The 57,671-nt window shown below is 44.4% G+C and carries 44 protein-coding genes and 1 other RNA gene (2 of these 45 only partly in view); 28 read left to right on the top strand and 17 right to left on the bottom strand.

What is annotated here, in order from left to right; genetic code table 11:
* The 3 genes from ACXAFM_RS05555 to ACXAFM_RS05545 form a co-directional block, all read right to left on the bottom strand.
* On the bottom strand, positions 1-270 hold the 5' portion of the coding sequence (locus ACXAFM_RS05555) for a group I truncated hemoglobin (protein WP_474833794.1). It extends 165 nt beyond the left edge of the window; the window shows 270 of its 435 coding nt (coding positions 1-270); it begins with the start codon at positions 268-270; the stop codon falls past the left edge of the window.
* 16 nt (positions 271-286) lie between these two features.
* Positions 287-1,234 carry a DUF3034 family protein gene (locus ACXAFM_RS05550; RefSeq protein ID WP_474833792.1) on the bottom strand — a complete coding sequence of 316 codons (948 nt, stop codon included), beginning with the start codon at positions 1,232-1,234 and terminating at the stop codon, positions 287-289.
* Between the two features lie 148 nt (positions 1,235-1,382).
* A complete protein-coding gene (locus ACXAFM_RS05545) occupies positions 1,383-3,281 on the bottom strand; it encodes a putative bifunctional diguanylate cyclase/phosphodiesterase (RefSeq protein ID WP_474833790.1) in 1,899 nt (632 codons plus the stop codon).
* Positions 3,282-3,604: 323 nt separating this feature from the next.
* Here ACXAFM_RS05545 and ACXAFM_RS05540 point away from each other — a divergent pair, with 323 nt between their 5' ends.
* The 6 genes from ACXAFM_RS05540 to ACXAFM_RS05515 all read left to right on the top strand — a co-directional run bounded on the left by ACXAFM_RS05540 (position 3,605) and on the right by ACXAFM_RS05515 (position 10,773).
* Positions 3,605-4,261 (top strand): NAD(P)H-dependent oxidoreductase, encoded by a 657-nt coding sequence (locus ACXAFM_RS05540; protein ID WP_474833788.1) that lies wholly within the window; start codon positions 3,605-3,607, stop codon positions 4,259-4,261.
* Between the two features lie 172 nt (positions 4,262-4,433).
* A complete protein-coding gene (locus ACXAFM_RS05535) occupies positions 4,434-4,811 on the top strand; it encodes a hypothetical protein (protein ID WP_474833786.1) in 378 nt (125 codons plus the stop codon).
* 84 nt (positions 4,812-4,895) lie between these two features.
* Positions 4,896-7,451: a protein translocase subunit SecD gene (secD, locus tag ACXAFM_RS05530; RefSeq protein WP_474833784.1), complete on the top strand. Its 2,556-nt coding sequence runs from the start codon at positions 4,896-4,898 to the stop codon at positions 7,449-7,451.
* 160 nt (positions 7,452-7,611) lie between these two features.
* Positions 7,612-9,075, top strand: coding sequence for a potassium/proton antiporter (locus tag ACXAFM_RS05525; RefSeq protein WP_474833782.1), 1,464 nt, complete (start codon positions 7,612-7,614; stop codon positions 9,073-9,075).
* Positions 9,076-9,112: 37 nt separating this feature from the next.
* Positions 9,113-9,463, top strand: an RNA gene (gene rnpB / locus ACXAFM_RS05520) — RNase P RNA component class A.
* 371 nt (positions 9,464-9,834) lie between these two features.
* Positions 9,835-10,773 (top strand): DMT family transporter, encoded by a 939-nt coding sequence (locus ACXAFM_RS05515; RefSeq protein ID WP_474833781.1) that lies wholly within the window; start codon positions 9,835-9,837, stop codon positions 10,771-10,773.
* Positions 10,774-10,781: 8 nt separating this feature from the next.
* Here the strand turns inward: ACXAFM_RS05515 and ACXAFM_RS05510 are convergent, their stop codons facing one another.
* Both ACXAFM_RS05510 and ACXAFM_RS05505 read right to left on the bottom strand, forming a co-directional pair.
* Positions 10,782-13,652, bottom strand: coding sequence for a hybrid sensor histidine kinase/response regulator (locus ACXAFM_RS05510; protein WP_474833779.1), 2,871 nt, complete (start codon positions 13,650-13,652; stop codon positions 10,782-10,784).
* A complete protein-coding gene (locus tag ACXAFM_RS05505) occupies positions 13,652-14,830 on the bottom strand; it encodes an ABC transporter substrate-binding protein (protein WP_474833777.1) in 1,179 nt (392 codons plus the stop codon). Before ACXAFM_RS05505 ends, ACXAFM_RS05510 begins: the two co-directional genes overlap by 1 nt.
* A gap of 319 nt (positions 14,831-15,149) precedes the next feature.
* Here ACXAFM_RS05505 and ACXAFM_RS05500 point away from each other — a divergent pair, with 319 nt between their 5' ends.
* Complete coding sequence (locus tag ACXAFM_RS05500; protein ID WP_474808547.1) at positions 15,150-15,653, top strand: 3'-5' exonuclease; 504 nt, start codon at positions 15,150-15,152, stop codon at positions 15,651-15,653.
* A gap of 76 nt (positions 15,654-15,729) precedes the next feature.
* On the opposite strand, the gene ACXAFM_RS05495 is transcribed toward ACXAFM_RS05500, so the two are convergent.
* Both ACXAFM_RS05495 and metK read right to left on the bottom strand, forming a co-directional pair.
* Entirely contained in the window at positions 15,730-16,200 is a 471-nt protein-coding gene (locus ACXAFM_RS05495; RefSeq protein WP_474827646.1) for a hypothetical protein, read from the bottom strand.
* 243 nt (positions 16,201-16,443) lie between these two features.
* Complete coding sequence (gene metK / locus ACXAFM_RS05490) at positions 16,444-17,589, bottom strand: methionine adenosyltransferase (RefSeq protein WP_474833775.1); 1,146 nt, start codon at positions 17,587-17,589, stop codon at positions 16,444-16,446.
* A gap of 405 nt (positions 17,590-17,994) precedes the next feature.
* On the opposite strand from metK, the gene tkt reads away from it, so the two are divergent.
* The 4 genes from tkt to ACXAFM_RS05470 all read left to right on the top strand — a co-directional run bounded on the left by tkt (position 17,995) and on the right by ACXAFM_RS05470 (position 23,521).
* A complete protein-coding gene (gene tkt / locus ACXAFM_RS05485) occupies positions 17,995-19,986 on the top strand; it encodes a transketolase (protein WP_474833773.1) in 1,992 nt (663 codons plus the stop codon).
* Positions 19,987-20,004: 18 nt separating this feature from the next.
* Positions 20,005-21,015: an erythrose-4-phosphate dehydrogenase gene (epd, locus tag ACXAFM_RS05480; RefSeq protein ID WP_474833772.1), complete on the top strand. Its 1,011-nt coding sequence runs from the start codon at positions 20,005-20,007 to the stop codon at positions 21,013-21,015.
* 109 nt (positions 21,016-21,124) lie between these two features.
* A complete protein-coding gene (locus tag ACXAFM_RS05475) occupies positions 21,125-22,300 on the top strand; it encodes a phosphoglycerate kinase (protein ID WP_474833770.1) in 1,176 nt (391 codons plus the stop codon).
* A gap of 321 nt (positions 22,301-22,621) precedes the next feature.
* Positions 22,622-23,521 carry a fructose bisphosphate aldolase gene (locus tag ACXAFM_RS05470; RefSeq protein ID WP_474833768.1) on the top strand — a complete coding sequence of 300 codons (900 nt, stop codon included), beginning with the start codon at positions 22,622-22,624 and terminating at the stop codon, positions 23,519-23,521.
* Between the two features lie 85 nt (positions 23,522-23,606).
* Here the strand turns inward: ACXAFM_RS05470 and ACXAFM_RS05465 are convergent, their stop codons facing one another.
* On the bottom strand, positions 23,607-24,056 hold the full coding sequence (locus ACXAFM_RS05465; protein WP_474833766.1) for a hypothetical protein: 450 nt from the start codon (positions 24,054-24,056) through the stop codon (positions 23,607-23,609).
* Between the two features lie 427 nt (positions 24,057-24,483).
* Between ACXAFM_RS05465 and ACXAFM_RS05460 the strand changes: the two genes are divergently transcribed.
* Positions 24,484-26,622, top strand: coding sequence for a S9 family peptidase (locus ACXAFM_RS05460; RefSeq protein WP_474833765.1), 2,139 nt, complete (start codon positions 24,484-24,486; stop codon positions 26,620-26,622).
* Positions 26,623-26,652: 30 nt separating this feature from the next.
* On the opposite strand, the gene ACXAFM_RS05455 is transcribed toward ACXAFM_RS05460, so the two are convergent.
* The 4 genes from ACXAFM_RS05455 to ACXAFM_RS05440 form a co-directional block, all read right to left on the bottom strand.
* Positions 26,653-27,420 (bottom strand): substrate-binding periplasmic protein, encoded by a 768-nt coding sequence (locus ACXAFM_RS05455; RefSeq protein WP_474833763.1) that lies wholly within the window; start codon positions 27,418-27,420, stop codon positions 26,653-26,655.
* A 148-nt stretch (positions 27,421-27,568) separates the two neighbouring features.
* Entirely contained in the window at positions 27,569-29,131 is a 1,563-nt protein-coding gene (gene ppx, locus ACXAFM_RS05450; protein WP_474833761.1) for an exopolyphosphatase, read from the bottom strand.
* Positions 29,132-29,147: 16 nt separating this feature from the next.
* Positions 29,148-31,220 carry a polyphosphate kinase 1 gene (gene ppk1, locus ACXAFM_RS05445; RefSeq protein ID WP_474833759.1) on the bottom strand — a complete coding sequence of 691 codons (2,073 nt, stop codon included), beginning with the start codon at positions 31,218-31,220 and terminating at the stop codon, positions 29,148-29,150.
* A gap of 198 nt (positions 31,221-31,418) precedes the next feature.
* Complete coding sequence (locus ACXAFM_RS05440) at positions 31,419-31,925, bottom strand: glycine cleavage system transcriptional repressor (protein ID WP_474827624.1); 507 nt, start codon at positions 31,923-31,925, stop codon at positions 31,419-31,421.
* A gap of 209 nt (positions 31,926-32,134) precedes the next feature.
* Here ACXAFM_RS05440 and ACXAFM_RS05435 point away from each other — a divergent pair, with 209 nt between their 5' ends.
* From ACXAFM_RS05435 to ACXAFM_RS05415, 5 genes are all read left to right on the top strand, one after another.
* Entirely contained in the window at positions 32,135-34,312 is a 2,178-nt protein-coding gene (locus ACXAFM_RS05435) for an ABC transporter permease subunit (RefSeq protein ID WP_474833758.1), read from the top strand.
* Positions 34,305-35,864 carry a phosphate ABC transporter permease PstA gene (gene pstA, locus ACXAFM_RS05430; protein WP_474833756.1) on the top strand — a complete coding sequence of 520 codons (1,560 nt, stop codon included), beginning with the start codon at positions 34,305-34,307 and terminating at the stop codon, positions 35,862-35,864. The genes ACXAFM_RS05435 and pstA overlap by 8 nt, the downstream gene beginning before the upstream one ends.
* Before the next feature lie 15 nt (positions 35,865-35,879).
* Positions 35,880-36,686, top strand: coding sequence for a phosphate ABC transporter ATP-binding protein PstB (gene pstB, locus ACXAFM_RS05425; RefSeq protein ID WP_474833754.1), 807 nt, complete (start codon positions 35,880-35,882; stop codon positions 36,684-36,686).
* A gap of 150 nt (positions 36,687-36,836) precedes the next feature.
* Complete coding sequence (gene phoU / locus ACXAFM_RS05420; protein WP_014948403.1) at positions 36,837-37,553, top strand: phosphate signaling complex protein PhoU; 717 nt, start codon at positions 36,837-36,839, stop codon at positions 37,551-37,553.
* Between the two features lie 340 nt (positions 37,554-37,893).
* A complete protein-coding gene (locus ACXAFM_RS05415; RefSeq protein ID WP_474827616.1) occupies positions 37,894-39,165 on the top strand; it encodes an inorganic phosphate transporter in 1,272 nt (423 codons plus the stop codon).
* A 203-nt stretch (positions 39,166-39,368) separates the two neighbouring features.
* On the opposite strand, the gene ACXAFM_RS05410 is transcribed toward ACXAFM_RS05415, so the two are convergent.
* Positions 39,369-40,346, bottom strand: coding sequence for a universal stress protein (locus ACXAFM_RS05410; RefSeq protein ID WP_474827612.1), 978 nt, complete (start codon positions 40,344-40,346; stop codon positions 39,369-39,371).
* 334 nt (positions 40,347-40,680) lie between these two features.
* Here ACXAFM_RS05410 and ACXAFM_RS05405 point away from each other — a divergent pair, with 334 nt between their 5' ends.
* From ACXAFM_RS05405 to ACXAFM_RS05390, 4 genes are all read left to right on the top strand, one after another.
* The gene (locus ACXAFM_RS05405; protein WP_474833752.1) at positions 40,681-41,589 is read left to right on the top strand and encodes a LysR substrate-binding domain-containing protein; all 909 of its coding nucleotides are present in this window, start codon (positions 40,681-40,683) and stop codon (positions 41,587-41,589) included.
* A gap of 268 nt (positions 41,590-41,857) precedes the next feature.
* Positions 41,858-42,388 carry an RNA polymerase sigma factor gene (locus ACXAFM_RS05400; protein WP_474827608.1) on the top strand — a complete coding sequence of 177 codons (531 nt, stop codon included), beginning with the start codon at positions 41,858-41,860 and terminating at the stop codon, positions 42,386-42,388.
* On the top strand, positions 42,388-43,146 hold the full coding sequence (locus ACXAFM_RS05395) for a hypothetical protein (RefSeq protein WP_474827606.1): 759 nt from the start codon (positions 42,388-42,390) through the stop codon (positions 43,144-43,146). Before ACXAFM_RS05400 ends, ACXAFM_RS05395 begins: the two co-directional genes overlap by 1 nt.
* Positions 43,147-43,163: 17 nt before the next feature.
* A complete protein-coding gene (locus ACXAFM_RS05390) occupies positions 43,164-44,105 on the top strand; it encodes a hypothetical protein (protein WP_474833750.1) in 942 nt (313 codons plus the stop codon).
* A gap of 111 nt (positions 44,106-44,216) precedes the next feature.
* Here ACXAFM_RS05390 and ACXAFM_RS05385 read toward each other — a convergent pair whose 3' ends face one another.
* The 3 genes from ACXAFM_RS05385 to ACXAFM_RS05375 all read right to left on the bottom strand — a co-directional run bounded on the left by ACXAFM_RS05385 (position 44,217) and on the right by ACXAFM_RS05375 (position 46,007).
* Entirely contained in the window at positions 44,217-44,732 is a 516-nt protein-coding gene (locus ACXAFM_RS05385) for a protein-tyrosine phosphatase family protein (protein ID WP_474833748.1), read from the bottom strand.
* A 24-nt stretch (positions 44,733-44,756) separates the two neighbouring features.
* Positions 44,757-45,413, bottom strand: a complete 657-nt coding sequence (gene trhA / locus ACXAFM_RS05380; RefSeq protein ID WP_474833746.1) for a PAQR family membrane homeostasis protein TrhA — start codon at positions 45,411-45,413, stop codon at positions 44,757-44,759.
* A gap of 153 nt (positions 45,414-45,566) precedes the next feature.
* Entirely contained in the window at positions 45,567-46,007 is a 441-nt protein-coding gene (locus tag ACXAFM_RS05375) for a MarR family winged helix-turn-helix transcriptional regulator (protein ID WP_474833744.1), read from the bottom strand.
* A gap of 138 nt (positions 46,008-46,145) precedes the next feature.
* Here ACXAFM_RS05375 and ACXAFM_RS05370 point away from each other — a divergent pair, with 138 nt between their 5' ends.
* The 3 genes from ACXAFM_RS05370 (at position 46,146) to ACXAFM_RS05360 (ending at position 49,576) form a co-directional block, all read left to right on the top strand.
* Positions 46,146-46,574, top strand: a complete 429-nt coding sequence (locus tag ACXAFM_RS05370; protein WP_474833742.1) for an organic hydroperoxide resistance protein — start codon at positions 46,146-46,148, stop codon at positions 46,572-46,574.
* 272 nt (positions 46,575-46,846) lie between these two features.
* Positions 46,847-48,793, top strand: a complete 1,947-nt coding sequence (locus ACXAFM_RS05365) for a M1 family metallopeptidase (RefSeq protein WP_474833740.1) — start codon at positions 46,847-46,849, stop codon at positions 48,791-48,793.
* A 246-nt stretch (positions 48,794-49,039) separates the two neighbouring features.
* A complete protein-coding gene (locus tag ACXAFM_RS05360) occupies positions 49,040-49,576 on the top strand; it encodes a peroxiredoxin-like family protein (protein WP_474833738.1) in 537 nt (178 codons plus the stop codon).
* A 132-nt stretch (positions 49,577-49,708) separates the two neighbouring features.
* Here the strand turns inward: ACXAFM_RS05360 and ACXAFM_RS05355 are convergent, their stop codons facing one another.
* Entirely contained in the window at positions 49,709-50,311 is a 603-nt protein-coding gene (locus tag ACXAFM_RS05355) for a YigZ family protein (protein WP_474833736.1), read from the bottom strand.
* Positions 50,312-50,522: 211 nt separating this feature from the next.
* On the opposite strand from ACXAFM_RS05355, the gene ACXAFM_RS05350 reads away from it, so the two are divergent.
* The 4 genes from ACXAFM_RS05350 to sstT all read left to right on the top strand — a co-directional run.
* Entirely contained in the window at positions 50,523-51,815 is a 1,293-nt protein-coding gene (locus tag ACXAFM_RS05350) for a TMEM143 family protein (RefSeq protein ID WP_474833734.1), read from the top strand.
* A gap of 261 nt (positions 51,816-52,076) precedes the next feature.
* Entirely contained in the window at positions 52,077-53,528 is a 1,452-nt protein-coding gene (sbcD, locus tag ACXAFM_RS05345) for an exonuclease subunit SbcD (protein WP_474833732.1), read from the top strand.
* Between the two features lie 4 nt (positions 53,529-53,532).
* A complete protein-coding gene (locus tag ACXAFM_RS05340; protein ID WP_474833730.1) occupies positions 53,533-57,258 on the top strand; it encodes an AAA family ATPase in 3,726 nt (1,241 codons plus the stop codon).
* 127 nt (positions 57,259-57,385) lie between these two features.
* Positions 57,386-57,671 carry the start of a serine/threonine transporter SstT gene (gene sstT / locus ACXAFM_RS05335; RefSeq protein ID WP_474833728.1) on the top strand. It continues 935 nt past the right edge of the window, so 286 of the gene's 1,221 nt are visible here — the first part of the coding sequence; the start codon lies at positions 57,386-57,388; its stop codon lies beyond the right edge, outside the window.

The raw sequence follows: 57,671 nt of genomic DNA, 5'->3' as shown, positions 1-57,671 counted from the left end.
TTTACCATCGTACTCGCAAGGCCCGCCAATAAGCTCACAGGTTTGCAAAACGAGCTGATCCCGTAGATGCTTTTTTGGAACCCCTTTAAAGTAGTGACCAATGACAGGGTCAGTGTAAATACGAGTGATAGCCACACCATAGACAGTGTTCAGGGTTTTATGGCCACCAATTTCATCATACAGACTTTGCTTTTCAGTACTTGCACAACCAGAAAGCAAAATGTTTAGTAGCGCTAGTGCTGCAATAGGAATACATTTCAACAACTTCATAGGTGGTATCTCCCCATTAAAAATTGCCATTTACCGTTAGGTAGAAGCCGCTTGAGCTCTCTTGCAGCGGTAAATTACCTAAATCCACATAGGCAGCGGTAATTGAAATAGACTTATTTGGAAAGTAAGCAATAAAAGCATCAATAACCGTGTCCTCTTCGGCTAGCCCACCTAACCGATTCGTTTGCGTTCGAAACTCAGTGCCAATTGCCGTGGTGGGGCTGATTAATACTGCAACGGAGCCTTCCCACTCAACTTTTGCATTGTCGTTACCTTCAGTTCCGAAACCCAATAGACCAAACACATTTGCCTTGGTGTACCTAGCGGTTAAATTAGTGAGTAAATTATAGCCTGACGGTATGCCTAGCCATAATTTAGTCGCCGAGAGGTAGATGTCAGTACCGCTGTCGTCCTTCGCACCTAAAAGTAAAGGTACTCCTATTTCAGGAAGTGGAACGGTGCCATCTGGTAATGAAAGCGAACTATCAACATCTCTATTTTTCTTATACTGGGCGCCTAAAGCGATTTGCGGCGCCCATGATTTTTGGGTAAAAACACCATCACCGAACAATTTAACCTTTGCCCCCACAATATCTTGCTCGATAGTTGTACTGTTAGCATTGGTCACCGCACCTTCAGTTAGTAGCGCAAAAACATTGCTGGTTAACCCAGCTGAAATATTTAAACGCTGGCGCTGTATGCTAATTTCAACGCGGTCAAAAAGACTTATGCCTGCACCAGCAGTAGTGAGCGAGTAGTCGTTAAGGCTCAAGTATTGCACATTGGAAGAGTAGCTGACTTCTTCTTTACTCGTGTAGCCGCCAATAAATGCCCAAGGGGTTATGCCGCCCCCTGCGGTGCCTTCAAAGCCGGTAATTCCACCCGAGGCGATTAAGCGAGAGCCGCTGTCTGCTAACGCGAACGATGAAATAAAAAGTAGCGGTAGCAGCAAAAGCCTTTTCATAATAAAACCCTAATTTTCCTAGTAATTTTGTTAGAGAGTATAAGCATAGACGCTGAATTAGACATTAAGAAATTTTATGAAACGCCTAATAGGCGCAATCAGAGTGATAGAGCAATTCCGATTACTCGCGATAGATGCAAACGTTTACCTACACGCTCAACGTTTTTATCAAATCGTTCCAGTTAAGCGGTTTAGACAAGTAATAACCTTGTGCCCAATCACAGCCACTGTCTTTCAGATATTTGAGTTGTTCTTCAGTCTCAACGCCTTCTGCGATTACGCGTAGCCCATACAACTTGGCTAAATTCTGTATAACCATAACCATTTTTTGTCTGGCTTCTCGCTCAGAAAATAAATCATTCACAAATGAACGGTCTATTTTTAAGCAGTCTGCAGGGTAATTGATCAATTGGCTAAACGCAGTGTACCCGGTTCCAAAATCATCTAACGCTAGTGATACTCCCAGTGCTTCTAACGCTTCTAGCGTTGCTATACAAGCGGTATCTCCTGCAACAAAAGCGGTTTCTGTTACTTCAAGCTCAATGTATTCGGGTGATACATTGTAGGTTTCCAGTAAGGCTTTAACTTGGGAAGGGAATAGTTCGTTATGTAACTCTACGCCAGAAATATTTATGCAGATTTTACCGTTGAAGCCATGTTCCGACTGAAGATTAACGAGTGCTTCCAATGCATTTTTGATAACCCAAAGGTCGATATCTTTTATAAGACCAGTTGCTTCCGCGACAGGGATGAAGCGATCAGGGCCTATTCCTTTGAGGTCTGGCGTATGGCACCTAAGCAAGGCTTCAACAGCAACTATCGAGCTATTTCGGCAGTCGTATATTGGCATAAATACTAAAGAAAACTGTTCTTCACTTAACGCGAGCTTGAGGCCCTGTTCAATTTGTTGGCGATCTCGTAAGTTATCTGCAATATCTTGTGTAAAAAATTTGAAGCAATTCTTACCACTATGTTTTGCGTTATACATGGCAGCATCAGCGTGGTTAATCAGGTCTGAAGGTTCAGTAGCATCGTCTGGGTAGACAGCGATTCCTATGCTCGCATAAGTCATGTGCTTTATACCATCTACTTCAAAGCCCCCGTTAAACACCTCTAAAATACGTGAGGCGACGGTTGCCGCATCTATAGGTTCTTTGATGTTAGGCAATAATACAACAAACTCATCCCCAGCAAGCCTAGCAAGACTTTCTGAACTACTTTTGAATACTCGATCTGTAGGGCGAATCGCTTCCCAAAGACGTTCACTGAATTTGAGTAAAAGGCGATCCCCAGCGTCATGACCATATTGATCATTCACCTGCTTAAAATTATCGAGGTCTATGTATAACAACCCAATACGCTGTTTGTCTTTTTTAGCTCGGCTTAGCATTCGATTTAAATTTGTTTTAAAACTCCAGCGATTAGGTAGGCCTGTTAAGGTGTCGTAATAGGCCATCTGACGAATATCGTCATCATGAAGCTGCATGATGGTTTGGTACGATTGTTCTTCAGACTTCAACGCCGCGAGACATATTGTATTAAGAGCCAGTGTAGTAAGGATAAAACGAATAGATTCAACAAGTGTGTAACTAGTTACTAGCAACGCAGATAATGGTGTAAACAACAGTAAAGTGCTAGTCACAGTGAAGAGAGTAAATACAGCGACTGCAGGCCAAAAGCGGTTGATAAAAAGATTAATTGCAGCAATGGGGTAAACCCAGAGTAAACCCGTATTATCTTTACCCCCCGTAATCAGCAGGGTCATTGAAAGAGTAAATAAAATGCCGCTTAAAACAATAGCTGCGCGTTCAACATTATTGCTGCGCTTTAAAAGGTAAAGGTTAAATAACCCAATTGCCGCGTTGGCAAGGAGGATACTACCTAACAGTACAGACCCATCGTATAAACTGAATCCGCCTAAGGCACATAAAAAAATAACGCCAATGGTGGTCAGAACATAGCACAGTGTGTAACGCCTACTTTGGCGCACTGCCCTCATTTCTTGATGTCCCGCAGTGGTTTGTTGAGATGATGAAGTGGTTGTCAAGGTTACCTAGGATCCATGGTAAGAATATCGGCTTTTAGGCTTCTAAGAATCTAACTGGCGAAAAATTAAAATTATCAAAATAGTAGACCACAAAATTAAGCAATTCAAAGTGAAAAAAAAGTGTGCTACCTAATTGCGCTGGAATTACAACACCCACTTAGCTTAGCTGTATAAACCTTGAACGAATTTTTACAATGCCAGTTCAGTTTCAAAAATATTTTGAAACTGATTCATTTTTTATCGGGCTTATCATTGAAAAGCTGAATCTATACCATACACACAACTTTTGAGTTTTCCCCTTTTAATGTTCTGAGGAGTTAGTTGTGTCTCATCCAATTATTGAAGATTTAAACAAGCGTTATACGGTTAAGAAGTACGATGCAAACAAACGCATCTCAGCGGACGACCTTGCTACCATTCTTGAAGCTTTGCGTCTATCAGCGTCTTCTATCAACTCTCAGCCTTGGAAGTTTGTTGTAGTAGAAAGCGATGAAGCAAAGCAGCGTTTGCACGATAGCTTTGAAAATAAGCATCAGTTTAACCAACATCACGCTAAAGAAGCATCGCATACTATTTTGTTTGCCTACGACCCTAAATTCACCAAAGAAAAATTCGTTAAGCGTGTAGATGCGGAAGTCGCTTCTGGTCATTTACCTGAAGACATGCGTGAAAACTTTATGGGCGCTTATGCGTTTGCTGAAGCGAATACCGATGAAAATGGTAACAACGCCGCGTGGACTAAAGCCCAAGTTTATTTGGCATTGGGTAATGTATTACACACTTTGGCCCGTTTAGGGATAGCTTCCACACCTATGGAGGGTGTCGATCCTGACTTACTTGGCGAACTATTTAAAGAAGAATTAGACGGTCACATTTGTGAAGTGGCACTGGCTATGGGCTACGCAGATACAGAGCAAGATTGGAATCACGGCCTTCCAAAAGCGCGTTTACCAAAAGAAGACGTGATTGCAGTGGTTTAACCCTCATAGGACAGTCAGTTGTTTTAAGTAAGTGTAAAATGCAAAAGAGCGCTTTTAACGGCGCTCTTTTTATTTGTAATGCTCGTAACAGATAGCGTTGAAAATAATCTGTTTGCCCCCATCTCACTGGCTTGTCTGAAATTGTAATGTTAATTAAACCAGCCTAAATATCGTGCCCGCTTTTATAAAACGCTTTTACCCTTCTTCATTTACGCCATTTCTTGTTGCGTGGGTATTGTCGTATCTAATTGTTAGCACGGGTTTTCAGACACCTAATGTAGCGAGTAATGCTGAAGTTACATCGCAATCTCCGCTGGCTAAATTTGTACACAGTACACAAAGCTACTCTCTTAGGTTTAGCGCAACTAAGCTAACCGGTGATAAAGGCGAAAAGCCTACCGACGCAGAGCCGCAAGGTTTAATATCGGCATTGCTAAACTTTGCCTTTTACAAAGCGTCATCCAACAAGGTGCCATCAGCAGGCCCTTTCTATAATGATAAAACGTGGGTAAAAGCGAGCCCTCGAGGCCCACCTTCCATCCTGAGTTAACTCCTTTACACGCGCTAACGTGAAAGCAAAGCCTCTTTGTTTCTCGTTCAAGCGTTTTAAAACTTTATTATTCAGGATTCTAAAATGGCACGATTTTCATTTCGTGGCTTTATGTATGTGCTCATCGTTATGCTCGGTTTACTGAGCGCAGCGCCCAACATATTGCCACAATCAATTAAACAGCAGTTACCTACGTGGTATACCACTTCCACACTATCTTTAGGCTTAGATTTGCAAGGTGGTTCGCACCTGTTATTAGCCGCAGACACTAACGCCTTGTTCGAAAAACAGCTCAACAGCTTTTCGAGCGACTTGTTTAGCGAATTGCGCAGTCTAAACGTGCGCTATACAAAAACATCTCATTCACTCACTCATAAAGATAGTGATTCTGAAAGTGTTGTTTTTACTTTGCGCAATACAGATGATGCGAGAAAGGTAAAAGACGCCGCATACCAAATTTCTGCTCAACCAAATGGTTCAAGCGCACTTGATGTTACGATAAAGCAAAGCACCGTTACTCTTACGCTTAACGAGCTATACACCGAAAAACTAATTAAAGACACCTTAAGTCGAAGTGTTGAAGTAGTGCGAAAGCGTTTGAACGAAACAGGGCTTACTGAGCCTAGCGTTACGCTACAAGGTAAAGACGCCATTTTAGTTCAGATGCCGGGTATGTCTGACCCCACGCAAGTTAAAAAATTATTGGGCACTACCGCACAAATGACCTTTCATTGGGCTGCAAACAGTCGCTCAGAACAAGTAATGAGCAAACAAGATGCGGCGGGTAATTCCTATCGCTTAGAGCAAAAGGTGGCGCTAGAAGGTGAACATATCACTGACGCGGCCGGTGTTTTAAGTAGCGAAACCGGTCAGCCTGTAGTGACCTTTCGTTTAGACAGTGCCGGTGCAAAGCAGTTTGCCACTATGACCCGTGACAACATTGGCCGGGTGCTTGCTATTGTTCTTGACGATAAAGTGGTGACCGCCCCGGTTATTAACAGCGTGATCCCAGGCGGCCGAGGAGAAATTACCGGTAATTTTACGTTGCCCGAAGCAGGTAATACCGCATTAATGCTTCGCACTGGCGCGTTACCTGTGCCCCTTAATATTATAGAAGAACGTACGGTTGGGCCTGATTTAGGTAGCGACGCAATTCAAACCGGTGTAGAAAGCGGCATAGCAGGTGCGTTGTTAGTATTAGCATTTATGGTGGCGATTTACGGCAGATGGGGGGCTATTGCGAGCTTTGCTTTGTGTATCAACATGGCGTTGGTATTCGGCGCGTTAACCTTATTTGGCGCAACACTGACTCTACCGGGCATTGCAGGCTTGATTCTGACGATGGGCATGGCGGTAGATGCGAATATTTTGATCAATGAGCGTATTCGTGAGGAAAGTAAAAAAGGCCGCCCATCAGCCAGTGCAATAGAAGTAGGCTTTGAAAAAGCATTTGCAACAATAGTAGATTCAAACTTCACTACGCTTATAGCGGTAAGCTTGTTGTTTATGTTCGGTAGTGGGCCTATCAAAGGGTTTGCTATCACCATTGCCCTTGGTCTTGTATCTTCAGTATTTACTGCGGTTGCCTTAACTAAAATGTTGATGCTAAAAGCGGTTAATTTGAAAAAAAGAAACACGAGAGATCGCACGCCCATGCGCTTCTCGTCGCCGCTACTGCGGTTGAGTGATAAGCTAAGCGGTATTAATTTTCTGGCTAAACGTAAGATTGCATTAGCTATTTCGGTAGTGCTAACAGTGCTTTCAATTGGTTTATTTGCCAAACCGGGTCTACATTATGGTGTCGATTTTACTGGCGGCACTATGATTGAGTTGACCGCACCAAGCCTTTCTACCGATGAGCTGCGCAATGTCATTGAAAGTAATGGCTTTGATCAGATAGCAATTCAAGAATACGGCAGTGAGCATCACTATTTGTTGCGTGCTCCTGTTCTAGATAGCAGTGGCGAGCTTGAAAATAGTAATGCAAAGCAGACTGATGCCCTAAAACGTGCGATTTCACAGGCTGACGAGCAGGTAAGTTTTGATAAGATTGATATGGTTGGACCGAAAGTCAGCGGAGGCTTCGCAGAGCTATCAATTCTTGCGCTGCTTATCGCAGGTGGCGGCATGTTGGTGTACTTGTGGGCGCGTTTTGAAGCGCATTTCGCGACGGCAGCACTGCTTACCGTGTTACTGGATTTAACCAAAACCATAGGCTTTTTCGCGTTAACCGGTATCGAGTTTAACTTAACCGCAGTAGCAGCGTTATTAGCGCTTATTGGTTATTCAATAAACGATAAAGTGGTGGTACTTGATCGCATCCGTGAACTATTGCGTTTAGACCCAACCAAACCTTTAGCAAGTACTATCAATGAAGCTGTGAACAGCACATTAAGTCGAACGGTATTTACGTCCGTTACTACGCTGCTGGCCCTGTTGCCAATGGCTTTATTTGGTGGTGACGCAGTAGAAAGTTTTGCAGTGCCTATGGTTTTTGCTGTCGTGATTGGCACGTCTTCAACCTTGTTTATCACCTCTACATTATTGTATTTGTTGGGTAGTAGAAGAGAGAAACAGGGGAAAGCACAGTTAAAGCCTACTGCAGAAGAGATTAAGGCATCGTTGTCGCATATTCCCTAAGCGGCACAAATTCCTTAACCCGTATGCCTTGGCGCGTTTTTGTCTCTCAATACTTTGACACAAAAACGCGATAAGTTGACAGTATTAACAGGAACCCTTGATGCATTCACGCATACCCGAATAATTTGGTGTGAGCATCAAGGGCAATAAGGAGCGTATAATGTTTGCAGTTGATCACATTATTTTACTCAGTGCAGTGCTTGCTATTTTGGGCGTGCTGGCCAGTAAATTATCTCCACGCTTTGGCGTACCTGTTTTAGTTTTGTTCCTTGGTGTAGGTATGCTGGCTGGTGAAGATGGGATTGGCCGAATTTTCTTTGATAATGCCGATGCCGCCCATGCTATAGGTACATTCGCGCTTATCCTTATTTTATTTGATGGCGGTCTTCAAACATCTAAAAAGTCTATAATTCAGGCGTGGAAGCCAGCGGCTTTGCTCGCCACCTTTGGCGTAGTGGGAACAGCAGTGCTTACCGGCGTGGCGGCAATGATTATCCTCGATTTACCGCTTTATAAGGGCTTATTGCTTGGTGCTATTGTAGGGTCGACAGACGCCGCTGCAGTGTTTTCTGTTCTGCGCAATGCTGGTATACGCATTCCCGCTAAAATAAAGTCCACACTGGAGCTGGAAAGTGCGTCGAACGATCCTATGGCCATATTCCTGACCATTGGCCTAATAACCCTTATTCAAGACAGCTCTACCAAGCCCGTAGACTTGCTCTCACTCTTTGCCAGCCAAATGGGAGTGGGCGCGATAGTGGGCCTTGCCATTGGCGGTATTGCAGTATGGCTTTTCAGACGTGTTACCTTAATGGCCATTGGCTTGTACCCCGTATTCGTGATGTTGTTTGGCGTATTGTCTTTTGGCCTTGCTGCGAATCTAAATGGCAGTGGTTTCCTCGCTACTTTCATAACGGGCGTAATAGTGGGTAATAGCCGCTTTGCCTATCAACGCAACACCTTTGTATTTCTCGACGGTTTGGCGTGGCTTGGGCAAATTGCCATGTTCGTTATCCTCGGCTTGCTCGTTACACCCACTGAGCTTTTCGTAAACTGGAAGGAAGGCTTACTCATTGCGTTTGTGCTTATTTTTATTGCCCGTCCGCTGGTGGTTATGCCTATTTTGTTGCTTTCGAAGTTCTCATTTAAAGCGTCGTTGCTTATCTCGTGGGTGGGGTTGCGTGGTTCGGTGCCAATTATTTTAGCTATTTTCCCGCTGATATTTGGTATGCCCTACGCTGAGCTAATTTTCAATGTGGTGTTCTTCATTGTGCTTATTTCAGCCCTGTTACAGGGTTCAACCTTGCCCTACGCGGCGCGCAAGTTAGGCTTAGTATTAGACGATGAGGTAAAGGAATCAAGCACGCTAGAAATTGTCAAAGTTGCCAAGAGCAAGCGCGAGCTTATAGAAATAGAGGTTTCGAAGTTATCGCCCGCACTACATAAAACCATTAGCGAATTAGCTCTTCCCGATAATACGGTAGTGGCGATGATTGCTCGTGGTGAAGAAACCCTTATACCCAAAGGAAGTACCAAAATAGAAATGGGAGATCAAATTTTCATTATCACCAAACTGCTCGATAAAAGCGCCGTTGAGCATTGCTTTTACAGCGAGCAGGAATAGGGTGCTATTGTAGGGGACTTCATGTAGAATGCGCCTCGGAGTTGGCCAGGCAATCGCCGCTTTCGTAAGAAAGGGGAGGAAAGTCCGGGCTCCAAAGGGCAGGGTGCCAGATAACGTCTGGGCGGCGTGAGCCGACGACAAGTGCAGCAGAGAGAAGACCGCCTAAGCATGTTTACATGCCGGTAAGGCTGAAAGGGTGCGGTAAGAGCGCACCGCACCTCTGGTAACAGAGTGTGGCAAGGTAAACTCCACCCGGAGCAAGACCAAATAGGATCCCTTAACGTGTGGCCCGCATGGGGATCGGGTAGGTTGCTTGAATCAGTGAGCGATTGCTGATCTAGAGGAATGGTTGCCCACGACAGAACCCGGCTTACGGCCAACTCCACTCTTTTCTTTGATAGCTTCTCAAAGCATGTTTATTGTGCCGCTTTTAGACGATACTTTTCCTAAAGTAAGCGAGGGCTATTTCTATATCTAGCGAGACAAATATTTCTACTTTAGTTGTTATTTGTAGTGTGCGTTCCCCGTGTTGCTTTTTTGTTAACTGTTTTCGCGGTCTGAAAGTGCGTCTAAAAGGTCAAAACAAGTGTCTATCAGGCTAATTACATCAGTAATAATTTAGGTATGATTTGTTTTAGGTAAGGTACATGTTTTGCTTTAGAAATTACGCAGTTGTCACAAGTGTTGGTGAAAAATGCTCAAAGTGTAAATCCTATCCAAGCCTAAGACCCAAAACCAAACTTATACAAGAGAACTGTAATGGAAAAATCAGTGAGCACAAATGAACCACTAAAAGGTATTCTAGCAATCGTTATAGCGAGCTCTCTGTGGGGGACAACAGGCACTGCCGCTCAGTTCGCCCCAGAAATCAGTCCGTTAGCAATCGGTGCCTTTGCAATGGGGATAGGCGGTGTACTGCTTTGTGTTAGTGCCCGAAAATCACTGGTAAAGGATGTACCTATTCTTTTTTCTACACCACTGACCTTTCTGTTTGGCAGTGCATGTGTTGCAATTTATCCGCTGGCCTTTTACAGCTCAATGCGTTTGTCAGGCGTTGCCATAGGCACCGTAGTTTCTATCGCCAGTGCGCCATTATTCGCTGCGCTTTTAGAGTATTTTTTGAGTAAAAAGCCCGTGTCTCTAAAATGGTTTATTAGTTTTGTGTTTGGTGCGTTTGGGATTGGTATGTTAGCCATGGGCAAAGAGCTGGATACATTTTCAGCATCTAAAGATGATCAGGTGTTCGGCGTTATCTTGGGTTTAATTGCAGGTTTAACTTATGCGGGATATTCCTGGGCGGCAAAGCAACACATTGACGCTGGCACAAACTCAAAGTCTGCTATGGCCGGGCTGTTCGGCTGTGCTGCGATTGTCTTACTGCCCTCACTTTGGTTTACCGGTCAGAACCTATTTGCTAACGCTATTCACACTAGTGTTTCACTTTATATGGCCATAGTGCCGATGTTTTTTGGATACTTGCTTTTTGGTTATGGTCTTCGTACTACTGAAGCCAGTAAAGCCACGCTTATCACGCTAATAGAACCACTGGTAGCCACCTTATTCGCTATCTTCCTAATTGGTGAAGTATTCAAACCGGTGGGGTGGGTTGGCATGACGCTGGTAAGTCTCTGTCTTTTTATCCAATCGGTAAGGTTTCCTCTAGCTTTAAAGCGCTTTGGCCGAAAAGCGACGGCATAGCTTTGTCTTTATACCAATTCACTATTCCTCTCGACACTGGCCCAGTGATCTACCTTGTCGATGAGGTCTTCAGCATCGAAGGGCTTACTTAAATAATCGTCCATTCCCGCTTCAACACAGCGCTCTTTATCACCTTTCATTGCATTTGCGGTCAGGGCGATAATTGGAACGTTGAGGTAACGCTCTCCAGCTTCACCGTTTCTAATGCGCTTAGTTGCTTCAAAACCATCCATTTCTGGCATCTGACAATCCATCAAGATGACATCAAAGGTCACCTTCATTTTATTCAGAGCCTCTAGTGCTTCTAAGCCAGATTTGGCGCTAAGGGTAGTATGGTTGCTCAGATGCTGTTTCACGATTATTTGATTGATATCGTTGTCTTCAACAATGAGCACTTTACGCTTTTTACCTTTTTTTTGTTTTAACGAAGAGGCGTGATGTACAGGGACTAGCAAAGTCTCATCTGCTGGCTCAAGAGAAATAGTGAAAGAGAACGTACTCCCGTGTCCTTTTACACTTTCAAGTTTTATGTTGCCACCCATAAGTTCACAAAGCTGCTTACTAATTGATAAACCTAGACCTGTTCCGCCAAACTTGCGGGTCGTTGATAGATCTTCTTGCGTGAAGACATCAAAAATAGTGCTTTGCTTATCTTGCGCAATACCTATTCCCGTGTCTTTTACGCTACATAAAAGTGTAAGGCTGTCGTCTGCGTTTTGTTTAATGCTAGTGGTTACTTCAATGTATCCAGCGTCAGTAAACTTGACGGCGTTACCTAACAGGTTCGACAGAATTTGCCTGAAGCGTACATCATCACCTTGCACAACGTGGAAGCCCTGTAGATCAAAGTGGAAGTGTAGATCGAGGCCTTTTTCTTGGCACATAATGGCGTACTGACTCTGAAGGTTCTCAAGTGACTCTAAAATATCGAAAGGGTTATCTTCGATTTGTAGCTGACCGGCTTCAATTTTAGAAAAGTCCAAAATGTCATTTACGATGTGTAAAAGGCCTTGAATGCTGAACTTCGCCAAAGAAAGATAATGCTTCTGTTCTTCGGTAAGTTCAGAGTTTGCCATTAGCTGCAAAACACCAGATATACCGTGGATAGGCGTGCGTATTTCGTGGCTCATACTCGCTAAGAAGCTAGACTTCAGTCGAGCAGACTCTTCGGCTTTCTCTCTCGCTTCCTGAAGATATTGCTCCGTTTGGCGTTGCTGCGTAACATCTTGCTGAAAACCGATGTAATGCGTCACTTCGCCATTGGTTTTAACTGGTGTTAAATTTAATCGGTTATAAAAGGCGCTGCCGTCTTTTCTGTAGTTAAGTAGTGTAGTTTCAATAGGCTCACGTGTCGCAATGGCTTTGCGAATTTGATCTACGGTTTGTAAACTGGTTTCATCACCCTGCATGGAGCGACAGTTTTGCCCAATTATTTCACTTCGTTTATAACCAGTTAATTCTTCAAATGCACTATTTACATAAATAATTGGCTGTCCGGCCCGTTTGACATCAGAAATAATAATCGAAACAGTTGCTTCATCCATCGCATGGGTCAGTATGTTTACATGGCTTTCTAATGCGCGCTGCTCGGTAACGTCACTACCTACATATATGTCGCCACGAATATTACCCTTTACGTCAGCGAGCGAAGCTTTTGTCCAGCGAATATAACGCTCTTTGCCCGAATCTACTGAAAAGTGCGTCAACTCATCGCATGGCTGTGTCGCTAGTTTCCGAACTATAAGTTTTAAAATCGAACTCTTTTCACCGTATTGATCATCGCAAAAAGCATCGAAGCGCGTATTTGAAATGAGTATTTCTTGATTCTGGTCGACTACAACCAGCATGTCGCCCATCGACTCTAATACATTGGAAAACTGCTCGTTAGACAGTGAAACCTCGGTTAGATCCCAAATAAGCTTATCGAAGGCGGCTCGAATGTCGGCTAACTCTTTTGCCTCCGCTTGCAATTCATCGTTTAAAGAGGTTGTGTTGTCACTGGTAAGACGGTTTTTAATATCGTCATAAAGCGTTGAGAGGGTTCGCTCAGCTAACGTTCCGGTCATGCTCACCATATGCAATATAATGAAAATGAATCCTGTGATCATTGCTAATAAGACGATGCCCGTCCAAGCAACTTCTCTGTAAGCCTTGATAGTTGGCTTAACGCTATACAATTGAAGATTCTTCCAGCTAGTTTGCTTAATAGAATAGCCGCTTTGGTTGAACGCTAAAAAGCTTGAATTTAGTGCGATTAAAGAGGGGTCGCTACTAAATAGTACGTTTCCGCTTAAATCTGTAACTAATTGGTTAGTGAGTCGAGGATAGGGCTCAAGAAGTGATTGAAGGCTGTCAACATACATAACAAGGGCACCTTCAGAGACACCATTGAGTAAAACGGGAACGCTAAATACTACTCCGTATTTAGATACAGAAGAAAATGTGTTTGATGAGCCAAGTGTGTGCTGACGCCAAGCATTGCTTAACGACTCAGGTAGGGCTGCACTCCAGTTTTTTTCGATAACTTTTTTACCCGTAAAGTCAAACAGTGCAAATTCGACGGTTTTTGCTTGAGTGAGGTTTAAAGAGCGAAAGAACATAGGCAAGTAATTATCTCGCTGTTCTAAATCAACCAGCGAATTAATAATAATGTCATTTGCCGCTAGATCAGCAAGCTGACGAGTTGTATCGCTTACAATGAAACTAATATCTTGCTCGAGCCCTTCTACCGACTGCTGCTGAAGGGCATTACTTTGCTTAACAATGAAATGAAAGGAAAGGGCAACTAGCGTAATAGACAGCACTGCTATTAATAGCGCTAGCCTTGGGATCATGCTTGAAAGCAATAAAGAACGCAGCCTTATAGGTTCATGCTGCATTATTTCTTGCCCGTTGTTACCAAATGGCCTTTATCATTAATCTTCGTCATAAAATAATCCTTTGACCAAAGTGCATCATGCCTTTCTTGAGTGAATGGAGCTTCATAGTATTTTACAGCACCCTGGATGTCTTTAAGCGATTCTAGAGCATTGCGCAACTCGTTAATTTGTATGCTACCAGCTTTATCGGCAGCGATTGCAACTAAATGAATTAAATCATACGCATGGGCCAGACCTGTGACACCCTCAATAGCTGCTGCATCGATTAAACCATACTTGTCATAATAGGCTTCTAACAGTTGTTTAGCCTTGTTATTTTTTTGATGGTGGAAGTGAAACGTTTGAAGAACTGAAATGTTGTGGTGGCTGATTGGGTTAACTAGTTTAGATGCTAACTGTCCAGATGCTACGCCCCAGTGAGCAATTACCGGAAGCGAGCTTACCCCCTGCTCAGCCATAGCATTCAAGACGACCGCGCCTTCGGGTACGTTAGTAACTAATACGACACCGTCTGTTTTCGCATTTTTTATCGCTGCAATATCTTCAGAGAAATTCTTCTGCTGCCAGTTAATCCAATGAGTGGCACTAATGTTTACGCCTTGTTCCGCTGCCGCTTTCGTTAATGATTCAAGGTTAGAGCGTCCCCAACCTGTGCGCTCCAAAACCAAAGCGACATTTGACAATCCGTTGGATTTTGCAAAGTTAATCAGTAAAGGAGCGGCTTCTGCGTCACGTACTGAGACCCGAAAAACGTTATTGGGGGAATGCTTATTATCGATGATGGAGGTACCAGCGGCCCATGGTACCAGCATGAGAATATTTTTATTATGTATAATATCGATCTCAGCAAGCACAACTGGGGTGTGTACTCCACCGACGACGGCTAGCAAGTTTGGCATTTTCGCAAACTGCTCAATGTTGTGAATGCCGCGAGCTGGGTTCCCTCGATGATCTTTCGCAATTACTTTAAGTTTACGGCCAAGTATCCCCCCATTTGCGTTAATCTCTTCAACGGCTAGCTCTACACCTCGGGTAATAGCCACACCTCCCTCTACAGCAACTGCTGAAAGGTCTGCATCTATACCTATTATCAGAGGCTCTTGAGTGCTGTCAGCGCGGCATGAATTGATAAAAAACATAAAGCAGAAAACCGCTGTTAGAAGAAGTTGTACACGCATGGGTTAGTTACCTAGTTGATTACCCTTCAAAGTGTATAGCAATGTGCTGAACGTTTTCCTATTTACGCACTATTCTTTAGTATAATTTAGTACGTTTTGTGAGCAGTTTCTTGCGAGGCAACGTTTGTTGTTTTACTGCAAAAAGACCAATGTGGCACGATTCTATCATTGAACAAACAGTGTAAAGCTAAATGGTTGTTTAGTGAGCAGCTATGCAAGGGCCCAGCGCGCAATTAGAATGTTAAAAACATCTGTGCCTGTGTTGAAGGTATTCTCTTTTACTATTAAAAATTAAGGAGAACAGTAGTTTGGAGTATAAGTGCGAAATACAACATTGCCTACAATTATAGATGTAGAAGCAAGTGGATTTGGGGCGGCAAGTTACCCCATAGAAATAGGCATTGTGCGCTATGATGGTGCAAAATGGTGCAAACTACTGAGGCCATTTGACTCTTGGGTACACTGGGATACAAAAGCAGAATCGCTTCATGGCATCTCTCAACAAATGTTACAAGCACGAGGCGAGGAGCCTCATAAGGTGTGCGTTGAGCTTAATAATTTTCTGGGAAATACGGTTGTATACAGTGACGGATGGGTGGTAGATAACCCTTGGTTGATAAAGCTGTTCTCGGCTGCGCAAATTGAAATGTCGTTCACCTGCCGCGCCCTTGAATATATATTGAGTGAGTCTCAAATGGATAACTGGCACGACGTAAAAAATAGTCTTTCCGCTGAACTAGACGTAAAGCGTCACCGAGCGAGTTCTGATGCAATGATAATTCAGCAAACCTATGCTAAAACAATGGCGCTAACTCAGAAGTGATTCTGTGTTGCCTTTACAATTAGGGAGGCACAGTTTTGACGTCGCGGCGTTCGATAAGCTAAAGGTAGTGATATTCCTAGAACAGGTAATTAACACCTAAAGAAAGCGCCATATTCTCTTCTTCGCCAATTTGTCTATGCTCTAGCTCTACGGCCATGTTTAACCCTTCGCTTTGGCCAAGTAGCCAGCCTAATCGCGTAAAAGTACCTACATCGTGGGGTAAATAAAGCCACTCAGCATAATGTTGAAAAGCGGTATTGTTTGTTTTGTAGGTCGCATAAACCTTCTGCGGCACCCAAGTGTTAAAACGCCGGCTGGCGCTAAACATACCTTGTGAGCCCGCTGGATAGGTATAAGTGTTGTCGTAAAGGTAGGTTTCGGTCGTAGATTTAACGCGGTACATACTGTTTAGCTGCCACCGAGCTATCTTCTTGCTCTTGAACTGAATTGGGCTGTAGAGGGTATTATTTACTTCCGCGAACACGGGTGAGGCTGTTATTGAGACAGCCAGCGTGAACGCTGTAAGAGTACCAGAGACTACATTCATGGAAGAACCCAAGTTGTTGTTGTCATGGCTTGTAAACAACCAGAAACTACAAGCGATAGTGTGTTCGTTATTTAAGCATAGCTGCAAAAACAAAGGATGAAAATAGGCTTTACCTTTTTTAATTTAGGGGGCTAGCTTGTCTCACCTGAAAGACTCAACAAAAAACGCCGCTAGCTTGTATAGCTTCAATGTAAAGCGTAACAAGCTAGCGGCGTTTTCAAAAAGGGTTAAAGGCTTATCGAATTAAATCGATGCTTTTAATGCTTCTGCTTTATCTGTTGCTTCCCACGGGAATTCGTTACGACCAAAGTGACCGTATGCAGCTGTTGGGCGATAAATTGGGCGTTCAAGATTTAGCATTTGGATAAGGCCGTAAGGACGCAAGTCGAAGTGTTCGCGTACCAATGCAACCAGTGTCTTCTCATCTACCACGCCAGTTCCAAAGGTATCGATGCTGATAGACGTTGGCTCTGCCACACCGATGGCGTAAGACACTTGGATTTCACAGCGCTTAGCAAGACCTGCTGCCACAATGTTCTTAGCAACATAACGGCCCGCGTATGCTGCGCTGCGGTCAACCTTTGATGGATCTTTGCCTGAGAACGCGCCACCACCGTGACGAGCCATACCGCCGTATGTATCTACGATAATTTTTCGACCTGTTAAGCCACAGTCGCCCATTGGACCACCGATTACGAATCGACCCGTTGGATTGATGTGAAAACGCGTGTTGCCATCTATCCACTCGCTTGGAAGCACAGGCTTGATGATTTCTTCCATTACCGCTTCACGTACTGTTTCAGTGCTTACTGAATCACAGTGCTGGGTTGAAAGTACAACCGCGTCAATGCCTACAGGCTTGTCGTTTTCGTATTTAAAAGTGATTTGGCTTTTTGCATCTGGACGCAACCAGTCTAGTTTGCCAGATTTACGTACTTCCGCTTGTTTTTGAACAAGGCGGTGAGAGTACGTGATAGGCGCCGGCATTAATACATCAGTTTCGTCGCTCGCGTAACCAAACATCAGGCCTTGGTCACCTGCACCTTGCTCTTCTAAGCTTGCGCGGTCAACACCTTGATTGATGTCAGGAGACTGTTTACCAATTGCGTTTAATACCGCACATGAATCGGCGTCAAAGCCCATATCTGAGTGCGTGTAGCCAATTTCTTTAACAGTTTTTCGGGTAAGTTCTTCAATGTCTACCCATGCAGAAGTGGTGACCTCACCACCTACTAAAACCATACCGGTTTTTACATACGTTTCGCAGGCCACCCGAGCGCGAGGATCTTGTTCTAAAATAGCGTCAAGAACCGCATCTGAGATCTGATCAGCAATTTTGTCCGGATGTCCTTCAGACACTGACTCGGATGTGAATAAATGCGTGGCCATAAATGCTCCGTAAGCGTTAAATTATCAAAATAGTCGTATATTGTACTAAAACAAGTTATAAATACCAGTCTTTACTTCTAGACGTCTAAAAGTCTCTTTGTTACGAAATGTTGACATAACCCGATCAGTATTAAGGTTATTTGTATGAAATAAAAAGACTTAGGCAAAGGTAAGAGAGTTTTTATTACCGTGCTAATACGCATTGGCGAGCGTATAGACCATTTTTTACTATTACTTTCGCTATTGGCAATGAAAACTCATTGAACTGTTAGGTGGCATAGGTAAGAATAACGCCACATTCAATCGTATAAAGAAGTAGAGCAAACGCCTTATCTCTACGCTCGTCTAGCTTTGCTAGCCCGCTAAGATACGAAACAAAAGATACAAAATAAATCAGGAGACAACATGCCCTCTCGTCGTGAACTCGCCAATGCAATCCGTGCATTAAGTATGGACGCCGTTCAACAAGCTAAATCTGGTCACCCAGGTGCCCCAATGGGGATGGCTGATATCGCACAGGTACTATGGGGTGATTTCTTATCACACAACCCAGCAAACCCGTCTTGGGCTAACCGCGATCGCTTTGTGCTTTCAAATGGTCACGGCTCGATGCTGTTGTATTCTCTACTTCATCTTTCAGGTTATGAACTGCCTATTGAAGAGCTGAAGAACTTCCGCCAATTGCATTCAAAAACGCCAGGTCACCCAGAGTACGGTTATGCGCCAGGCGTTGAAACAACCACTGGCCCACTAGGCCAAGGTATAAGTAATGCTGTGGGTATGGCGCTTGCCGAAAAAGTGCTAGCGGCACAATTTAACCGTGACGGTCACAACATTGTTGATCATCACACCTACGCATTCTTAGGCGACGGCTGCCTAATGGAAGGTATCTCACACGAGACGTGTTCATTAGCTGGTACATTAGGCCTTGGTAAGCTTATCGCGTTTTGGGATGACAACGGCATTTCAATTGATGGTGAAGTGGAAGGTTGGTTCACTGACGATACGCCAGCACGCTTCAAGAGCTACGGTTGGGAAGTTATTGACGGTGTTGACGGTCACGATGCAGAGCAAGTAAAAGCCGCCATTGAAAAGGCACAAGCGAATACGGCGCAGCCTACGCTTATTTGTTGTAAAACCACCATTGGTTTCGGTTCGCCTAATAAAGAAGGTACCGAGTCTTGCCACGGTGCACCGTTAGGTGATGACGAAATTGTCGCTACACGTGAAAAGCTTGGCTGGAGCCATGGCGCGTTCGAAATTCCAGACGATATCTACGCGGGCTGGGATGGCAAAGAGAAAGGCTCAAAAGCGGAAAGCGCGTGGAACGACGCTTTCGCAGCATACGAAGCCGCCTACCCAGAGCTTGCAGCAGAATTCAAACGTCGTGTAAATGGCGAATTACCAGCAGATTTCAGCGATAAAGCAGATGCAATTATTGCTGAACTTCAAGCTAACCCACAAAACATTGCTTCACGTAAAGCATCGCAAAATGCATTAAACGCGTTTGGTCCGTTACTTCCTGAACTATTAGGCGGCTCTGCCGACCTAGCAGGTTCTAACCTTACCATTTGGGAAGGTAGCAAAGGCGTTGAAGCAAACGATGCATCAGGTAACTACATTTATTACGGTGTACGTGAGTTTGGTATGTCTGCCATGATGAATGGTATTGCCCTTCACGGCGGCTTTAAGGCATACGGTGCAACCTTCCTAATGTTTATGGAATATGCACGCAATGCGGTACGCATGGCGGCACTAATGAAGCAGCCGGCAATTTTCGTTTACACCCACGATTCAATTGGTTTAGGTGAAGACGGCCCAACACACCAACCGGTAGAGCAGGTGGTTGCGCTACGTGCAACGCCTAACCTTGATAACTGGCGTCCTTGTGATCAGGTTGAGTCTGCTGTGTCGTGGAAGTCTGCTATTGAGCGCACTGATGGCCCAACAACACTGATCTTCACGCGTCAAGGCTTAGCGCAGCAAGAAAGAACGGCTCAACAAGTGGCTGATATCGCGAAAGGCGGTTACGTACTTAAAGACTGTGAAGGTACGCCAGAGCTTATTCTTATTGGTACCGGTTCTGAAGTTCAGCTAGCGGTTGAAGCTGCAGCAAAACTGACCGAGCAGGGGAAGGCCGTTCGCGTAGTGTCTATGCCATCAACTGACGTATTCGACCGTCAGTCTGCAGATTACCGTGAAAGCGTACTACCTTCTAGCGTTGTTAAACGCGTAGCGGTTGAAGCGCTGTCTAAAGATAGCTGGTACAAGTACGTTGGCTTTAATGGCGCTATCGTGGGCATGGACACCTTTGGTGAGTCTGCGCCTGCTGGCGATTTGTTTAAGCACTTCAACATTACCACTGACGCTGTAGTAGAGGCTGCACTGTCTCTGTAAGAGGTAATAGATAAGCCTATGGTAAATATTGCCATTAATGGGTTTGGTCGTATTGGTCGCAACGTGTTACGTGCGCTTTATGAAAGCGGGCGCAACAATGAATTTAACGTAGTGGCCATTAACGACATTGCTAAACCCGAAGGCATTGCACATTTACTTAAATACGATACCGCCCACGGGCGGTTCCGTTTTGATGTGGCCTTAAAAAACAACACGCTTAATGTGGCAGGCGACGATATTACACTGCTCGCGATAAGCGATATTAAAGACCTACCGTGGAAAAACTTAGGTATTGATATTGTGCTTGAGTGTACGGGTAAGTTTGATGACAGAGCGTCGGGGCAAGCTCATTTAGATGCAGGCGCTGGCAAAGTGCTGTTCTCATCTCCCGGTTCACCAGATTTAGACAATACAGTCATTTTTGGAACCAACGAAGACACGTTGACCAGTGAACAAAAATTAGTCTCTAACGGCTCTTGTACCACAAACTGCATTGTTCCTGTTATCCAAGCACTAGACGCTGCGTTCGGTGTTGAAAGTGGTACGATCACAACCATTCACGCGTCTATGCACGACCAGCAGGTTATCGACGCCTATCACGAAGATTTGCGCAGAACCCGTGCTGCAAGTCAGTCAATTATTCCCGTTGATACCCGACTTGCTGCCGGTATAGAGCGTATTCTGCCTAAGTTTGCGGGTAAGTTCGAAGCCATTGCCGTGCGTGTACCCACTATCAATGTTACTGCCATGGATTTAAGCGTAACGCTTCAGTCTAAGGTAACTATTGAGCAAGTGAATCAAGCCCTTCGCAATGCAAAAGCGGGGCGTTTACAGGGTATTTTGGATTACACAGAAGAGCCGTTGGTGTCAGTAGATTTCAATCACGACCCACACTCGTGTATTGTGGATGGCACACAAACAAGAGTCAGTCACAAGCAGCTAGTAAAAACACTGGTGTGGTGTGACAACGAATGGGGTTTTGCAAACCGTATGCTCGACACAGCTAAAGTGATGTTCGACGCAAAATAACGCATTGATGCTGCCAAGGCTGGTAGCACAGCCCGCGCAGCTTTCACAGTTAATTTGAGCGTGCTTTTAACGCATGCTCTGCTGAATTTAAATTAACATAGGAAAGACGATGGCAATTCCAAGCATGAGCGATATGGCCCTACAAGGTCAGCGCGTACTAATTAGACAAGACTTAAATGTGCCGGTAAAAGACGGCAAAGTAACTTCTGATGCCCGTATAAAAGCATCAATCCCTACGATTAAAGCAGCCCTAGAAGCTGGTGCGGCAGTTATGGTGATGTCTCACCTTGGCCGTCCTACTGAAGGCGAGCCTGCGGATGAGTTTTCTCTTCAACCTGTTGTAGATTACCTTAACGATGCCCTAGACGTACCGGTTAAGCTTGTTAAAGACTACCTAGACGGTGTTGAGCTTAGCGAAGGCGAATTGGTTATCCTTGAAAACGTACGTTTTAATAACGGCGAAAAGAAGGACGACGAGACGTTAGCGAAACAGTACGCAGCACTTTGCGATATTTTCGTTATGGATGCCTTTGGCACCGCTCACCGTGCACAAGCGTCTACCCATGGCGTTGCTAAATTCGCGCCAAAAGCCTGTGCTGGCCCATTACTTGCTGCAGAATTAGACGCACTGGGCAAAGCCTTAGATAACCCTAAGCGCCCAATGGTTGCTATTGTGGGTGGCTCTAAAGTATCTACCAAGTTGACCGTGTTAAAAACATTGGCTGAAAAAGTTGACCAGCTGATTGTTGGCGGTGGTATCGCTAATACGTTTATCGCGGCACAGGGCCATAATGTGGGTAAGTCACTAGTAGAGATGGACCTTACCGAGCAAGCTACGCAGCTGATGAATGAAGCGCAGGCGAATGGCGGCAATATTCCAGTGCCAACAGATGTTGTAGTGGGTAAAGCGTTTGATGAGAACACCGAAGCAACGCTAAAAGTAGTCAGTGACGTTGCTGACGACGATATGATTTTTGATATCGGCCCAGACTCATCTAAGGCGTTAGAAGACATTATTAAAAACGCAGGAACTATCGTATGGAATGGTCCTGTAGGCGTATTTGAATTTGAACAGTTCAGTGCCGGTACGAAAGCGCTTTCAGAAGCGATTGCAGCGAGCGATGCATTCTCAATCGCAGGTGGTGGTGATACACTAGCAGCCGTTGATAAATACGGAATTGCCGATAAAGTTTCGTATATTTCAACAGGTGGTGGCGCGTTCCTTGAATTCTTGGAAGGTAAAACACTACCAGCGGTAGCAGTACTAGAAGAAAAAAATAAATAAGCCTAAGCGCTGCATATTAAAGCAGCGTTCTACAGCGCATAAGAGCTCAGAGAAGCTCATGAAAGCTAAGGCCTAGTGCAAAGTTGCCCCAACATGTGTCACGCTCAGTAACAGCATTTTTGAGCGTGACCATTTAATCGGAAACGATTACACCTGCGAAACAGTGAAGTGCGCAGGCATAAATACCAATCTTATTACAGATGTGTTTACTTAAGGTGCTGGCAAGCTGCGTCTGAGACAAACAGATCTTTAATAGAATTGGTATAACAATAAACCCTACACCTGTCTATTAAGGCAGTAATATACAAAAGGAGTGTTGCAATGGCATCACAAGCTCAGCAGGCAATGTTGGATAAACTGAAAACGCAAACCGGTTTTATTGCAGCGTTAGATCAAAGCGGCGGTAGTACCCCTAAAGCGTTGCGCTTATACGGCATCGAAGAGTCAGAGTATAGCTCAGACGAAGAGATGTTTAATCTTGTTCACGAAATGCGTACACGCATTATCACCAGCACCCCTTTTAGCGGCGAGCGCGTTCTTGGCGCAATCTTGTTTGAAAACACCCTTGATAGAGAAATTGAAGGCATGTCTTCTGCACATTTTTTATGGCAGAAGAAGCGCGTAATTCCGTTCCTAAAGGTAGATAAAGGACTAGCTGAAGAAAGCAACGGCGTGCAGGTAATGAAGCCAATGCCAGGACTTGATGCTCTGCTTGCTAAAGCGGTGGCGCAAGATGTATTTGGTACTAAAATGCGCAGTGTTGTTAAGCTTGCTAATCACCAAGGTATTAAAGACGTTGTTGCTCAGCAATTTGAAGTGGGTAAGCAAATTTTAGCCGCGGGCCTTGTTCCAATCATTGAGCCAGAAGTGGATATTCACAGTCCACAAAAAGCGGAAGCAGAAGCATTACTTAAGCTAGAGATTTTGACCCAGCTTAATCTGCTAAACGAAGGTCAGGAAGTCATGCTTAAGCTTACGCTTCCGACAGAAGCAAACTTCTATAAAGAGCTTGTTGATCACCCTCGTGTACTTAAAGTAGTGGCGCTATCTGGTGGCTATAGCCGTGAGGAAGCAAACGCAAAGCTGGCAGAAAACCAAGGCATGATTGCGAGTTTCTCTCGTGCTTTAACCGAAGGTGTATCAGCACAGCAATCTCAAGAAGAGTTTGAAGCAACGCTAGATACTGCAATTGAAGGTATCTACCAAGCATCTAAGGCGTAGTAAAAAGCGTTGGTACAATATTCTTTGTAAACTCGTTAGAGCGCCACTGGCGCTCTTTTTGTTTTCGTCAGTTTTGTATTCTTTATTACCGCGTAAAGTCAAAACGGGTAAAGAAGCGTTCGGCTTCGTCTCTGTTATAGCTATAGCCCTTATCTGTCAGGGCATTTAAAGCATCTTGTACAGAATTGTAAAAGCAGTAAGGAACCTCAGCAGTGTTATAACACTGAGAAACCTGCTGCTTAGTTGTCAGCATAATGTCGGTATCTAATATCACCACAGCAAGAAATGACAGGCCACGGGCTTTCCTTATTCGTGTTTGCTTAACAAAAATATCAAAGGCGGAAGGAGGCATCAGGCTTTCACCATAAAGACAACTTAACTGCGCCCATGGTCTACCTTGCTCGAATGTGGAGATATCGGACGACATCTTAATCACGCCATTTTTCAAGGTTTCATCATTCCATGGGCCGCGCGCTGTGAACATCAGCAACCGACCATTAGCTGTACTTTCAAATTCGCCGTGTGGATTATTCATGGTTAATACCTTTTTGCCATGTATAAACGTTAGCATTCTGACGTTTAGGTGCAACTAACCAAAAGGCTAATTAATACTAATCCGCATAGTTCACTGCTCTCTCAGAAGGCGCTGGCAAGTGTCCAAGTAAAGCGCGGAAATGCAGGAATGTCGGTTTCCTTTCAAATTCCCAGAATGCAGCTAGGAAACTTGCCAGGACTTCCCGAAGGGCGAGTTTAAATTACTGTATTACGTTTATTAGTTTGCGCTTAATCGTCTTGATGAGGACGTTCAGCGTTTACTCTTTATCGAGAGAATTTATTCAGTAATACTGGAATGACAAAACCATCACGCAAAAGTGATTACGCCAGAAAACAAAACGAGAGGGCCTGATTTAAAGTGTTCCACAAAGGTTTACAGGCCCATATAACGAAAAATAAGGTGAGGTATGTTTAAAAATAGCAGTCGCAGGTACTCGTCGGTAGTGATGCGTCAGGCAGCGTTAGCTGCACTTTTTTACGGGGGCGTTTTTGCATTTTCAAATGCAGTGTTATCTAGTTCAGTCTTTGCCAATACTGAGGCTGAAACTACCGATACAGACAATCACTATTTTAAATCGGAAGATATTTTTAATTTGGAATACGTGAGTGAGGTTCAGGTGTCACCAAACGGTGAATATATTGCGTATGTGCGCCGTTCAAACGACATTATGTCAGACAGTAGTAGAGCGAACGTTTGGCTAGCATCTGTTGATGGTAAGTCACACCGCCCATTACTGTCATCTAAGAAAAACTACTATTCTATTCGTTGGTCACCGGATGGGAGCCGCTTGGCTTATCTGTCTAACGAAGAGGGTAAACCGCAATTATATGTGCGATGGATGGATACAGGGCAAACGGCTCTCGTCACAAACGTGACGTCGAGCCCGAGCAATATTACTTGGTCGCCAGATGGTAAATACATTGCCTTTACCATGAGCGTAGATGCCAAAGAAAAGCCGCTAGATGTAAAAATGCCTAAAAAGCCAGACGGTGCAAAGTGGTCGCCTAAATTTCAGTACATCACCAAAGCGCGCTATCAAGCCGATGGGCGCGGGGTTCTTGAGCCAGCTTACACTCATATTTTTATCGTTCCTGCCGATGGTGGCACAGCACGACAGCTGACTTCAGGTAACTATCACCACAATGGGCGATTAAGCTTCTCCCCCGATGGTGACAAAATCTATTTCTCTGCCAATCGCACTGATAATTGGGAGTATGAGCCTCTTGAAGCCGATATATTTTCCGTTGATTTAATGGGAAATATTGAACAGTTGACTCAGGATAAAGGGCGTGAATCATCGCCTGTAGTATCGCCCGACGGAAAACATATTGCCTATTCGTATCGCGACGACGAAAAAGTGATGTATAAAAATAGCTATTTATACCTGATGAATAGCGACGGCTCTGAACAAAGAAACTTAACAAAAGATATTGATAATTCAGTGTCTAATTTTCACTGGAAAGACAATAAACGTATTTACTTTCAGCAATCGGTACGCGGCTTGGCACAAGTTGATGTCGTATCGTTGTCGGGCAAAGTGAAAACAGTGGCGAGCGGTTTAGGTGGCACTACACTCGGCCGCCCCTACGTGTTTGGTACCTATCATGCGGTAGGTGATGTAGTGGCATACACTAAAGGACGAACCGATCGTCCTGCAGAGCTATTTGTGACGAAGCGAAAAGAGCGACAGCTTACTACGCTGAACGAAGACGTTTTAGGGCATAAACAGCTCGGAGAGGTGAAAGAGATTGTCTATCCATCTTCTATTGATGGCGAAGAAATACAAGGATGGTACATTCTGCCACCAAACTATGACAGTTCGAAAACGTATCCACTTATTTTGGAAATTCATGGTGGGCCAAACCTCGCCTATGGCCCTGTATTTACTGCTGAATTGCAGCGCATGGCAGCAGAGGGTTATGTGGTGTTTTATGATAATCACAGAGGCAGCACAGGTTATGGTGAGCGATTTGCATTGCTGCTTCAAGGTAAATACAGTTCGGAATATGACTTTGCCGACCATATGTCGGGCGTTGATGCGTTGATTGAAAAAGGAATAGCTGACCCAGAACGCCTGTTTATAACGGGTGGCTCAGCGGGGGGGATTGCATCAGCCTATGCCATTGGCCTTACTGACCGATTCAAAGCAGCCGTTGTTGCAAAACCCGTTATCAACTGGTTATCGAAAGTGCTGACTGCCGATTCAGGCCTGTATCAAATCCCTTTCCAATTTCCGGGCAAGCCGTGGGATAACGTAGAGCATTACTGGAAGCGTTCACCGCTGTCACTAGTAGGAAATGTAACTACCCCCACCATGTTGATCACGGGAGTGGAGGACAAGCGCACGCCAATGTCTGAGACTGAACAGTTCTATCAAGCCTTAAAGCTTCAAAAGGTTGATAGCGTACTGGTGAAAGTACCGGGGTCTCCGCATGGAATTGCTTCTAAGCCTTCTAGAATGATTGGTAAAGTGGAAAACATTTTGGCGTGGTTTAAAAAATACGACAGCGCGCAGTCACAAAGTATGACAGTTGAAGCTCAATAACTAGTTCGTAAGAGTTATGCGTAAATGGGGCTATTGCGTCGATTCAATCGGTTCAAGGCCCCATTTTTTTAGTATTCGAGCATACTCGCCATTCGCTTTTAAAATTGAAAGCGCTTTTTTAAGCGAGTTTACTTTGTCTTTTTCAGTCTTAAGGCCGGTGGCAATAAAAAGGTCGGCACCTAATGCTTCAACGACATATTCGCTCGTTACGTCACTAGGATTAAAACCAGCGTCACTGATTTCATACTTTCCAGTCTCAAAATTAGCTAAAGCAAAGTCGATGCGTTCCATGTACAGCAACTTCCACAGTAGTGTAGGCTCAGCGACCAAAGCAAGGTTTTTATTTTCTTTAAAACCTTGTTGCTGTAAATAAAATGCTGAACCATAGCCGCGTATTGAGCCAACTCGAAAGTGCTTTGCTTCCTCTAAGGAATTGACGTGCATAGTCTCTTTTCGCTTTAAGCGGATAAGCGAAGCCTGCATATGATTAACTGAAGAAAGCCACGTAAAATCACTTTCTCTATTGGATGTTTTTAATAGGGATAAAAGTACAAGGTTGGGATTGTCTCGGGCTTCTTGTAATGCTCGCGCCCACGGCAAATGTTCTAACGAACTACTAAATGGCAGTAAAGGCTGAAGTGCGTTCGCGAGGTCTACGTTGACGCCCTGTGCTTTTCCATTCTCGTCAATCCAGTAATAGGGCGGCGTAACCTCGCTCAAAAAGTAGACATGGTTCGAAGAACCAAAGGTAGATGAACTTGCAATCAGCAACAAAATAATCCAGATACTACGAAACATAACTACTGTTGAGAACCTACAAAAATAACACCAATTGAGGGTTTTAGATAAGAAAAAGCTAATGCGCAGTATACCCGTTTTATAGGCAAATAATACTGATATTTGCCTATAAAATGCTCAGTTCGAGATATTGATAGCCGATATGTGTTTATTCCACAACAGGGTGTAACTGTTCGATATCAGGTACAACTGTGAGTTTTAAATCAAGGGCTTTCCAATAGTGGCTTTCACGCAGTAGGTCAGCAGAAATAATGGGTTTTTCATCTAACCAGCCTTCTGGAAAGGTAATAGTCAGTTCGTTCTTTTCTACATTTACAACGAGGTCAGGTACAAAACTCTCTTGGCGTTTAATATTGAGTAGCACACCCAAACGCAGTAAGGCGATTAAGTGCTTAACTGACTGCTGATCGAAAAGATTAAACGCAGGCAGTTCATTGATGCGAATCTTCTTTCTATGGAACCGTACGAGTGTAGCTAGCAGTAACTGCTGTTCCTGCGTAAACCCAGGCATATCCACATTGCCAAGAATATAAGCGCTATGTTTTTGTATACCTCGTGAGTTAATTTGCATGCCGACTTCATGAAGCAATGCGGCCCAGCCAAGCATGCTTTTAAAGTCGCGGCCTTTAAGTTTCCACTCTTTTTCGACATCACTGAAAAGTGAGAGGGTTGTGTTAAGCACCATAGTGGCTTGGGATGTATCTACATCGTAGCGCGTTGCCAAACTACTCGCCGTTCTGCCGCGAATATCAGCGTGATGAAGCTCATCTTCCATCTGATAAAGCACGCCTTCACGCAATGCGGCAGGCGAGTACACCAAGCCTTCAATTTCTAGTGCTTTGAATACGGCGATAAGAATAGCAAGGCCGCCCGCGATAACCACGCGGCGATCTTCACTTAAATCTGGGAAACTTAATTTGTCGATATGGCCGGCGCTGATGAACTGCTTCATCAAATTGCGTAAGCTTTTAAGCGTTACCGGGATATCGTGACCATTGGGTCTGTCTTGCTGGCAAAGAGTAAACAGTGAGCGAATGGTACCAGACGTACCTATACACTGAACCCATCCTAGCCTGCGATATTTATTGTCAATTAACTCAAGCTCTTGCTGTGCGGCGGTTATAGCGCGATTGAACGCTTTGGACTTTAGCTCACCGTCAGGGAAAAATCGTTTGGTATAGCTAACGCAGCCCATTTGAAGGCTTCGGCAAAGTAGGGGGGTAAAGCTTTTACCAATAACAAATTCGGTAGAACCACCGCCTATATCAATAACTAATTGTTGACCGTCTGCGTGGTTGGTATGAGCAACGCCTGAATAAATAAGTCGGGCTTCTTCTACACCTGAAATGACCTCGATAGGGTAGGGGAGGATGTCTTTTGCTGCGCTGATAAAATCGCGGGCGTTACGCGCTCTGCGCAACGTGTGGGTGGCGACAATCCTCACCGAGTCGGGCTCAAAACCTTTTAGGCTTTCCGCTACCACTTTAAGCATAGCTAGCCCGCGCTCCATCGCCTCTTCAGACAAAATGTCATCGTTGTTTAGACCTTCTGCCAAACGAACTTTTTGTTTCACTCTATGCAAAATCTGCACAGACCCAGCAACAATACGTGCTACTACTAAGTGAAAACTATTCGAGCCAATATCGAGTGCTGCGACTTTACTAACATCGCGGGTTTCCACATCATTAAAAACTGATTCGTGCTGGGTCATGTACTAATTATCTATCCTACAAAGTGTCTTCTAGCTTCTTCAAATAGTCATAAATTTCTATTTGCGAGCGAAGTTTTTTACGATTTCCCCTGCGAACGTACTTGTTGCTCTGATCCTTGTCAATCACTCGCGCTTTCAGGGTGTCTTTAAATTGTAGCTCCATTATATCAACAATGCGCTGTTGAAGACCTTTATCATACACTGGGCAACCTACTTCAATGCGGTTGTCCATGTTGCGGGTCATCCAATCTGCAGATGAGATGTACACTTTTCTATCGCCGCCGCCTTCAAAAATCATTACACGAGGGTGTTCAAGGAACCTATCGACAATAGAGATAATTTCGATGTTTTCGCTTATTCCTTTTATCCCAGGGTTAAGCGAACACATACCGCGTACTATACCGCGGATCTTAACGCCTGCCTGGCTGGCTCGGTACAAATCATCAATCAGTTCTTTATCTACAAGGTTGTTAATTTTGAAGGTGATTTGAGCCTTTTGACCTTGGTTTAGGTGCTGAATCTCTTGGCGAATTAGCGACTGAATTTTGGTTCTCGCGTTTAACGGCGATATTTGAAGATGCTGAAATTTGTAGCGTCGGTAAGGGTATTGAATAAGGTCGAATACCGCTACCCCTTCATCGGCAAGTTCTTGATTGCGAGTGAATAAGCTGTAGTCGGTATAAATTTTCGCGGTTTTCTCGTTGAAGTTACCGGTACCGAAATGCGCATAATTCACCAAACTTCCCCGTTCTTCACGGGTCACAATACACAACTTAGAATGAATTTTAAGGGTAGGCACGCCAAGTACAACGCGTATACCTGCATCGGTCATGCGTTTAGACCATTCAATGTTGGCTTCTTCGTCAAAACGGGCGCGAAGCTCTACGACAACCGTAACTTTTTTTCCGTTATCTACCGCGTCAATCAACGAGTTTATAATGCGAGAATTACTAGCAACACGATAAATATTGATGCGTATAGTTTTTACATTGGGGTCGAAAGCCGCCTGTCGAACGAATTCGGTGAAGTGCAGGAAGCGGTGATATGGGTAATATAGCAGTATATCTCGCGCAGTAATTGCATCAAATACCGTGTTGTATTGAGAGAACGCTTTGCTGTCGATGGCCGGCAGTGGAGTGTGCTCTAAATATTCTCGACCCACATTGGGGAAGCCAATGAAGTCTTTAAAGTTACGGTAGTGTCCCGCAGCGTGCATGGTATCAAGTTTGGTTATTTTAAGACGTTTGCGAAGGTCTGACTGCATATCTTCCGGCATGTCAGTGTCGTAGATAACGCGTACAGGCTCTGCAATAAGGCGCTGTTTCATACTTTCTGACATTTTCTCAACGAAACTTTCGTCAATTTCTTCGTTAATCGAATACTCTGCGTCACGGGTCATTTTAAATGAAAAGGCTTCAATTTCGTCAAACTTTACGAAACCGCGGAAGATATCTTCAATACACAACTGAATCATGTCATCAAGCATAACGATGCTTTTTTTCTTGCGGCTTTTCTGCGGTGGGATAAGCATAAAGCGCGACATTTCAGAAGTAGGAACTTGAATTACGGCAAACTTCGGGTTGCGTTCTTTTCTGCGTAGCGCAACGTACAAATAAACGGAGTTACCATTTAAGCGGCTTAACAGATCTGTTTTCTTATCAATAAGAATAGGCGCAATATGACGCAGTGCCTTGTTGATAAAATAATTGCGTACCCACTGCTTTTGATAATCGTCTAAGTCATCTTTGCGCAGGATATGGATGTTGTATCGAGCAAGGGATTTGACAACATCCTTGTGTATTTGATCGAACTTTTCAGAAAGATGCACTACTTTCTTTTGAATTTGTGCCATCAAGCTTATCAGTCGCGCGGCTTCTTCTTCGTTTCCATCGTTTTGTGCAATAGTGATAAGGCGCTTAACATCTGCAGCACGTACTCGATAGAATTCATCAAGATTATTAGAATAAATACCAAGAAAGCGAATGCGTTCTATAGCAGGGTTATTTTTATCTGCGGCTTCTTGAAGTACACGTTCGTTAAACGCAAGCCAGCTTAATTCCTTGGGATAATATAAAACGTCGTTATCCATAATGTCTCAATTCACGCTCATAAAAATGGTCAAAGACTGCCATCAGTCAGTGACACTACTGTGACAACACGTATTTTGGTATTAAAGTCTATTCAATACGATGCGGCTATTCCTTTACCTTTCAGTGGTATGGGCCTTGTTTCGAGGCACTGCCACGCTTGCTGGCGCGCACTTGAAATTAAGCCCATAACCTTACTATTATCGCTTCGCAGTAATATCCACCACTAGATCGTTAGCCAATGACTCCAGTGAGTCTTGCAGTGCGCCGTCGTCAAAATCTTCTGGCACCGCGATCTCTGCTTTTGCTTTGAAGATTAGACTTCCCCAGTTAGGCGCGCTTTCACAATGTGAAGCAAAGGTGACAATATTCAAGTTGAACTGGTTTAGAACAGAAGTAAGCTCTTGAACAATGCCGGTTTTGTCATTGCCCATCACATCAACCGTCAACTTGGTGGTGTTATTGCTGTCATTACTAGCAACCGCTACTGACTGCACTGACAAATCTTTAATGGCGTCTAATGCATCAATTAAGCTTTGTTTGTTGTTATCGGTAACGTGAACTTCAACAAAGCCAGTGAACATACCAGCCATATGTGCAAAACTCGACCCTTGCCAATTGCCTTCATGTTTGTACACACACTTAGCTAGTGCATCTACCAAACCAGGCTTGTCTTTACCCATGATGCTGATAACCAATGATTGCATGCGGTGCTCCTTATTGGGCGTGTAGAGAAAAACTTTGATCGTCTTCCTGTTGGGTAATACCATAGGCGCAGAGTGGGTTGCGCATAGGTAATGCTATAAACTTTCACTTGCTATTAGCATAACAAAACTTACACTGCTCACCAGTGCAATTTAGGGTTATTCTTCTTAAAAATGAAGAATTTCGAGAATAAGAATTACTAAACAGCCCCATGACTTTCGACAGCAACAGCACAAACAAAAAACGCCAGCGAAGCGATAGGTGGTCACGTTATGTCGTGACCGGCTTTGGCGGCCTTGTTTTGTTAACTCTTGTTATTCTTATTACCCACCTTATTAGCCAAGCTCTCCCGTTGGCATATACTCCTAGCTTAAATCATCTGTTGAGCTTGAAAACGTCTGATAATGAAAAAATTATCAGCGCAGGCGACATCATTAACAGTCAGCCAATGTTGGTTAGAAAGTCTGACTGTCGATTGGGATTAAAGTTGCTTCAAGGCAATGCTTTAATAAGCAATCACGATTACATTCGTCCTTGCGAGCATAGTTTGTCGAGCTACAGCGTGATGGGAGAGAATTATATTGTTGATGTCTCTCCCAATGCACAAGTAAGGGTTTTACCGGTTAGGTCATTCAATTTGACAGATGGCGGCGAAAAAGTTACCGCTACAAGTACGCCACAAGCTGTATTGTCGAACACTATAACCTTTGCGCTTCCTAAAGAGGAATGGGAAAAACGCACCAGCTGGAGTATGGCTCTGTCTTCAAAGTGGGCGGTAATTTCTATCACACAGGGTAATAATGTATTTATTCGTTGGGTAAATCGGCGTAGTCCTACGCAAGTGGTGGATAAGCGGTTTCATAATATAGACAGGCTCGTATTGTTACCTGGCAGCCAGAGCCTGTTGCTCCAAGTGAATGATACCCTTTTCCTCAATAGGCTCACGGATGAAGGGGCGTCATTACTTCCCGTAGCAGAAGATATCGCCATGTCATTAAATGAGAAGATTGTGTTTCCTCTTGCTAAAGACCGCACATTCTTCTTAATGAACAGTGAAACACAGGCGCTTACTCGCTGGGTTTTGAGCAAGAGCGATAAAGGCCTCACCTTTGAACAAACCTACCAAGTAGCGCTACCAGGAGAGAAAGTTAGGGATGTGGCAGAACATGCCAGTATGAATTTAGTGGCAGTGCTGACCGATAAGGCAAGGGTGCTATTGGTTAACCGTGTGTCTGGCGATGTGGTGGCGTCACAACAGATAGAGCGCTCGGCTGAGAATATTATTTGGTACGGCAATAAGCTGTACGGCTATTCAGAAAGTACCCTATCAGTATGGGAAGGTAAGCATTTAAGCGGCATTACTACATGGGCCTCTTTATTTGAACCTCAGCATTACGAAGGATATGAAAAAGAAGAAACCGTATGGCAAACCACCAGTGCGTCAGATTTTCAAGAAGCCAAGTTTAGTTTAACTCCGCTACTAATTGGCAGTATCAAAGCATCATTTTTAGCGCTACTTATTGCTATTCCAGTTGCTATTGGCGCGGCGATTTACACTGCGTTTTTCGCCAAAAGCCGATTGCGTAATATCGTTAAACCGGCTATTGAGCTTTTAGAAGCTATACCCAGCGTGCTAATCGGCTTCATTGCCGCCATTTGGTTGTCGCCGAAAGCCGAGCAATTTTTGTTTTCCTTTGCTTTTTTCCTTATCGTTATTCCTTTTGTGCTTATTCTTGTTGCCTTGGTTCAGCGCCCAGTTGCAGAGTACTTACCAAAGAAGTTACGACATGGTGCAGAGCTACTTTTTGCTATAAGCGGTGTGTTTGTTTTAGGTTTCATAAGTGTGGAATATGCGCCTTCACTCATTTTTTCGGTAATGGGGGTAGATGGATTTACTTTGCTAGCGGCGGAGTCCGATAGCCCTATTGGAAAAACCACAATAGTGGTTGCGTTAGCCTTAGGCGTGGCCATATCTCCGAGTATTTATTCCCTCGCTGAGGATGCCATTAATGGCGTACCCAATGATCTAAAACATGCCTCTTTTGCTTTAGGCGCCACACGACTACAGACCTTACTTCATGTTGTTCTTCACGTTGCACTACCGGGTATTGTTGCCGCGATTATGCTAGGTTTCGGCCGCGCGTTTGGTGAAACCATGATTGTTCTTATGGTGACGGGAAATACGCCGATCTCCAGCTGGGGTCTTATAGAAGGTTTGCGAGCACTTACTGCTAACTTGGCTATAGAACTTCCGGAGGCTGATGTATCATCAGCGCATTATCAAATTCTATTTTTCACCGCGTGTATTTTGTTCCTGTTTACCTTTTTGGTAAACACCATGGCAGAGCTATTGCGACAAAGCATAAGACGTAGGGCATACTATGGATAATCAAACGATGTTTGGATTAAGTGCAGTACAGCGGCAATCATTAGTTATTAGCTTAACGGCTTTCTTCACCAGCCTGCTGCTTATTGCGCTAGTTAGCGTTCTCATACTTATCAGCTTTCGTGGTACCGCATATTTTTGGCCAGAACCTATCTACACGGTCACAGGCAAGCACCAAGACGGCAGAAAGTTTTCTGTACTCGCTAACGTGTTCGATAACTCGGCAAATGAAGATGTCATCCTTAAGTATTCCGACACACTGCATCCTTATGGTTTTCAAGTTGAGGTCTCCCGAGAGGAGATAGATATCACGCAACTAGCGAGAGAAAGCGCAGAGATTAAGCTATTAGACGGCAGGCGTGTGTTAGCAATTCCTGAATATCTCGTTGTGCCTTCTTCACCACCTCAGCCTCTTAGCAAGATTGATGCGGTGCTAGAGGAAGTGGCTCAAATAAGTGCCCAAATTGAAGATTTAAATACGCGGCATCTTGCACCTATTCACGAAGCGCTATCTCAGTTCGATAAACGCAACGTTGTCGCCGATGCGCCGGCCAGAGAGCGCTTAGTCGCCTCGTTCAACGAATACCAAAAGCGAGTAGAAGCGCTAGAGGCAACACGGGCCGAGTATACTTTATTGGTAAGCTTTGCAGACGGGGCGTCGTTTGTGATCCCTATTTCCAGTATTCAAGATGTCGATTTCGTCAGTCGTTTGAGCACTTTTGAAAAATGGAAAGTGGTGTTTTCAGAGATTGGCGTATTCCTTACCAACTCCCCTAAACAAGCAAACACCTCTGGTGGCGTTTTCCCAGCTTTATTTGGCACCGTGCTTATGGTGTTTTTAATGACAATCATCGTAACGCCATTTGGTGTATTGGCCGCCATTTATTTAAGCGAATATGCACCTAACACAGCGTTTACAACCATTATTCGCGTTAGTGTAAGCAACATGGCGGGTGTACCTTCTATAGTTTATGGCGTATTTGGACTTGGCTTCTTTGTTTACACCCTAGGCGGCAGTATTGACGAGCTATTGTTTAGTGAAACACTGCCAGCGCCAACCATGGGAAGTCCAGGGGTATTCTGGGCTGCGTTGACCATGGCGATTTTAACGCTCCCCGTGGTTATTGTTGCCACTGAAGAGGGCTTGCGCCGAGTGCCAGAAGGGTTAAAAGCCGGCAGTTACGCATTGGGGGCAACCAAAATTGAGACTATATTGCGCACCGTATTGCCCATAGCGTCACCTGGTATTATGACTGGTGTAATTCTCGCCATTGCGCGGGCAGCAGGTGAAGTTGCGCCACTCATGCTGGTTGGTGCGGTCAAGTTTGCGCCAACGTTGCCAATAGACGGAGAATTTCCTTATCTCCACCTCGATAGGCAGTTTATGCACTTGGGCGTGCTTATTTACGACGGTGCGTTTCACAGCCAGACCGATGGAAAAAGTGCAAGTATGATGTTTGCTGCTTGTTTGCTTTTACTCGTTGTGGTGTTTGTACTAAATATTCTGGCAGTTTTACTAAGAACGCGTCTGCGCAAGCGCTACCTTAAAGGATAAGGCAGGTTTTGTAACATGTTGAAGTTGTTTGAACACAATACGTTAAACGTTAACGACATTAGTGAAACACAAACCGCGGTAGAGGTGAAAAACCTTAACCTATGGTTTGGTAGTAAGCATGTGTTAAATGACATCAGCATGCGAATACCTAAAAACAAAATAACGGCGTTAATCGGGCAAAGTGGCTGCGGCAAGTCAACGCTCATCAGCTGTTTCAATCGTCTGAACGATTTGTATGACGGTTGCAAATATGATGGTGAAATTGTTATTGATGGCCGAAACATCAATGGCCGCAAAGTAAACGTGTCTCGTCTTAGAACAAATGTGGGTATGGTCTTTCAACGTCCGAACCCCTTTCCCATGAGCATTTATGAAAACGTGTGTTATGGGCTAAAGCTGCAGGGCGTGAAGGTTCGCAGACACTTAGACGACGCCGTTGAAAGCGCATTAAAACAAGCGGCGCTCTGGGATGAGGTAAAAGATCGCCTGTTTGAATCTGCCCATGTTTTGTCTGGCGGTCAGCAGCAGCGCTTGGTTATTGCAAGAGCACTGGCGTTGAAGCCCGATATTCTGCTTCTTGATGAACCCACCTCAGCCCTTGACCCATTAACCACACTTTTTATCGAAGAGCTTATGGAGGCATTAAAGAAACAATGCACCATTATTATCGTGACGCACAACATGCAGCAAGCGGCTCGGGTAAGCGACTATACCGCCTTTTTCCATCAGGGTAGGCTGATAGAATATGCTGATAGCGACACGCTGTTTACTATGCCAGAGAAGAAACAAACCGAAGACTACATAACGGGGCGTTATGGATAACCAGGCTGTGGACACGTCTTCCAACGTGGACTTACGCCGTAACGCTATAATTTGTTTTGGCGTTGCTGCGTGTTACCAGCGCGTAGCAATGGGCGTTGGCTCCTTGTATTGCCGTTATCCATTCAGCTTGAGCCGTAAAGGGGAATCACTATGCGACAGGTAGCGTTAAATACGCATATCTCGGGTACGTTTAATATCGAGTTAGAAAACTTGCGTAACTCGGTATTAACCATGGGAGGTGAAGTTGAACAGCAGCTGGTCGATACCTTAAAAGCAGTGAAGCACAATCACGCTGCTTTGGCTGAAAAAGTGGTGTTGAACGACCTGAAAATTAACTCCATGGAAATTCAAATTGATGAAGAGTGCTTACGCATTATTGCGAAACGCCATCCCACTGCTAGCGATCTGCGTTTAATTATGACGATTTCCAAAGCCATTACCGATATTGAACGTATGGGCGATGAAATCGAGCGTATCGCCAAGCTGGTAACGCGCAATAAGTTACCTAGCTCAGATACAATCAAAAGCAGTATGCTGCTTATTGGTGAGAGGGTTGCCGCCATGATGCGCGGCACATTTGACGCTTTTGCCCGTCAGGATGAAGCAGCAGCACTAGAGGTGTACGATCAAGACAACCGCATTGACAGTGAATACAAGCGTCTGCTGTCGTATACCACCTCTGAAATGCAAAAAAGTACCGACGATATGCAGGATTGGCTAGATGTATTGTGGGCAATGCGCTCGCTAGAGCGAATCGGTGATAGATGTAAAAACGTGTGTGAGTATGTTGTTTACCTTACTCGCGGTACAGATGTTAGGCATACGCCGCTGGAAAATATGCAGCAAAAATTGGAAGATTTGACGTAATCCTGTCCAAATGGTCAGTGCGATTTTGCGTATTAATACCCCAACATGGGTGTTTGTGAAATTTATTTGTCATAAAACTGAAATATTTGGTGGATTTATCATCGCATTCAAATAATTCCGTATACTTTTATCGTTTTTCAGTGATTTTCGCTATGGCTTCTAACATGATTACGTTATCATGCGCCGCAGCCAAGAACAGATCGTGCAAAATTTAATCGAACCATATGATAAAACACAATTTGTCTTTAACTTCATTCTCTAGCCTTTGTGGTGAAGAGATCATGCTACTTACTCAAGTAGCGTCCAGCCTAAATCGCGTTTAGATCGGGAGCGATTATCCGTGGAATTTTTTGAAAGTTATGGCCTAATTCTTATAATCCTTGCCGCTGGCGTTGGTTTCGTCATGGCATGGGGTATTGGAGCGAATGACGTTGCCAACGCAATGGGTACGTCAGTAGGTTCTAAAGCTTTAACCATTAAACAAGCCATTATCATTGCAATGATATTTGAGTTTGCTGGCGCCTACCTAGCTGGTGGCGAAGTAACATCTACCATTCGAAAAGGGATTATCGACTCAACCTTCTTTATAGATATACCTGAATACTTAGTATTAGGCATGATTTCGTCACTACTCGCGGCTGGAATCTGGCTAGCAGTAGCGTCATGGTTGGGTTGGCCTGTATCTACAACGCACTCTATTATCGGTGCCATTATCGGCTTTACGGCAACTGGCGTCAGTATGGACGCGGTGGCGTGGGATAAAGTGGGCGGTATTGTAGGTAGTTGGGTCGTTACCCCTGCTATATCAGGTATTATTGCTTATCTTATCTTTATGAGCGCGCACAAGCTCATCTTCCAAACTGCCTCCCCGTTTGCCAATGCTAAGCGTTATGTACCCTTCTACATGGCATTAGCAGGCTTTGTGATGTCGCTTGTAACCATTAAGAAAGGCCTAAAACACGTTGGTTTGGAGCTAAGCGCCGTCAACGGATATCTATTGGCTATTGGTATTGCCGTAGCGTTGGGCTTCTTGGGTAAATGGTTTATCGGCCGTATGAAGTTCAGCGGTTCGGAAGATGCAGACTTACAAGCGGCTAACGTTGAAAAAGTATTCGCATTGCTGATGGTTGTAACAGCCTGCTGTATGGCATTTGCCCATGGCTCTAACGACGTAGCTAATGCGATTGGCCCTCTTGCGGCTGTAGTAAGTGTCGTTACCAGCGGTGGTGAAATTAACTCAAGCACAACACTTGCTTGGTGGATTTTACCATTAGGTGGGTTAGGTATTGTTGCCGGCCTTGCGTTATTTGGACATCGCGTAATTAAAACCATAGGTCAAGGTATTACGCACTTAACGCCAAGTCGCGGTTTTGCAGCAGAGCTTGCTGCAGCTTGTACGGTGGTTATCGCATCAGGTACAGGTTTACCTATTTCGACTACACAAACACTGGTTGGCGCAGTATTAGGTGTTGGTCTGGCACGTGGCGTATCAGCACTTAACCTAGGCATCGTGAGAAATATCGTCGTATCGTGGATTGTTACTTTGCCTGCGGGCGCAATTCTTTCGATCATCTTCTTCTTTATTCTTAAAGCGTCGTTTGGCGTAGCATAGAACATAGCGTTTCCAAACGTTCGTATTAAGCGAAAAGAAATAAAAAAGGCCGTGCTTTAAGTGAAGCACGGCCTTTTTGTTGTCTTTACTCTTTGTTGTGTCAGCTTGATGTAGAACCACTATACCTGCGGCAACACGCCGCGATTACGAACATTTTAACTCTCGCAGAGTGGGTAACTATCTATGCGGACTGGTATAACAGTCTAATCAATAGAGATAGGTGTTTCAAAGCCACGGGGTTTAACGCCGACCACGGCACACTTAAGCTGATGAATCGTTTCTTCAGCCGTATCACCCATTATATAGCCAGGAACACCTAAACGTGCCACTGTACCCATCACAATAATGTCGGTATCAAGCGATGTGGTAGTAGCTGCAATTTCTCTTCTAGGATAACCGTGAACAATGTGTTTCTGAGGCTTTAAGTACTCTAATACGTTATCATCGAGTTCATTACCCAGTTCTTCAAGCAGCCTGTCTAGTTCAGCTTCACGTTCGGCATGAATTTTAGCAAGATCAGTTTCCATTCTATCGTTATCGACAGTAATAAAACCGTCTCTGGCGATATTTTCAGGAACCGCATCAAAAACGTGAACAATGTGTAGCTGTGCAAACTCTAGCAGAGCTATCTGGCTAGCGTGACGTAAAATGTCGCGGTTAAGGTCGCGCCTAATTGATACTTCATGCTGAGGGTAGTGATAATTCAAATCCAGCGCGGCCACGACGTTTTTGTACTGACTGCGAGGCTTGTGATTAATGATCCAAACCGGGCAGGGGCACTTGCGGAATAAGCGCATATCTAAGCTTCCGAATAACTTATCTAGAAAGCTTTCTTCAGCGCGTTTAATCACTAAGTCGATATTATTCTTCTGTACGTAGCGTACAACATCAATAAGTGGTTGTCCGACCGTTACCGCGGTAGATACAGGATAGTGTTTGCCCCAGCTTTCCGCTTGTTCTTTTAACCAGTGCTGGGCTTGGGTTTCCATGGTTTGCTGAGAATCAACGTAAGAGAAAGACTCCATGACCATACTGGCGTTGGGCGGCAAAGATTCTAGCGAAAGCATAATGGTAAGAGAAGCTTGATGTGCTTTGGCGATATGCAGTGCTTGGGCAACCGTATCATCTTGTCGATGAGAATCGCTCAATACACACAAAATGTTTTTATAATGTCCTTTCATACTGCCCTCAATGGTTTATCGCTCTATTAGCTAGATCATTCAAAAGCGAGTCTTACTTCGCTGAAAAAATGTGACGGTTATTGCGGTTTAATTTAATCCTAACGCTACTTGTGGGGGCTTTCCAGCAAGAAACACCAATTTCTTAAAAGCTTCTTATAGTTTGCAAAGTAAAAGGCAAGCTCACCTTCATTTAGAGCCTGCTTGATATATATGGATGCAGATGAAACAAGGTAGTATTGGTTAACTAAGCGCTACAACTCTAGGCGCTTTTTAATCTTTATGTTAGATTAATCCAATATTTTTTAATCCCTTTTTAAATAATTGTGAGATGCCCATGAAATGGCCTAATCTTAAGCACCTGCACTATTTAGTGACGCTACATCAAGAGCAACATTTTCACCGTGCTGCCCAGCGCTGTAACGTAAGTCAGTCAACATTGAGTACGGCCATTCAGAACCTTGAAGAGCACTTCGGAAGCCAACTTCTTGAGCGTGAACATAAAACCTTTGTGTTTACGTCTTTGGGACTAGATATTGTTGAACGCAGTAAAGTGCTGCTACAAGAAGCCAATGAACTGGTGGAGTACGCGCAAAATGCGGGTAATTGGCAACGAGGCACATTAAAGTTAGGTGTTATTCCTACCATCGCGCCGTTTCTTTTTGAAGGCATGATAGGGGCGTTCTCTGCGTTTCTGCCCGAGATCAATTTAGAAATGCAGGAAGACACCACAGAGAAGTTACTTCAGCAGTTGACCGACGGCAGATTAGACTTACTGATCTTAGCGCTGCCAATGGAAACTCCTGGGTGTAAACAAATGGTCTTGGGGCACGACCCGTTTCATCTGATAGCTCACGAAAATATAGCCGAGCAATTGCCTAACCCTGTGGATATTTCAACCTTGCCTAAAAAGAGTATCTTTTTACTTCAGCAAGAACACTGTATGACCGGCCACGCAGTGAGTGCGTGTAACCTTCAGCATAGTGACCAAATTAGCAGCGTGGCAGCAAGCAGTCTCCATACATTGGTGCAACTAGCGAACAGTAAAATGGGCTACACCTTCTTACCTGAACTTGCGATAAACCAATCTATTCTTGAACACACTGGTCTTAAGAGCTTCCCCGCTGAAGAGCAGGGGTTTCGTGAGATTGGCTTAGTATGGCGTTCGGGCACTACACGTATGCAGCTGTTTCGTCGTATAGGTGAAATTATCTCGCCCCTGCTGCCAAAGCCAACGTTAAAATAGTCTTGGCGCAGAGCGCGCTACCTTTCGTATTTAGCTAAAGCGGTTGAACTCTTGTGCTCAGCCGCTTTTCTATTGCCGACATCAATTATTGTCTTGGTTGTCCCTAAAAAGAGTTCCCCATCCTTTATCTATGCGGATTGGTATAAAGCACTGTTTCAGTGGGCTTATTCCCTAAAGAGCAATTTATTTATCAATTAAACAAACTTTTTTGCAAAGCTTATCGACTTAATGGTTAAGTAAATAACAAAGCGTAAAAACGGGGAATGGCGTGTTTAAAAAACGAGATGAAAAACTCGTGGAACAGGCATTAAAGGGTAATAAAAAAGCGTGGTTTACGCTTATATCTCGCTACGAAACCGCTATGTATCAATACGGTATTCGAATGACAGGGAATAGCCATGATGCAGCAGATTTGATGCAGGAGATTTTTATCTCTGTGTTTCGCAGTCTTGCCTGTTTTAAAGGTAAGGGCAGTTTTAAAAGTTGGCTCTATCGCATTGCCCACTGTCGCTGCGTTGAACTATATCGCAAGCGAAAGCCGCATTCTGACATTGACGATATACAGGCCCCACTTTGCAGTGCGCCATGCCCTGAAATGCAGCTTTATAGCGATAGAGAGAGTAGAGCGTTAACGCAGGCTATGCAGACCCTACCTTTGGGCCAAAAGGCTGTGGTGGAATTGAAATTCTTCGGTCATTTCACGTTTGAAGAAATTGCACAGCAAATGGATATCTCAGTAAATACCGCTAAGTCGCGACTTTACGCAGCCTTAGCAAAGTTGAAGTTGGAGTTGGAATAATGACCTTATATGACAAAGAAGCCTTATTCTCAGCTTATCTGGACAACTCGCTCGATAGCGAGCAGGAAAAGCAGTTTAACGCGTTGTGTGATTCAGATGCTGAGTTCGCGCTAGCGGTAGAAAATAGCGCTCGTTTGAACAGCGCAAGTGCAAGCTTCGTTGCTCCGGCACTTCCCCAATGGGACAAAGAACAGACCTTTTTTAAAAAAGATGAACCACGTTCGCTGTCGTCTTGGTTTAGCTTGCCGTCGTGTGCCATGGCCATGTCGGCGTGTGCGCTATTAGCCGTACTCACCGGTGCAAAGCTGTCGTATAACGATAACGGTATAGCGCTTACGTTTTCAAACAAAAGCGCCAACACAGTGGATGAAATGGTTGAGCAGCGCGTGACGCAAGAAGTTGCTAAAGCTTTAGGTGAGCAACGTGATTTCTATCAACAAGCAAACCAAACACTGTTCAAAGAATACGCTCAGGCGCTATCTACACAGCAGCAACAAAGTAGTGCAGAGCTTACCAAGTACTTGTTAGCGTCGAGCAGAGAAGAGCGTAAACACGACTTTGCCGAGCTTATCAAATTTATCAACGAGCAGCGTATTGACGATCAAAGATTCTATGCACGCCAATTTACGCGTCTACAGGATGAAATTGATGACATTGAAATAGGGTACAGCGCGGTAAGTTTATCTAACAGCCGTTCTGAAGTGCCATTAACCATGCCGTATGAAACAAACAATCCACAGTCGTCGCTAGATGATTAATGTAATTAGGTGAAATTATGAAACGTTTATTAACTGCTTTACTACTTTGCTCTGCTGCTGGTGGTCTTGCGAACGCACAAAGTGCGCAAAAATATGACACGCTATCGAATGAATTAGAAATAATGTCAGGGGTACTCAAAACGTCCTTACGACAAAATGCCGCGACAGATTCTTGGAGAGTGAGTCAAATTGAAACTAGCTATCTCGCGGGGCAGGGGGCAGTATTTACTTTTTCGGTGAGAGGGCAAAGTGGTAACTGGGTGCGAGAGATAGAAACACTGGTAGAAGGTTTGGTTGGTGCTGTACCACCTGCACCGCCTGCACCACCAGTCCCGTCTGTAAATTCGTTTAGTGATGTAGATGACATAGTGTTTGAAGCAGCCAGAGAGTGGGAAGCTTACGCAGAAGAAACCAGCCATCGTTTTTCTCAGGCATTTGCTGACAACAACAGTCGCTTACGGGACCTACGCAACATGCAGCGTGAACTTGCTTGGGAAGCAAGAGAAGTAGAACGTGAATTGCGAGATATTACCTTTGAATTGCGTCACGCAGACGAGGCGCGAAAAAAAGAATTACTCGCGCAAAAAGAGCAGTCTGGAGAGCAGCTTAAGCAATTAGAAGCGAAGGAAAAAAGCATGAAGGACGAGCTCAAAGCAATTGAGAAAGAGCAGACTAAACAAATGGAGGCGCGAAAAGCACAGCAGCAGCAAGCTTATAAAACGTTTCTGGCTGGTTTTGAGTCGGGCATGAGCGAGACCCTATGCCGATTTGGCTCAGGCTTACGGGGTCTGCCGGAAAATGAACACATCAGCATGGTGCTAAAAGATTTCGAAATGGGCGAAAGTCGAGAGCGCAAGGATCGGATTTACGTATTCACTCGTGCTGATATAGTGCGCTGTGTGCAAGAAAAAATTGATGCGAATAAACTTCTTACCAACGCTAACATTTATCAATTTTAAACAAAAAGATAGGGCGCTGTTGGTAACAGTTAGCCTAAACGCTTTGATTGATTAAAACATATCGCGCGCCTAGATTGACTAAATTGTTAAGAAGGGTGCGTTTTTTATCGCCTAGATTTTAGGCGCAATATGCCCCAATTCTGCAGCCCATGTGAGCTCGGATCGTTTAAGGTTATTTGCCGCACTAGCGCCAAAGCTGTGTAGCGCATTGTAAGCGCTATTAGATGGAACACGGCAATAGTGGCAAAGTGCATAGAACAAAAGACTACAGCGGTGCTGCGAACCGTCACAGTGTAAATACATCTTAGCTCCCTCAGTCAGCATTTGAGACAACTCATGAAGGTATTGATGTAGATGAACATCTTCGGTGGGGGACTCTGACGACGGGTGTAAAAAGGGAACCCATAACCACTCTAACCCAGCCGCAATGGAACGGTCCCGAATAACCGGTGCATTTTCTTCACTGGTCTGTACCGTGGCAATGTGAGTTACGCCAAGTGATTTAAGTCTTTCAAAATCACTTTCAACTGGTTTCTTACCAAGGCATATATGCCCAGCACGCAGAGAAAACCACGCGATATTCGGTTTTGCTGTTGTACTGTCTTCTTGTTTCTCAGCTTCTTGCATAGCTGCGTTATCTAAAACCTTTTGTTAAACGACGAAATAATAAATAGAAAAATAATGGCAACTGCATCCACCAATGACGAATAAATGCCAAATTGCATGGGTATACTTTACCTTTTTTGCCACATAAAAGCACACGCCTACGCTGAAACACAGCCCGCCTGCTACCAGTAACCAGAGTCCAGCGCCTGGCAGGGCGACGTAGAGTGGGTAAATAAGACCTAGAGCAATCCATCCCATTAATAGGTAGGTCATTACCGACACTTTTGGAAACCGGTGCTGAGCAATAAGTTTAAACGCGACGCCACCAAGCGCTAAGCTCCAAATAATAGCAGTCATGGTAATACCTAAGACGCCACCAATTGAAACCAAGAGTAAAGGTGTGTAAGTACCTGCTATCAATAAATATATTGCACTATGGTCGAATAACTTAAGCCACCCCTTAGCTTTGTGGTGCGAAATTGCATGGTAAAGCGTAGAGCTTAAAAAAACGAGGATAAGGGTTGAGCCATAAATGGCGGCTGTGGTTAGCGCTAATGTATCTTCAGCGCGGTACAGCATAAATATTAAACCCACGATAGCCGCAATAAAGCCAATGCCGTGAGTAATACTATTCAGCCACTCTTCTAAAACGGAGTAAGCTTTGGCAGAAATAGCTTTCGTTTGTTCCTTTATGTCTGTCATCACGTCTCCTGTTTTGTAATCAGTAGAAATATGCGCACCTCTTAATTATCTATTGGCATATCTATGACAATTATAGCGCACACTTGTTCGCTGAATGTGAAAATATTAACAGAAAACGTAAATAGTTTAATGACGATAAGATTACAAAGGGACTCATAAATCGGTGTTTTCGAAACAGCCTCCCAATTTATCCAGAAGGTGTTTTAATGTTCTACTTTCTTCTGTACTCATACCATTGAACTTGCAAAGCATTTGCGCGGGTACTTCTTCTGCTATGGCTTTCTGTTCCTTACCCATTTTTGTGAGCTGTACGCGCTTAACGCGTTTGTCTACCTTATCTTTAGTCACCACTAAAAAGCCCTTTTCTTCCAGCTTTTTTAAGATCAAAGACATGGCACCACCGTCAATCACTGTTTTTTCAAGAAGCTCAGCAATAGTGATGTCATCGGTTTCCCACAGAGCCATTAAGGTTACGTATTGAGGGTAGGTAATATCTAACGCTTTAAGAAGTGGGCGGTAAGCGCGAGTGAATGCATTCGACAGCGTGTAAAAACGATGGCAAAGCTGATTTTCCAACTTTAATAATTCTGACATGACACTTGATCCTTACTAATACTGCTAGCTGAATGCTATTTATATTTTGCATACAAAGTACTTGATCTGCAACTGAGTTCGGTGTTAATTTATTTTGCGTGCAAAATAAATTAACAGTTGATTATTGAGGAGAGCAACATGCATAAGCTTCAACAAGTCGTTTATACCGGAACCGCAACAGCAACCGGTGGTCGCGAAGGTACAGCAAAATCTAGCGATGGTAATTTAGACCTTAAATTGTCTACACCTAAAGCGCTGGGTGGCGCTGGTGGTGAAGGTACTAACCCTGAGCAAATGTTTGCGGCAGGCTATTCGGCGTGCTTTATTGGTGCGTTAAAGCATGTGGCTGCATCGCAAAAGATAAAGCTAGCTGATGACATTAGCGTAACGGGTGACGTTTCAATTGGCCCTATCGAGCAAGGTTTTGCTATAGCGGTTAAATTAACGGTAGATTTAGGTGATATGGACAAAGCACAAGCGCAAAGCTTAGTCGATACTGCTCATCAGGTATGCCCATATTCAAATGCGACCCGTGGAAACATTGAAGTAGAAATTACCTTAGCGTAATCGTAAGGTAGCAGATTCTACAATTGCGCCCGCCTTAGCGGGCGCAATTATATGTGTTGAACACTTCTACCCTTTGAAAGCTAAGCGGCTGTTTCCAGCGTTAGGCTAAAGCAAATGATACTGAAATGATGCATCAAATTTCACTGTACGGTTATAGAAATATAAGGTTTTGAATTATAGCGCACGTAAATAGCAGTTCTTCGAATTAGAGTCGCCAGCCATATAACAGATTGATACACTGAGATCGTATCAATCATCCTTTAGGAAGTTATATGAAAAAATACGGATTACTGGCTACATTCGTATGCGCGCCTGTTTTGTTCGCATGCAGCGACAACAGCAATGTAGACGCAGCCAAGACAGATAATGATCAAGCCGTCAGCGTTGGCTCAGATTCTAACACTGAAGCACAAACAACTTCGGTAGAAAATCACGCCGATGCAACTATCGCCTCTGGGGTAGATTACCACTCCTTCGCGAACCCTAATGAGGTTCGGGTTACCCATCTCAGCCTAAACTTAACTGCAAATTTTGAGACCAAGCAGCTTGTTGGCGACGTAACGCTTGATGTAAAGCGTGAAAAGCCCGACAACAATACCTTGGTGTTAGATACGCGCGCTTTAAATATTCAAAGCGTTACGGTTGATGGTGAAAGCGTGCCCTTTGAAATGGGGGAGATTGACCCTGATTTAGGTACACCGCTTACGATTACACTACCTAGTACCGCAAACGCAGTAACGGTTGCGTATTCAACCTCACCTGAAGCGTCTGGCGTACAATGGTTAACGCCAGCGCAAACGGCGGGTAAAAAGCACCCGTTCCTGTTTACCCAAGCGCAAGCGGTTCACGCGCGAAGCTTTATTCCGCTTCAAGACTCACCGCAAGTACGCGTAACCTATGACGCGACTATTAAAACACCTGAAGCCCTGCTAGCAGTGATGAGTGCGTCGAACGACCCTACCACCGAGCGAGACGGTGAATATGAGTTCAACATGCCACAGCCTATTCCTTCGTATCTTATTGCGTTGGCCATAGGTGATTTAGAATTTAAAGCCATGGGCGAGCGAACCGGCGTGTATGCTGAGCCTGCGCTACTTGAAAGTGCAGCGAAAGAATTTGAAGACACTGAGGCGATGTTAGAAGTAACAGAAGAAACCTATGGGCCTTACCAGTGGGACCGTTACGATCTATTAATTCTACCGCCGTCATTCCCGTTTGGCGGTATGGAAAACCCTCGTTTGTCGTTTATCACGCCAACGGTTATCGCGGGTGATAAAAGCTTGGTTTCATTGATTGCTCATGAACTGGCGCACAGCTGGTCTGGTAACACGGTAACAAACGCTACGTGGCGTGATCTGTGGTTAAACGAGGGCTTCACAACCTACTTAACTTACCGAATTATGGAAATGATCTACGGTCACGATCGTTTCAAAAAAGAAGCGGTGCTGGGTTATCAAGACCTGGAGAATGATGTTGCTGCATTAGAGGAAAATGATGAGATCCTGGCTATCGACCTTCGTGGTCGCAACCCAGACGATGTTTTCTCGAATATCCCTTACGAAAAAGGGGCGCTCTTCTTGCGTGAAATAGAACAGAAGATTGGTCGAGAGAACTTCGACGCGTTCTTGATGCAATACTTCAAAGACTTTGCCTTTAAGAGCATTACTACCGACACCTTTATCGCTTATTTAGACGACACGTTATTGAAGCAGTACCCAGATAAGCTAGACGCGGAGCGCATTCAAACGTGGATTTTTGAACCAGGCATTCCCGAGGGAGCGCCACAGCCAGAATCTGATGCCTTCACTAAAATTGATGAAACACGAAGCGCTTGGCTTTCTGGCGACGTGAAAGCGGCGGATATTGAAACCGCGCAGTGGACAGTGCACGAGTGGCTATATTTTCTAAACAACATGCCTGAATCGCTAAGCAACGCACAGCTGGCTGAGCTAGATTCAGCGTTTTCACTCACCTCGACTAAAAACAACGAAATTGCTCATAGTTGGTTGATGATCGCAGTAGAGAATAACTATCAGCCTGCCTATGATCGTTTGTATAGCTACTTGGTGTCGATAGGGCGCAATAAGCTTGTTAAGCCCCTTTATCGCGAGCTATCAAAAACACCTGAAGGCAAGGCGTTTGCTAAACGCGCATTTGAAGAAGCGAAACCGGGCTATCACCCACTTACAGTGAAAGCTAATGAAGGCTATGTGAATTAATCATCAGTCGTTCTGTTAAGTTAGTAACAATTAAAGCAGCGCATTAGGCGCTGCTTTCTTATTTATAGCAAGAGCAATACTTATACATAAAGAATTGAACGATTGTTCAAAAGGGCGATCTTAAAGTTAGGACAAGCGTACTAACGTTTACCTAGTGTCGTTTACCTAGTGTAATTCAAGTGTAGCTGAGCAGCTTACTTGCTAGCCGCACGCTGAAGGATTTGAATTAATCGTTAAGGAGTTTTTATGTATACACAAAAGATGCACCCAGCTACTACTTTTCCTGAAGTAAAGGTAACGCTATCAACTGGCGAAACTATATCGCTGGCAGACAAGGGCGACGGATGTGACTGGAAAATGGTAGTGGTATACCGTGGTAAGCATTGCCCGATTTGTACCAAATACTTAAACAAACTTGAAGATTTTACGGGTCGACTACGCGAGCTTAATATTGATGTTGTTGCAGTAAGCGGCGACAGTAGAGCTCAGCTCGAAGAGCATTTGGACGATTTGTCGATAAACTTTCCCATTGCGTACGGATTGTCGCAAAGTGATATGGAAAAGCTAGGGTTATATATTTCTGAGCCTCGTTCAGAAAAAGAAACGGATCATAACTTTGCTGAGCCTGCCTTGTTTGTGCTTAACGGAGATAATGAAATTCATATTGCTGAAATTGCTAACGCGCCTTTTGTTCGCCCCGATTTAGAGCAGCTTGTATCTGGTCTAGAGTTTATTCGAAACCCAGAGAATAACTACCCTATACGCGGCACGTTTAAAGGTTAGGATTAACGAGTCAATAATATTAATATGCCGTAAAAAGTAAGGCTCTAGTGTTTACTAGAGCCTTTTTTATTTACGTGCTAAAAAAACTATAGCTACTTATGAAGTTATTGCTAGCTTCTAATTTTCTAGAGCTCACTCGTTTTTAGCAGATATTGAAAAAGCAATGGGGGCCATTTGCTTTCTAAAATCACTTAGTGCATCTAAAGGTAGCTCAACATCTATTTGTACACTGCTTCCATAGCTGCAGTTGGCAATTTTGCCTTCAGCTTGTTCCACTAAATGACGGACGAATTGCTCATGTTTGAAATCAATGTCTACACAAACCGGTTCTAGTTTTATTTCTTCTCTAACTTCAAGAGCGTCAATGGCTTGCTGAGCAGCAGCAGAATACGCTCGAACCAGTCCTCCAGCCCCTAATTTAACCCCGCCAAAATACCGCGTAACAATGATCATGATATCGCCGATATCTTTGTGCTGAAGTACGTTTAAGATAGGTTTTCCTGCTGTGCCGCTAGGTTCGCCGTCATCAGCCATGGCCGCCCTAGTGGGCGCGTTAGGGTTTCCGAAGGTATAGGCCCAGCAGTGGTGTCTGGCGTCGGGATATTGTTGTTTAACGCTTTCTAAAAGCGCCATTGCACTTTCACGAGAGTTAGCAAAGCCAGCGCAAGCAATGAATTTACTTTTTTTGATTTCGTACAGGGTTTCAACCTGTTTAGCGGGAACGGGATAAGTCATCAGCACATTGTAAGCTATGACTATTTTTTATTTAAGTCAAATAAGTTCAGTCGAGTATTCTACTTGTTCAAATAACAGATTGTTTGTAGATATGAAAAATAGTGGTGCCTTATCCATTGGGCTTAATTCCGTCAAGAATGGTTGAGTTTTTCCTAAACTACGGTGACTATTCATATTGAACAATAACCAATAAAGCTCATTAGACCACCTGATGCCATTAGAACGATTTATTCCTTTTCGCAAGTGCGACGTCATCACCTTATGTGAAAAACTACTGGATCGCGAATGCACAGACTTTCGTACTTTCTCGACGCTCTTAATAAGCCGTATTCACTACCAGTACCACGAGCAATTGGAAGCGCTGAAAAATAGCTATAGCCATTTCGATCCAAATAAAGACACACGTGAATTACTGCCTTCGGATGAAAGCGCACGTAAACAGAGCCAAAAAGCGTTTGCCAAGGGTTTTGCTAGCCTATTAAACGCAGCTAATTTTGAGAAAGTCACAGATGATGATTTGGAAGCTGCGCTGAATGAGGAATCCTTGTTCAAGGTGCGTCTCGCGGTAAGTTTCGATGACTTTGAAGATGTGGTGTTTTATAGACGGGGCGAGTCGGTAAAAACGGAAACCGTACGTACCTTTTTCGGACTACGCAAAAAGCAGGTATCGTTTACCAATTACGACAAAGTCGCTGTTTATATTACTTTTAAAGATGAGGCTTACTTCAAAAGTAAGGGCCAAACACCGGTAACCTTTAAGCCTGGCTCAACCATAGTAAAGCTTTTTCAAAATGTACCTAAAGCAGACTTGGAGATGCTGTTTCCCAATAGCGAAGTCAAAATGCGTCCGCTAGATAAGTTGATTATTAGTGCGTCGGCTGCAATAGGTGGCACCGTGGTACTAGTGACTAAATTAGGCGCGTCCCTACTTCTCATGGCGTCTTTTTTGGCGTTTTGGCTGGGCTTTAAAAACGAAGAAGTGGAGTTAACTAAGCAGAGCTTAATCACCTTTGGTATCGGCATGGCCGTATTTGGTAGTTTTATCTTTAAAGAATGGACGAAGTTTAAAAACCGAAAAATTCGGTTTATGAAGGCCTTGTCTGACAATCTGTATTTTAAGAATTTGGACAATAACGCAGGTGTGTTTCATACGTTAATTGACGCGGCAGAGGAAGAGGACTGCAAAGAAGCTTTGTTGGCTTATACATTTTTGCTGAAATGTAGTGAAGTGTCTGTAGAGGGTGGTGCTGCATTCTGCGCGGTGCGTGCAGAGCGCGAGATTGCCGCTGGTGGAATGACATTAGCAACCCTCGATAGTGTAATAGAAAGTTACTTTTCAGAAGAGCTTGATTGTGCGCTCGACTTCGACGTTACTGACGCTATTAATAAGCTGGTGGACATGGAACTAGTCGAACAACACGGCGATATTTTTGTGGCGCGTGCGCTAAACGATGCTGTTAAGATACTTGATGACTACTGGGATAATATTTATCAGCCTGTTTGATTGTTTCTTGTACCGTCTAGTAGATTGTCTAAGCTAGGTTATTCCGTCTGGTATCCTTTGCGAGGCCTTTGATTTTAAATAATCGAGGCTAAGGAGAAAAATAAGACCGGCAACGGAAGTTCCAAACCATTGTCATAAAACCACAAAATCTCTATAGTTGCTGTACGATGCGTTGATCAACATCGACACTCCATAGCAGCAGCGCCATTGCGCCGAATGCGTTTCTCTATCTCCAATGCAACAAGCCTGGTTCACTTCTACATGAAAATATTGCATACATCTGACTGGCACTTAGGTCAGAGTTTTTTTACGAAAAGTCGCAAAAACGAACACGCCGCTTTCCTTAAATGGCTTCTTCAACAAGTAGAAATGCATCAAATAGATGCGATTATTGTCGCGGGTGATGTGTTTGACACGGGCACGCCGCCTAGCTATGCCAGAGAGCTCTACCATGCGTTTATCGGTGAATTACAGGGCATGCAGTGTACATTGGTGGTGCTGGGGGGAAATCACGATTCAGTGTCGGTATTAAACGAAAGTAAGGCGCTACTGAAATACTTAAATAGCCACGTAATAGCCAGTACGTATGGCGATTTGAGTAAACAAGTCATTACGCTTAACGATCGCAAGGGGCAGCCCAGTGCCGTACTGTGTGCCGTACCCTTTATTCGCCCACGTGATGTGCTTGTTAGTGAAGCAGGGCAAAGCGCCACTGACAAACGTCAAGCACTAGGCGATGCGATAAAGCAGCATTACAGGGCGCTTTATAATGAAGCCTTGTTACTGCGTGCCTCAATTGAAGAAAAACAAGCAGATCAGGGCAGTAAAAATAGCGCTGCCATTCCTATTATTGCTACCGGGCACTTAACCGCTTTAGGCGTGAGTCAGTCAGAAAGTGTACGAGATATCTACATTGGCACCCTTGAAGGCTTTGACGCCAAAGGGTTTCCGCCTGCCGATTATATTGCACTTGGGCATATTCACAGGCCACAAAAAGTTGCTAAAACAGAACACATTCGCTATTCAGGCTCACCCATACCGCTAAGTTTTGATGAACTAAACACACAAAAGCAAGTAGTGTTGATAACGTTTGAATCTGAAAGCACAACGCCTACTATCTCAACGCTTCCCATACCGCGCTTTCAGGCCATGGAAGTAATAAAAGGCGACTTAAAAGCGATTGAGGCGGCCATTAATAATAGCGATGCCATCACGTTAGCTTCTCAAGCAGATAAAGCCCTTAGCGATGTGGATAACGCCATTAGTCCTAAAGACCCAGTGTGGTTATGCATTGAAGTTGAAACAGAAGACTACCTGACTGATCTACAGCAGCGTATTCAGGGCTTGTTAGAAGGGAAAAACGCTGAGATTTTACAGTTGAAACGCAAGCGTAAGCGCACAGTAAATAGCTTAACAGAAAAGCAAAACGTCCAGCTTAGCGAACTATCTGTAAACGATGTATTTGAGGCGCGTTTGGCATTGGAGTGCATAGAAGATAATCCAACAAGTGAGTCGGCACAAGAACCCCTGCCAGATGATGACCAAAGTGCCGGAGAAGCGGAAGGAGCAGGTTCAGAGAAAAGCGCTTCGCGCATAAACCGGATAAGGCAGCTGTTCAATGAAGCAGTAGAGCAAGTGCACACCAATGATGAAGATGCTGAAGTACCAGTAGAGGCATCATTGGCAAACACGACAGACAACAAAGGCGAGTAACACAATGAGAGTATTGACCTTACGCCTTAAAAATCTAAACGCCTTAAAAGGGGAGTGGAAGATAGATTTCACCCAGTCGCCGTTTATCGACAATGGGCTGTTTGCTATCACGGGCCCAACCGGGGCGGGTAAAACCACGCTACTTGATGCCATTTGTTTAGCGCTCTATCACCAAACACCTCGCTTGGGGCCTATTTCAACGTCGAACAACGACATCATGACCCGCGGCACGGCGGAGTGTTTGGCAGAGGTTGAGTTTGATATAAAGGGTAAAGCATACCGTGCGTTTTGGAGTATGCGTCGCGCCAGAGGGAAAGTTGACGGTAACCTTCAAAGTGCCGATGTTGAGCTGGCCGAAGTTGAAAGCGGCAAGGTATTGGCTACCCAAGTTAGGCCGAAAAGTGAAGAGATTGAAAAGCTGACTGGCCTTAATTTTGCCCGTTTCACAAAGTCTATGATGTTGTCGCAAGGAGATTTTGCTGCGTTTTTAAATGCTAACGAGGCCGACCGAGCCGAGCTGCTTGAAGAGTTAACTGGCACTGAAATTTACGGGCAGATATCACAGGCAGTGCATCAGCAATTTAGTGACGCTAAACAAAAGAAAAAAGAGTTTGCGATAAAGCTAGAAGGCGTAACCTTACTTAGCGACGAGCAAATCACCCAGCTTGAAGAAGAGCAAGCACAAACCAAGAGCCAAGTCGCAACGTCTAACCAAACACTTGTTCAGTTACAAAAGCAACAGCAGTGGCAACAAGCGTTTAACGCCAATGAGCTAACTATAAAAGAAGCCAGTGAAGCGCAGCAGAGCGCGAATAATGCCATCAATGAGGCGAAGCATCAGCTTGAACTTCTAACCCAAAGTGAACCAGCTGAAAAGCTTCGCCTGCCATTCTTGCAAAGAAATGGGCTTCAGCAAGATGTAACTCGTTATAAAGAAAGGCTCGATGAGAAAGCAGCCCAGCTGCCCGACTTAACAACGCAAAAGGCAAAACGTAGTTCAGAAGTAACCCATGCCGAACAAGCGTTAGTTCTTACAAAGCAACAAAGCAGTGAGCTTGAAAAGCGCATAAACGAGCAGGTGGTTCCGCTAGATAACCAAATAGCGCAGCTCATTACTGAACAGCAAAAAGCAAACGAAAGCGCGGCAAGTTTAAGGCAGTCAATAAACGCGTTAACACTAAAGCGCACAGAAATCGAAAACGCCTCGGCAGATAACAAGACAAAGCTTGGTGAACTGGAAGCCTACTTACATGACCACCAATCACTCAGCAGCATGGCAGAGTTTATAAGTGGCTGGAGCGAAACGGCGCGCCATATTGAACATGATAAAAAGCAATTAGAAACACTGACACAAAGCGTAAAGAATGATCGTCAGGCGCTTTCATCCCTAGATGAAGCTATTGCAAAGACGAATAAATCGCTAAAAACATTAACGCAAACTTTTGATAATAAAACCGCCCAGGTAGCTACTTGTGAAGAGGCGTTAAATGCTGCGCTTTTTAACGCTAATGAAAATAGCGCTACCAATAAAGCAAGCCTTCAGCAAGAGCGCGATACCAAGCTCCATCATTGGGATAACGTGTTACAGATAGGGCATATTCAACAGCAATATTTGGCACTAGAGCAAGACAAAGTAGCGCTGAGCTCGCAGAAAGAAGACTTGGCGAAGCAACTAGCGCAGCAGCAATCTGACCGCCAAGCCTTGGTTGATGCTTACAAGCAAACTCGTAGTAATTTAAAAGACATAGAGGCGCTTATCGCTCTGGATGTTGAAGTGGCGCACCTGCGCGCGCAGTTAAAAAGTGGCGAGCCATGCCCTGTTTGTGGGGCTAACGAACACACCACGTCTAGCGTGGCGATTGATGTACCTGAAACTATCCAAAAGCGAGATAGCCTAAAGCAGCAGTTAGATGATATTGAGCAGCAAGGGGCGCGGGCAAAAGAAAGCGTTGCACAAACTGAATTCACTCTTGCTCAGGTTAATAAGCAGCTAGAACAGGCAAGCGGGCAACGAGAAACACTGTTAGAAAAGTGGCAGCAGATTTCAAGCGTACTTAGCGCTGATATATCGAGCTTTGAAAAGGTCGACATTAATACTTCGCAAAGCGTCGCCCAATTTACCCATGAGTTTAAAACTCGTCTCGATGATATTAGTGCCCAATTAACCCGTTTAGAAGAATGCGAGCAAGCTCTAAATGCTGCTTTGCAGGCTAAAAATGAAGCGCAACAGGCATTACAAGGCAAGCAGTCAGAACTTGCAGTTTCTCTGCAGCAGCGCGAAACCTTGGAAAAGCAATTCATCGAACGCAATGTAGAGCTAGAGAACAAAACACAAGGGATTAATAATAGTATTTTAGCGCTCAGCGAGACTATGACGGCGCACGGTGCTGACATTCACAACCTGTCTATTGATGGAATTACCACGTGGTTAAATGAAAAAGCCGAAGCGCTTAAAACCTATAAACACAATCATCAGCTACACGCTAAACTTAAAGATGAGTTGCAAGAGGTAAACAGCACCTTGCTTGTGGTCAGTCGTGATATCGAAAGCGCTGAGAATCAGCTAAAGGATGTATCTGAAGAGCTTGTGCAGCTAGATAATAGTTTAAAGGCGCTGCGAGACTCGCGCACAACAGTATTCCCTGAAGGCAATATTGCTGAAACAAGGAATAAGGCAAACGCCGCCCAAGAAATGGCTGAGCGAAATGTAAATGAATGCAAATCTCGCCTACAACAAACGGACACTATTTTGTCTCGTTTAGAGGCCGAAATTTCCCAGCTTAATGAGCAAATGCGAGAAAAAGAGCAGGCACTTACAGAGGCAACAGAGCACTTTAACCGTCAGTTGGCGAGCAGTCCATTTGACGATGAGCAAGCGTTTAGCAATGCGCTTTTAGACGAAGATACCCGCAACACCTTACTTGAACTGCAAAAGCGATTAACTCAGCAAAAGCAACAAGCAGACTTAAAGCTAGAAAACGCGCTAGCTACCCAACAATCGCTAAAAGCACATGCTAATGCAGCGCAGTGGCAGAGTGAATCAGAAGAGCACGGTGCACAGTGGCTCGATTCGAAAATTACCGAGCAAGCTCAGCAGCGTGACGCGCTGTTATCCTCTTTAGGACAAATTGAACAGCAGCTAAGCGCTAACAATCAAGCCCGTGAAAAGCAGCAGCAGCTTGTGGATGAGATGGCCGCGTTTGAGGCCTATTACGATGATATTACTTACCTGCACTCGTTAATTGGTTCGGCCAGCGGCGACAAATTCAGACGTTTTGCCCAAGGGCTTACTTTGGACAACTTAGTGCAGCTTGCAAATCAGCAGCTTGATAAATTACACGGGCGCTATCAGCTAATTCGAAAAGAAAACGAAGGGTTGGGTTTAAGTGTATTAGACACCTGGCAAGGTGATGTAGTGCGAGACACCAAAACCCTGTCTGGCGGAGAAAGCTTTTTGGTGAGCCTTGCACTGGCATTAGCTTTATCTGACTTGGTCAGTCACAAAACCAGTATTGATTCGCTGTTTTTAGATGAAGGCTTTGGCACCCTTGATGCTGAAACTTTGGATGTGGCGCTTGATGCCCTAGACAATTTAAATGCCAGCGGAAAAATGATTGGAGTGATAAGCCATATCGAAGCCATGAAGGAACGTATTCCTACTCAGCTTAAAGTGATTAAACGCAACGGTGTGGGATTAAGTGCACTAGAAAAACCTTATGCGGTGGGGTGAACTCACCGCGTAAACCCTTATAAACGGCAAGCATACGGTTATTTGCGAGTAACTAAGACCAAACTGGTTCATTTGTGTGACGTTATCCTTTATGGTGCGTCGTCAAAATAATAATGGACCAACATTTATGGATTCAACGTCACGCCCTAGCCTGTTTCAGCGCTACATGAATGGCAGTTTGGTACTGCAAATTATCATTGGTATCGTATGCGGTATTGCGATAGCGAGTTTTTCACCTTCAGCTGCTCAATCAGCAGGGCTATTGGGTAACTTATTTGTAAAAGCCCTAAAAGCAATTGCTCCTTTATTGGTTTTTGTTTTGGTCATGGCATCCATCGCCAACCATAAGCAAAACGAGCAAACCTTTGTCAAGCCCGTGCTTGTGCTTTATTTGTTGGGCACACTACTGGCCG

The sequence above is a fragment of the Alteromonas sp. ABD4_190 genome (assembly GCF_056160105.1).
Note: the sequence above shows the minus strand (reverse complement) of the source record. Positions and strands in the feature narration are given on the sequence as shown.

Coding starts and splice junctions, on each gene's coding strand:
- tkt (WP_474833773.1), top strand. CDS start 17,995: ATGCCCTCTCGTCGTGAACTCGCCAATGCAATCCGTGCATTAAGTATG.
- ACXAFM_RS05440 (WP_474827624.1), bottom strand. CDS start 31,925: ATGCAATCATTGGTTATCAGCATCATGGGTAAAGACAAGCCTGGTTTG.
- ACXAFM_RS05385 (WP_474833748.1), bottom strand. CDS start 44,732: ATGCAAGAAGCTGAGAAACAAGAAGACAGTACAACAGCAAAACCGAAT.
- pstB (WP_474833754.1), top strand. CDS start 35,880: ATGTTGAAGTTGTTTGAACACAATACGTTAAACGTTAACGACATTAGT.
- pstA (WP_474833756.1), top strand. CDS start 34,305: ATGGATAATCAAACGATGTTTGGATTAAGTGCAGTACAGCGGCAATCA.
- ACXAFM_RS05360 (WP_474833738.1), top strand. CDS start 49,040: ATGTATACACAAAAGATGCACCCAGCTACTACTTTTCCTGAAGTAAAG.
- phoU (WP_014948403.1), top strand. CDS start 36,837: ATGCGACAGGTAGCGTTAAATACGCATATCTCGGGTACGTTTAATATC.
- ACXAFM_RS05525 (WP_474833782.1), top strand. CDS start 7,612: ATGTTTGCAGTTGATCACATTATTTTACTCAGTGCAGTGCTTGCTATT.
- ACXAFM_RS05505 (WP_474833777.1), bottom strand. CDS start 14,830: ATGCGTGTACAACTTCTTCTAACAGCGGTTTTCTGCTTTATGTTTTTT.
- sbcD (WP_474833732.1), top strand. CDS start 52,077: ATGAAAATATTGCATACATCTGACTGGCACTTAGGTCAGAGTTTTTTT.
- secD (WP_474833784.1), top strand. CDS start 4,896: ATGGCACGATTTTCATTTCGTGGCTTTATGTATGTGCTCATCGTTATG.
- ACXAFM_RS05515 (WP_474833781.1), top strand. CDS start 9,835: ATGGAAAAATCAGTGAGCACAAATGAACCACTAAAAGGTATTCTAGCA.
- ACXAFM_RS05455 (WP_474833763.1), bottom strand. CDS start 27,420: ATGTTTCGTAGTATCTGGATTATTTTGTTGCTGATTGCAAGTTCATCT.
- ACXAFM_RS05390 (WP_474833750.1), top strand. CDS start 43,164: ATGAAACGTTTATTAACTGCTTTACTACTTTGCTCTGCTGCTGGTGGT.
- epd (WP_474833772.1), top strand. CDS start 20,005: ATGGTAAATATTGCCATTAATGGGTTTGGTCGTATTGGTCGCAACGTG.
- ACXAFM_RS05475 (WP_474833770.1), top strand. CDS start 21,125: ATGGCAATTCCAAGCATGAGCGATATGGCCCTACAAGGTCAGCGCGTA.
- ACXAFM_RS05510 (WP_474833779.1), bottom strand. CDS start 13,652: ATGCAGCATGAACCTATAAGGCTGCGTTCTTTATTGCTTTCAAGCATG.
- ACXAFM_RS05370 (WP_474833742.1), top strand. CDS start 46,146: ATGCATAAGCTTCAACAAGTCGTTTATACCGGAACCGCAACAGCAACC.
- ACXAFM_RS05410 (WP_474827612.1), bottom strand. CDS start 40,346: ATGAAAGGACATTATAAAAACATTTTGTGTGTATTGAGCGATTCTCAT.
- ACXAFM_RS05405 (WP_474833752.1), top strand. CDS start 40,681: ATGAAATGGCCTAATCTTAAGCACCTGCACTATTTAGTGACGCTACAT.
- ACXAFM_RS05375 (WP_474833744.1), bottom strand. CDS start 46,007: ATGTCAGAATTATTAAAGTTGGAAAATCAGCTTTGCCATCGTTTTTAC.
- ACXAFM_RS05350 (WP_474833734.1), top strand. CDS start 50,523: ATGCCATTAGAACGATTTATTCCTTTTCGCAAGTGCGACGTCATCACC.
- trhA (WP_474833746.1), bottom strand. CDS start 45,413: ATGACAGACATAAAGGAACAAACGAAAGCTATTTCTGCCAAAGCTTAC.
- ACXAFM_RS05355 (WP_474833736.1), bottom strand. CDS start 50,311: ATGACTTATCCCGTTCCCGCTAAACAGGTTGAAACCCTGTACGAAATC.
- ACXAFM_RS05365 (WP_474833740.1), top strand. CDS start 46,847: ATGAAAAAATACGGATTACTGGCTACATTCGTATGCGCGCCTGTTTTG.
- ACXAFM_RS05495 (WP_474827646.1), bottom strand. CDS start 16,200: ATGAATGTAGTCTCTGGTACTCTTACAGCGTTCACGCTGGCTGTCTCA.
- ppk1 (WP_474833759.1), bottom strand. CDS start 31,220: ATGGATAACGACGTTTTATATTATCCCAAGGAATTAAGCTGGCTTGCG.
- ppx (WP_474833761.1), bottom strand. CDS start 29,131: ATGACCCAGCACGAATCAGTTTTTAATGATGTGGAAACCCGCGATGTT.
- metK (WP_474833775.1), bottom strand. CDS start 17,589: ATGGCCACGCATTTATTCACATCCGAGTCAGTGTCTGAAGGACATCCG.
- ACXAFM_RS05460 (WP_474833765.1), top strand. CDS start 24,484: ATGTTTAAAAATAGCAGTCGCAGGTACTCGTCGGTAGTGATGCGTCAG.
- ACXAFM_RS05435 (WP_474833758.1), top strand. CDS start 32,135: ATGACTTTCGACAGCAACAGCACAAACAAAAAACGCCAGCGAAGCGAT.
- ACXAFM_RS05395 (WP_474827606.1), top strand. CDS start 42,388: ATGACCTTATATGACAAAGAAGCCTTATTCTCAGCTTATCTGGACAAC.
- ACXAFM_RS05465 (WP_474833766.1), bottom strand. CDS start 24,056: ATGAATAATCCACACGGCGAATTTGAAAGTACAGCTAATGGTCGGTTG.
- ACXAFM_RS05550 (WP_474833792.1), bottom strand. CDS start 1,234: ATGAAAAGGCTTTTGCTGCTACCGCTACTTTTTATTTCATCGTTCGCG.
- ACXAFM_RS05470 (WP_474833768.1), top strand. CDS start 22,622: ATGGCATCACAAGCTCAGCAGGCAATGTTGGATAAACTGAAAACGCAA.
- ACXAFM_RS05340 (WP_474833730.1), top strand. CDS start 53,533: ATGAGAGTATTGACCTTACGCCTTAAAAATCTAAACGCCTTAAAAGGG.